Below are 56,906 nucleotides of genomic sequence, written 5' to 3' on the forward strand. Positions count from 1 at the left end.
GGTAAAATTCTACAAATCGCTTCAACACCATATCGATCTTTATTGTTATGGATAAAATCCACCATTATTTGTGTGGGCGGTCGAGCTCCGCCTGGGCGAAAAAAGCGGCTGCTTTACGTAGAATCTCATTGGCGCGTTGCAGTTCTTTATTTTCGCGTTCGAGTTGTTTGATACGTTCTTGGTCTGAAAGCTGCTGTACTTTAACTGGATTTTGTTTATCTAAATATTTTTGATACCAAACACGTAGTGTTTCAGGAGTACAACCGATTTTAGGAGCAATAGCTGTGATTGCTGCCCAAGTAGAAGGATAATCTTTTTCAGATTCAATTAGTAATTGAACCGCTCTTTCTCTGATTTCAGGGGTATATTTTAATTTTGTCATCGGCATAGTCTCTCAGAATATTGACTCTCCGACAAACCCGGTACGGTTCATGTTGTTGTACTGCTACCATAATTGGGGCTAAGTCTGTCAGTGGTGCAGGGCGGAGTTCGGGTTGTGGGCGTTCCTCACCACGACCTTGAGCATGTTCACCGCGTTGCTGTCCGCGTTCTCCACGATCCGTTCTTTCACCTTCGCGTTGACTTCGACCTTCGCGTTGCACATCTTCAGCCTTTTGGGGCTGCTCAATCATGCTGGCCTGTTGGTCACGTAAAAACTGTTGTCGATTTTCATAAGCTTGGTTAATTCCCCAAGGCATGAACATAAACATGAGCAGTAGTAAGCCACTAAAGGTAATCATTAGATGAAAAGGCAATGCAAAAACAGCGGTTGCATTGTGTGCATCTAGCCACGAACGCTGACCTTTGCCAGAGCGAAAGGTAAAGAAATCTTTAAAGATTTTTTTATGGGTAATGATGCCGCTAACAATTGCGACCAACATGAACATGGTGGCAATCCCGACCAACCAACGCGTCCACAGGCGGGGTAAACCGTACAATTCAAAATGGAAACGATATAGGAATCCACCACCACGCGTATCCCGTGGTTCAATCACTTCACCAGTCGCACTGTCTAAGGTGATGCGTGTTCCACCACGACGTGCTTTGGGATCTTCACCAACGGCACGAATAGTCACTTCAGTTGTGATTTGGCGTGAGTTGGGCAGTTGAATGTTCCAGCTGCCTGCATCTGGGTGGTTTTTCTGTAAATAGTTGAGCGCGACCTGCATCTGTTGCACTTGAGACTGCGCAGGGATAGATTGATGTGTTTCTGGTTTCATCCAAGTGGAAATTTCATTTTGGAAAAAACTGAGGGTTCCAGTTACAAAAATTGCATACAGCAGCCACCCTAAAATGAGACTGGCCCATGTATGCAACCATGACATGGATTGGCGCGGTCCTTCCGCTTTTTGATCAACACGCATTGAAAAACTATCCTAAAAATTTGAGTAGGGCATACAGTGCAATACATGGCACAGCAATGCCGAGCGTTGCTTTTAAGGTTTTTTGAACCATAAAGACCCAAATAAAGGCAGCACAGTTAAGACAAAATGCAATGAGGGTGGCGCTCATGGCTGCATTCACAGGATTTGCAATAAAAAGTTTGGCAATGGTTAATGCAGAGAGCGCAGCAAGGAGATAACCTCCAAGCAAAGCAAGTGCAAATCGATACAACACCATCAGACGGTAGCTAAGTGGTGTGTCGACTTTCTTCTTTTTGGCAGGCTTCGGACGGACTTTTTCCGAATGAACCAAGGCATCAATTTGAGTGGTGCTATTCATGGAAGAGAGTTGGTGTATTAGTAAATAATATTGCAAATGATAACAATTATTATTTAAATAAAATAGATGGTAACTTTATTTATTTTTTCTGTAACGGTAAGTGAGTTTGGTGAACAGAAAAATTTGGATTGTAGTGGATGATTTTTTAAATAGATTTGATTCTTATTGTTATTTCTCTAAGGAATGGCTACACAGTGTTACCAAATCACGTTATACGCTGTTTTGATCTGCGTTAGTTTCATAGTCAATACTTGGGCAAATTTGGAGGAAAAGATGGCTGCTTTTATTAATGCCGAACAGGCAAAAATTATGTCCAACCAAGCGTATTTAGATATTGAAATCTATAAATTACGTTTAGCATCACTAATTGAGGAGAGTGCGAAACAGGGAAATACTGCAGTATTTACCGTATTGCCAAAACATTTACCCCTAGAAGATATTCGTCATTTTTCAGCAGAACTTACCAAATTAGGTTATCAAGTCCGTTTGGAAGTAGAAGAGTTCTATTACCGTTTAAACGTGTATTGGATTTAAAACTTCGCTTTGATGTCTTGGGTTATATTGTGTGGATAAAATAAAAGCCCGTAAACGGACTTTTATCTTTTAGGAGTTTCGAAAACCGATGAGAAGGCTATGGTTGAATATCGGAACCCATTGTATAGTAAGGATTCTTTAAATCTAGTGTCTGTTCAAGCTCATGATCGAAAATGTCGGTGAGCATACTATCGAAGCGTTGAGCATTGTAATTAATCAACTGATCTGCTTCTTCAGGACTGATGAATCCTGTTTCAAGTGCATGTTGAATATGTGATTCAAAATCTAAGCCTTTAAATTGTCCTTTGGACTCTGCTTTTTTAAACTTTGTCCACAGAGGATCAATCTTTAATGCTGCTTGAAACGCATTTTCCATACGCCCAAAAACATCATCTGGATCGGTATTGTAAAAAACATGCTGCTTGAGTTGTTCACGGAAAGGATTATTTTCCATAATCGCAAGTCCTAATTGCATTTTTAGCTGATCACTTGGTTGCTGGGCAACACGACCAAAAGGGAAACAGATGAATTTGACTGCACAAGCTGCGGCTCGCATAGGAAAGTTTGCGAATAGCCCATCAAATGCATCCTGAATTTGGACAAATGCTTTTTCTAAAGCCAGTTGAGCATGTTGTTGTTCAGCCTCACTACGTTGTCCTTTTTCATAAAACTTCAAAATAGCGGTTGCTATAAATAGATGGGCATGAATGTCAGCCAAACGTCCTGAAAGCATTTCTTTGCGTTTAATATCGCCTGCAAGTAAGCCTAAACACAGGTCTGCGGTTAAGGCAAAGTTTGCACTGAAACGGTTAATGGTTTTGTAAAAAGGACGCGAGAAAGCATCTGTCTGTGTGGAAGCATCTGAAGGGCCACTGAATATGCCATAACTGAATGAACGGGCTGTTCGGTTAAAGGTATAAGCCAAATGTTTAAAAAGTAGCATATCGAAAGGCCCTAAAGCTGCCTTTGTATCTTCTGCTTGAAGGAGTTGTAGCTCTTCATATAAATAAGGATGACAGCGCATTGAGCCTTGACCAAAGATCATTAAAGAACGGCTTAAAATATTGGCCCCTTCAACGGTAATCGAAATAGGGATGGCTTGATAATTCAGTGCTAAAAAATTGCGCGGGCCCATTTGTACCGCCCGTCCACCAACGACATCCATCCCATGATTGACAATTTTACGCATGGTTTCGGTGGCATAGTATTTGGCCATAGCTGTCATCACAGCAGGTTTTCCACCTTCATTTAAACCACAAGTCACCATATAGCGAAAAGCTTCTAACATATACGCACCGCTGGCAATATCACTGGTGGCTTCTTGCACGCCTTCAAAATGTCCTACAGAAATTTTAAATTGTTGGCGAACTTTGGCAAAAGCACCGACGCTTAAATAGGCCATTTCAGCTGAGGCCGTGGAGAGTGCTGGCAAAGAAATCCCACGACCTACGGCTAAGCATTCCATCAGCATGCGCCAACCTTTACCTGCATTTTTCACCCCACCAATAATCCAATCGAGTGGGATAAAAACATCTTGTCCATCGACCGTGCCATTCATAAAAGGTGAACCAGGATTATGTCGCGCGCCGACTTGGACACCGTCATGACTGGCAGGTAATAAGGCGCAGGTGATGCCGTATTCAGTTTTGCTTGCATCGCCTAATAGTCCATCAGGGTCATAGAGCTTAAAAGCAAGACCAATCACAGTCGCAATAGGCGCCAGTGTAATCCAGCGTTTTGAAAAATTCATACGTAAACCGAGTACTTCTTGGCCTTCAAACACGCCATAGCAGACCACGCCTGTATCAGGGATTGCACCCGCATCTGAACCAGCCTCAGGACTGGTTAAACCAAAGCAGGGGATTTCTTCACCCTTAGCGAGTCCTGGTAAGTAGCGTTGTTTTTGTTCCTCAGTTCCATAATGTAAAAGCAATTCACCTGGGCCTAGAGAGTTGGGCACCATACAACTGACCGCAGTGGTCAGTGAACGTGAAGAAATTTTGCTCATGATTCGGCTTTGTGCAAAGGAGCTAAACGCACGACCGCCGTATTCTTTGGGAATAATTAAACCTAAAAAGCCTTGTTCTTTGATGTATTGCCATGCCTCAACAGGAAGATCTTTTAAGTGGTGATGAATTTCCCATTCATTGAGTAAACCACAAAGGTGTTCAACTTCATGATCTAAGAAGGATTGCTCTTCAGCGGACAGAGTTGGGTAGACATAACCATCAAATTTTTTCCAGTCAGGCGCACCCATAAATAATTCTTTTTCCCACCAACTAGTGCCGGCATCCAATGCTTCGCGTTCGGTACTGCTCATACTCGGCATGGCTTTGGCTAAAGCTTTATAGGCAGGTTGCGTGATTAAAGACTTTCGTAATGGATCAATAACCACAATCAGGCTGAGAATAATTAAGGGCAGACCTAGAAGTAATGACCACGGACTGATAAAAATAGCAGCGAAGAGGGATGCAAAAATAATCATTGCAGTTGCCATTAAGCGACTGAGTTCAAAATAAAAAACAGCCCAGAGGATACAGATTAAAAACAGAATGGCGAAAATGAAACCCATTGAAACCTCCCGTTGTTTACACCGTGAGGTCAGTCATACGTTTTATAGAATTCCACGGAAAATAAGGCAAAACGTAGACTAAAAAGGTGTAATAAAATGAATTTGATGTGATGTGTAGCATCACGATTATTTTAGACTTTGAATTAGATTAGGATGTTTATTGAACAATGACTGTGTTAGAAATGTATGAATACGTAATTGAAAAATATAAAGAACGAAGATCGTAATCAAAAAAGCCCTCATATGAGGGCTTTTAATTCTTGCGTTTTAACTGTTTAACACCACAGCAAATTAAGCTTCAATCGTTTGAACAGCAATCTTTTTCGCAGGATCTGCTTTGCGACGTACTGCTGGTACAGGTTCGCCATAGTATTGACGGTCAGCGAAGTAGCTTGAACGAACCATCGGCGCTGCCCAAATATTTCTAAAGCCCAACTTTTGACCATGCGCAGTGTAGCGTTCAAACTCTTCTGGTGTAACGAAGCGGTCAATCGGCGCATGCTCTTTAGAAGGCTGTAAATACTGACCAATTGTTACATAGTCAACGCCGTGTGCATGCAAATCATCTAAAAGTGAAATGACTTCTTCTTCAGTTTCACCAATACCGACCATCAAACCACATTTGGTTGGAACGTCAGGGCAATATTCTTTAAACATTTTCAATAGATTTAAAGAGTGTTGGTAGTCTGAACCTGGACGCATCGCTTTGTATAAACGCGGTACCGTTTCAATGTTGTGGTTAAACACATCAGGTGGACACTCAGTCATAATGCGAAGCGCAATGTCCATACGACCACGGAAGTCAGGTACCAAAATCTCAAGTAAAGTATTCGGGCTTAATACACGTGCTTCTTTAATACAGTCAACAAAGTGTTGTGCGCCACCGTCAAGTAAGTCATCACGGTCTACAGACGTGATCACGGCATATTTTAAACCTAAGTTTGAAATTGTTTCAGCCATGTGACGTGGTTCGTCTGCGTCAAGTGCATTTGGACGGCCATGTGCCACGTCGCAGAAAGGACAACGACGTGTACAAATATCCCCCATAATCATAAAGGTTGCCGTACCGCCACCAAAACATTCAGGTAGGTTTGGACATGCAGCTTCTTCACAAACGGTATGCAGTTTTTGTTCACGTAGGGTTGATTTAATGCGTTGCACTTCTTCGGGTGCTGCCATTTTCACGCGAATCCAATCCGGCTTGCGTGGCGTTTCAACCGTAGGAATAACTTTTACAGGTATACGCGCGACCTTTTCTGCACCACGAAGTTTGATACCCTGCTCAGGTTTACGGTTTTCAGACATATTCAACTATTCCACTGTTTTTGACGGGGGAGATGCTAAAAATAGCAGTATTAGTATAGCGGAAATGCGAATTGATAGGGCGGAAATACTATTCATTTACTAAATGTGGTTATCACTTAATATATGTAAGCTAAATACAGCAAATTGCCTGCAATTACGTCATAATATGCCCAAGATAAGTAATAAGTTTTTTGAAGAAGGAGCGTTGAATGCCACGTAAAAAAGAGGTCGTTGGTGGAACTTTCGTTAAGTACGATGCGGTCGTTCTAGGTTCAGGCCCTGCGGGTGAAGGCGCGGCAATGAAACTTGCCAAATCTGGAAAGCGTGTTGCGATTGTAGATGTACGTGAGCAGCTCGGTGGTAACTGTACCCACGTGGGGACCATTCCAAGTAAAGCTTTACGTCAAACGGTATCGAGTATTATCCGTTATCGCCGCGACCCAATGTTTAAAAAAATGGGTGACTGGCGTCAGTTTACGATGAAGCAAGTGCTTCAAAATGCACATAAAGTGATTCAACAACAGGTTGATACACACTCACGTTTTTATGACCGCAATAAAATTGATATTTACCATGGTCGTGCTTACGTTCAAGACCAAAATACGGTTTTAGTATTTAGCCCTGAAGGCATCAAAGAAACGATCATGTGCAAACAAATCGTGATTGCAACGGGTAGCCGTCCATACCGTCCTGCGGCGCTTGATTTTAATCATCCGCGTGTATTCGATTCGGACAAAATTTTAGACCTTGATTATTCGATCCAAAAAATCATCATTTATGGTGCAGGTGTAATTGGTTGCGAATATGCGTCTATTTTTATTGGACTAGATCATAAAGTTGACTTGATTAATACACAGCATAAATTGCTGAGTTATCTAGACGATGAAATTTCTGATGCTTTGTCTTATCACTTACGTCAACAAGGTGTCTTGATTCGCCATAATGAGCAGATTGATCATCTTGAAACCTATGATGATCACGTGGTGCTACATTTGCAAAGTGGTAAGAAAATTAAAGCAGATGCTATTTTGTGGTGTAACGGTCGTTCTGGAAATACGGATGGCTTAGGTCTAGAAAATGTGGGTATTACGCCAAACAGCCGTGGTCAAATTACAGTCAATGATCAATACCAAACCGAAGTGGAAAACATTTACGCTGCGGGTGATGTGATTGGTTGGCCTTCACTGGCTTCTGCTGCATATGACCAAGGTCGTTGCGCAGGTGCAAACATGAGCGGTGAAGTGGGTGTAGAACCTGTGGTTGATATTCCGACAGGCATTTATACCATTCCAGAAATTTCTTCAATTGGTAAAACTGAACAAGAGTTAACCGAAGAAAAAATTCCGTATGAAGTGGGGCAAGCTTCTTTCCGCCATTTGGCGCGTGCGCAAATTACGGGTGACACAGTAGGTGAATTAAAAATTTTATTCCACCGTGAAACTTTGGAAGTGCTGGGTGTACATTGCTTCGGTAATAACGCTTCGGAAATTATTCATATTGGTCAAGCGGTGATGAATAGTCCAAACAATACCATCAATTATTTCGTTGAAACGACGTTTAACTATCCAACAATGGCTGAAGCGTATCGTGTAGCGACCTTAAATGGTATGAATCGTTTGTTCTAATTTTTATAGTATTTTCAGAGGCCTGTAAGTTTAGACTTGCAGGTTTTTTTATACCTAAAATTGCTATTTTGTAATTGCAGGCATATCTAAATGCTTAAAACTTTTTAACGATCTGTGCGGTGGTAGGTAAGTGCGACAAGTATGGGAGAGGGAGCAACTTTGCTTATGAGATACAAGTAATTTTGTGGGTGCCATGTTTCTTAGCATAGAACATGGAAAGAATGATCCAGTGATACGGCGTAGCAGATATTCTAGACATAAAAAAACCAACAAAGTTGGCTTTTTTGAATTGGGCTGCGACGTGAAATCAGTTACAGGATGAACTGATGTAAGAAGTAGGCAGAAATCATCATGCCCAACACAAAAAACATGCACGAATAGGCGTCAAGCTGATAACGCTTTTCTAATTGATGTTCAACATGCTGTATATTTTCTTCTTGCATAATTTTCATGGAAGTTTTTATTCCGATTTAATTATCGTTAAAATCCTATTGCATGTTTGTATTTTTAACATAAAAAAATGCTTAAATAAAGTACTAATTAAAAATAATCAGATCTCCACTATACATAATCACTTAAATATTCAAGTTTATGCTCTGTTAACCCAGAAGCCAGTAGCTACCAATAACTAACTATCTGAAAGTCATAGAACTTAGGATTTTATTATTCATCGTTAAAATAATATAATTGAATTTAAAACTGTGGATAAATGTGCTTTTAAATGAATTTAAAATACCAAAAGATAATAAAATATGTGGATAAGTTTTATACAAATGAATTCAAATTAAAATAAATCGTACTGATATAAATAAAAAAGCCAACGCAACCTATACATCATTCTGGCATAGGCTGAGTTGGCTTATTTTTATAAATTATTGATTTAATGCATAAATATTGGCTTGAATCCAAATGTTGCCGCGAATGTATTGTCCAATATTAAAGTTGGAGTACTCTGGATTTTTAGTGGCAATACGAATCAGTGTCGCAGGTTGGTTGTCTTCATGAATCAAGGCAACATCAAGCAGAGTGTAGTCTTGTTCCATAAATTGCATGCTTGTTTTGCCAACAATATTCCCTTGGAACCATGCTTCATCTTCCTGACCGATCTTTTCGCCATACAAATAAGCGACCATTTTTGAAAAATCGACAGTCACAGGTTCTTTGTCATCATCCGACTTTGGTTCCCATGCATCAATCTGTTCTTGTAGGTTTGCAGGAGCAATGCCATTGTTTGCTGCCAAAATATCGTTCAAGGCACGATGATGTTTAATCGATGCAGGGTCATCAACCACTAGTTGCTCGTGCTCTGCGACTGCTTCTAGTTCATATGCCCATGCATTGAGATGTGCAATATAGGTTTGGTCTTTTTGGTATTGAGCATGATTAACGCTATATAGGCTGTCATAAGCGTAGACGATACTGTTATTGCCTAAGTTTAAACGTAAAACGGCTTGTGTGTTGGATTGACCGCGAATGATGCGTTCAACCACAGCAGACACTTTATAGGGGCTATTAAAACTTGGAAATGCAGTTTTAACAGCCTTGGGTTTATTGTCTTCAACCGCGATGACTTGAGTCAGTTGAACAGCCGCTTGACTTGGACCTTGAATGAGCCAGCAACCCGCATCCATATCTTGTTCAGTCTGGCATAAACCCATCGGCATGATTGGTGCATTTAAAGCTAAACCTAACCATTTAGGGACATCTTGTGCAGGGTTATCGGTGAGTAAATTCCAATGCTCGACGTGGCTACCAAAGTTTTGGTCATCAATGGTGATTATTTCTGGACTATTTTGATTGTTCATATGCACGATTGAATGAGGTTATATATCCCTATTAAATCGAGGGTTATTTCTATATTTCAAGTCCTATATTTTATTTTTACTGGAAAATCATCAAAAAAGAGTAAAGCCTTACTTTATTTGTGAGATAAAAGAGCAAAGTATTTCCTTGTGATACTTAAAAAGTATTACGCAAGCTTTGTATTAGGGATTTTGAGCGGTTTTATCTATTATGCTCAAGCACTGAGTTTGTTAGACTAAGGCAGTTTCTTTTGTTTATGGATGTGCAGTGCTGCCATTTAAACTCTGGGTCGATGCAGATGCATTGCCTAAAATTTTACGTGAAGTGATTTTACGTGCTTCAGATCGTTATCAGCTTGAAGTGACCTTTGTGGCCAATCAAAATGTCGGGATTACACCTTCCGTTCGTATTAATTCCATTCAAGTGATGAGTGGGGCGGATGCCGCGGATAAAGAAATCATCGAACGCATGAAAGAGAATGATATTGTGATGACACAAGACATTCCGCTGGCAGCACAGGTGATTGAAAAGGGTGGAATCGCAATTCACCCACGTGGTGAAATCTATACTACTGCTAATGTCAAAGCCCGCCTACATTTACGTGATTTTATGGATTCACTACGTGGAGCAGGTGTAAACACGGGTGGGCCACCACCTATTTCTGAGCGTGATAAACGCGAATTTTCTAGTTCTTTAGACCAAACCATTCAAAAGCAAAAACGCAAAACTGCCATTTAGCATCGAGCTGATTATGTCTTCTAAAGCCAATCTGATGGCAACCTATGGATTATTGGTTTTTATTTGGTCCACAACGCCTTTAGCGATTGTGTGGAGTGTGACCGATTTACATATGCTGTGGGCGTTGGTATTACGTTTTTTCATCGCGCTGCCTTTGGCGATTTGTTTGTTATTGGTCTTAAAGCGACAGTTCCCCACCGATAAAGTCGCTTGGCATAGTTATTTGGCTGGTTCTTTTAGCTTGATTGGTTCGCAGTTTTTTACCTATGTTGCCACCAATTATATTAGTTCAGGCATGATTGCATTGATGTTTGGCTTAGCACCGATTATGGCAGGGCTGATCGGACGTTTTTACTTTAAGAGCTATTTGAGTGCAATGCAGTGGTTTGGAATGTGTATTGCACTGCTAGGACTTGCGATAATTTGCCTTGCAGGTACAGCACAGCATGTCCATCCATTTGGAATTGGGTTGATGTTACTGAGTGTATTTTCTTATGCAGCCTCTATTTTCTGGGTGAAAAAAGTCAATGCGAATATTGAACCCGTTGCACAAGCGACAGGTTCAATTTTGGTGTCGACATTGGCTGCTATATGTATTGTGCCATTTATTTGGCAGCATGCACCGCAGCAAATTCCCGATTTGAAAACTTGTTTGGCTCTGCTATATACGGTCATCATGGCGTCATTGATTGCGATGTTCTGTTATTTTAAATTGGTACAGAAAATTCAACCTACGACTTTATCGCTGACTACTGTAATGACGCCGATGATTGCTTTATTTATAGGTGCTGTGCTGAATCAAGAAAAACTTTCGATGATGGTGATTTTGGGTGCAGTGGTTTTATTGTCAGGTTTGTTCGTTTACTTTTATAAAGATCTTCAGGCAAGTCGGAAACTTGCCCAAAAGTTAAAAAGCCAAAACTAGTCTAAGGTTCTGGCTTTAATGATCTTCGACCGTCAAAGAAATACAGTCGGCCAATTTGACACGATCTTGCGGGTGCAAGGTAATAAAGTATGCTCCCGTACGGCACTTGCCATTTTCCTCTTCATTGCTGTACACCACTTGTGCAATCGCTGCAATATGGAAGAAGTTTTCAGGGTGGCTCAAGGTTAAGTGGATATAGGTACCATCTTGAATTTGTTTTTCGCTATAGAAGCTCAAGCCACTTTCTGAAAAATTCACATGTTCAGGCGTAGGTAACATGGTTTGTACAATTGTGTCGTACAAAGACCCCGTGATCAGGTTTAATTTTTGGTTAAATAGGGATAAGATTCGAGCAATTTGTTGATCTTTTTCAGATAATTGTTCTAATTCGTAGTTTAGTGCATGATCAAATTGATCTAATTCTGCGAGTAGTAGAAAATAGCGCGGTAAAACAAAATTAGGATCGTAAGGGTCATTCAGGGCAACATCATCAGAAATGATCTGATAGTTAATTCTCAAGGCCGCATCGATTCGTGACATCACACGACGTTCTGTTTGAACGTTTTGATGCTGTAAATTTTCCATAATTATGACCTCGGACTAGATGGTATGTTTAAACCAATCTCGCTGTATATAGGGTTGAGATATACTCGCGCACGGCGTAGCAACCACTTTATTTCTTTTATTGCACTGGTTTCGATGATCGGTCTAACACTGGGTGTGGCTGTACTTATTACAGTCTTATCTGTAATGAATGGTTTCGACCGAGAGTTGAAAACACGTGTACTTGGAATGATACCTCAAGCCACTGTTTCTTCAACACAAATTTTAACAGATTGGCCTGAACTTGCAAAAAAAATTGAGACAAAGGAACACGTCACAGGCGTAGCACCGTTTACTCAATTGCAGGGGATGCTTACGGCACAAGGCCAAGTGGCTGGAATTATGGTCACGGGGATCGAACCTCAATATGAAAAAAAGGTTTCGATTATCCAAGACCACATGGTTGAAGGCGGTATTGATAACTTAAAAAAAGGTGAGTTTGGTATTGTTTTAGGCAAACAAATGACCGATGCCTTAGGTTTAGGTTTAAATGATAGTGTGACTTTGGTTTTACCGGAGGCAACACCTTCACCTGCGGGTGTAGTGCCGCGTTTTAAACGTTTCAAAATTGTGGGCATTTTCAGCATTGGTGCTGAGGTCGATTCGATGATGGGCTACATTGCCTTAAATGATGCATCAACTTTGTTACGTCTACCTGATGGTGCACAAGGCATTCGCTTGAAATTGGATGATATTTTTGCAGCACCTAAAGTGGCTGATGAAATTGTGATGGATCTGCCAAGTGGTTTTTATGCCTCGAATTGGACCTATACTCACGGCAATTTGTTTAGTGCGATCCAAATGGAAAAAGCCATGGTGAGCTTATTACTCTTCCTGATTGTCTTGGTGGCTGCATTTAATATTGTGTCGTCCTTGGTAATGGTAGTGACCGATAAAAAATCGGATATTGCCATATTACGTACCCTTGGCGCTTCACCTGCAACCATTACCCGTATTTTTATGGTTCAGGGCACGATTATTGGTGTGATTGGTACGGTATCGGGTGCGATTCTCGGCATTGTTTTTGCCTCTGGAATTAGTGGTTTTGTAGGTTGGTTAAACAATGTGATGGGACTTCATTTGTTTGATGCCTACTTTATCAATTACCTACCTTCGTACTTAAGATGGCAAGATGTATTAACCATTGTGTCACTGTCTTTAGTTTTAAGTTTCCTTGCAACAATTTATCCTGCAATGCGTGCTGCAAAAATCCAACCTGCGGAGGCATTACGTTATGAGTAAAATTGTTTTAGAAGCACAAAATATTGAAAAACATTTTACCGATGGTAAGTCGACTGTTGAGGTGATTAAAGGCCTCTCTCTACAAGTCAAAGCAGGTGAATTCGTCTCGATTGTGGGGTCGAGTGGTTCGGGAAAAAGTACTTTGTTGCATGTCTTGGGCGGTTTAGACCGTCCGAGTTCTGGGCAGGTTTTTTTGCAGGGTAGTCGTTTTGACAGTTTAAATGAAGCTGAACGTGGTTATTTACGTAATCAACACTTAGGTTTTGTTTACCAGTTCCATCATCTGTTGCCTGAGTTTACCGCTTTGGAAAATGTGGCAATGCCACTGATGTTACGTCAAGGTACTAACTTTAAAGATGTACAAAAGCAAGCCGAATATTTACTCGAACGTGTCGGATTGACGCATCGTTTAACCCATAAACCAGGTGAGCTTTCAGGTGGGGAACGGCAACGTGTTGCATTAGCGCGTGCATTGGTGGCCAAGCCTGCGTTGATGATGGCAGATGAACCGACAGGCAACCTAGATCGTAAAACAGCAAGTAAAATTTTTGAGCTGCTGATGGATTTACGTCAGGAGTTCAATATGGCGATGTTGATCGTGACACATGATGAACAACTGGCTCAGTCCGCCGATTCTATTTTGCATATGCAAGATGGTCTTTGGGTCAATGATTAGGCTGAGTGCCGATAAAAATATGAGATAAAGCCACTATCTATTGAAGCCCACTTCGGTGGGCTTTATTATGGCGCCAATAAAAAAAATAACTGAATAAAAGAATGAAGTTTTTATATGTTGCTGCTTGGATTGTAGGAATTGCATTGATGGGGCAGAACGTCCCCATTCTAAATCACCTTTTTTATCCAGCGCTGATTTTGGTCAGCGTACTTTTGCCGTTACAGTTTTTTCTCTTTAAGTACAAACACGCCCTTATTTTGCAGTTTATATGCGGACTGATTTATTCCATGTTGTTTTTAACTGCGGGATATCATTATGCACAATCGGCTTTGCAGCAGCGTCTAGCTTATAAAGAAACAAAAGTTGAAGATGCTGAAATTATTGTTTATATCGCAAAAATTAACCAACTGGGTGCTGAGACCATTCAGCAAGAAATACAGGTCTTGAACCGACATGTGCAACCAGTGCAGTGGTTGGGTTTTCAAAAAAGGATCTCGGATGAGCAAGCGGTCTTGGAACTTGGGAAATACTACCGACTCACAGGGGAAATACGTCCTGCACATAGTTATGCGGTGCAAGGTGTATTCGATGTTGAGCAGTGGTATCTGCAACGTAATCTTATGTCGGGTTTTAAACTCAAGCACATACAACCCTTGTCTGAGTCAGAAATTTCTGCATTAGGCTATACCCATCATTTAAGAAAACAGCAGGGTGTACTCAATAAATTTCAACTGGGTATAGAACAACAGCGCTTAAACATTCGTCATTTTATTTATACTCAGCCCTTAAGCCATAAGGGTCTAATTCTAGCGCTACTGACTGGGGATGAAAGTTTCTTAGATAAGGAGACGACAGCATTTTTTCAACGCTTTGGCATTAGCCATTTATTAGCGATTTCTGGGCCACATGTGCTGATCTTTGCCGTGATGCTGTGTTGGCTTTTACAAAAGGTGCTAAATCGTTATTGGCCACAGATTTTTCTAAAAATCCCACGACCTTATGCATTGTTATTGCCATTTTGTTGCTGCGTATTGCTGTATTGTGCCTTTGTCGGTTTTGAGATTCCTGCACTTCGTACTTTACTCAGTTGTTTCTGTTTAAGTGTGTTGATTTGGCTCAGGCAGAAAATTTCAGCTTTGACGTTACTCTTATTGAGTGCATCCCTCCTTTTACTGTTTGATCCTTTTTCAATTCTATCAGCTGCCTTTTGGTTGTCCTATGGTGCGTGCTTTGTGCTTTTACGCATTTATCAAACCACGATTCGGCTCGATTTGACTCGCCCGCAGTCTTGGCAGAAAAAACTCGTTTTTAGCCTAAAACTTTTGGTTGAGTCGCAGTGGAAAATATTTGTGGCTTTGATGCCTTTGGTGATTATTTTCTTCAAGCAAGTCTCATGGGTGAGCCCAATCAGTAACCTTGTCGCTATTCCACTGATCAGTTTACTGGTTGTACCACTGGAGGTTTTGGCAGCATTTACTTTTTATCTTTTTGAACCGCTGAGCAGCCTTTTGTTTCAGTTGGCAGATTGGGTGCTGGTATTTTTATTGGGCATACTCAATGTGCTGGATGTGCTACTACCGATTAAGTTGTACCCGATTGCTCTCAATACTTGGCAAGTCATTTTACTGATTGTGCTCTTAATCATTGTTTTTATGCCCAAACCGAGTCTACCAAAATCATGGCTCGTGCTAGGTTTGATTCCTTTGTTGGGGTTCAGTAGCCAAAGCAGTCCTTTTGAGTTGATCGTCTTGGATGTCGGTCAGGGACAAGCGGTGTATATGCAACATGGGCAACAGCATGCCATGATTGATGTTGGTGGCTCCTATGATGAATCGAAGTTTAGCGTTGCTAAGCAGATTATTCAGCCATTTTTATCGAAGCAAGGCGTGAGCCAATTAGATCAGCTGATACTTACACATTTGGATCAAGATCATAGTGGAAGCTATGCCACATTAAAAAATGAGTTGTCGATCAATCAAGTTTACTCTAATCAGCAATTGGATGTGGCAACTACGTCAAACTTTAACTATTGTCAACAAGGTCAGATCTGGCACTGGTCAGAACAAGTGGAAATCAAAATTTTGTCACCGAAAGCCAATCAATTGGCACAAGTGCCATATCAGCAAAATGAGCTATCTTGTGTGGTCTATATACAGGTGAAGGATGTACAGCCTTATCAGTATTTTCTGATTATGGGGGATGCAGGCTGGCAAACCGAGTTTCAATTATTACAGGATTATCCAGACTTAAAAGTTGATGTATTGGTCTTGGGGCATCATGGCAGTCGGCATAGTTCAGCCTATGCATTTTTAAAACACTATCGACCAAAATTAGCAATTGCTTCAGCAGGTTTCAATAACCGTTATGGACATCCAAGTACAGTAACGCAAGCCCGTTTGAAAGCTTTAAACATCCCATTCTTAACAACAGCAGGACAAGGCAGTATCGGTTTTATTGCGCAGCCTACAGGGTTTATTGAACTGACGACACAACGTCAGACTCGACAGTGGTTGCAGTCGACTGAATCTGTTGTTCCATACGCAGTTGCTCTAAACGCGTCACAGCCTCATTAAAAGGGAGGTTATACAGCGTTCGAAGCTCAGGATTGGCTTTAAAGCGCTTATAGGTCCAATGATAATGCTCTGGATGACGACGAATCAGGTCTTCAATGGCTTGGTGAATGACGAAGGTGCCATCATTGGCTGTACCTTGATAAATACTTTCGCTCATTTCTTCAATGTACATATCAAAGCCATCATCATTACGAATAGCATAAAGTAATAGAGCCTTGGCTTTGGTTTTTTGAATCAGTTTGGCGCTCAGGTTGCTTGAAGCTAAAGGAAAGCCAAAATAAGGAATCATTTCACCGCCTTGTTTTGGGGTGTGATCAGGCAGAATTACGGTCGTTCCTCCTTGTTTGAGCGCCTTAAAAATTTGGCGTACCCCTGATTCATCGGTTGGTACAAGGTGAGCGCCTTCACGACTGCGCGCCTCACGAACAAATAAGTCAGCACCAGGATCCTTGACCGGTTTATACATAATGGTCATTTCAGTAAATTGGGCGACATAACTATTCATAATTTCCCAAGTCCCAAAATGAGGTACGATTAAGACTAAACCTTTCTGAGCAGCAAGCGCCTCATGTAGCAAATGTTCGCCATGTACTTTTTGGACGCGTTCAATATTTTTTTGGTTGCTTGAACCCCAAATACTAAAAAACTCAAAATAGGTGGTCAGTTCATTACGCACTGCTTGTTTCGCAATCATTTCACGTCGCTCATCACTCAGCTCAGGCAGTGCAATTTTTAAGTTGAGTCTGAGGGCATCATTGTTTTTACTGATTTTTAAAAGATTGACTAAGCCTGCTAAACCCTTAGCAAAAAAACGTGCAAATTTAATAGGTTGTTTGCTTACAAAACGCAGTAAACGATAAGTCGAGTTTTGCTCTTGTGCTTTAGTCATTCTTTAGAGTCAATGGTGCATGTGGATAAAAACATAAAATATTATAGGCTAAAATAAACTGTTTCGACAGTTTTCTACAAATCAGTGTATATAATGAGGGCAATTTTATTCAAGTTTGGATTGTTATATGTCCGATTGGCCACCAAAACCAGAAAATGAAACGCCGAAACAACAGCCTGTACATGAACAACCGACAGGAAACGAATGGAAACTTTTAGAGAAAGCAGTTTTAGCTTCCGTCGAGGAACAACGTCGTGCACGTCGTTGGGGCATCTTTTTCAAATGTCTAACTTTCGCCTATCTTTTGTTTATTCTATTTGCCATGACCAAGAGCTGTTCGACTAGTGGTACGGATGCAACCGCATCTAAACACATAGCTGTAGTTGATATTGTTGGTACCATTGCCGCTGATGAGCAAAGCGTAAACAGTGATGACACGATTAAGTCATTAAAGAAAGCTTTTGAAAATAAACAAAGCCAAGCGGTGGTGCTCAATATTAATTCACCGGGCGGTTCTCCGGTTCAGTCGGATGAAATCTGGCAAGAAATTCAATATTTGAAAAAAGCGCATAGCGATAAAAAATTGTATGCGGTGATTGGTGATACAGGTGCATCAGGTGCTTACTATATCGCATCTGCTGCGGACGAAATCTTGGTGAATCCTTCGAGTTTAGTGGGTTCAATCGGTGTGATTATGCCGAACTATGGGGTGAATGGCCTCATGCAAAAACTAGGTGTTGAAGACCGCACTATGACCTCTGGTCAAAACAAAGCTTTATTATCAATGACACAACCCGTTAACCCTGCGCAGCGCGCACATGTTCAAGGTGTACTTGATAATGTACACGAGCATTTTATTAATGCTGTGAAACAAGGTCGTGGCAAAAAGTTAAAGTCGAACGATCCTGCACTCTTCTCAGGTCTTTTCTGGACGGGGGATCAGGCGGTCAAACTGGGTATTGCTGATCGTATTGGTAATTTACATACTTTAAAGCGTGAACTAAATACCGATAAAGCGATGGATTATACCGTGGTACATAGCCCACTAGATGCTGTATTAGGCCGTTTAGGTGCATCGATGGGAGCTGGTTTTGCATCTTCACTTTCAAATCAAATGCAAACTGAACAGACCACGAAACTCCAATGAAACCTTTAATTCATTTTGCGCACGCCAATGGCGTGCCTTCTAAGGTCTATCAGAAATTATTTGATTTACTGTCAGATCAGTATGATGTGATCTATGTACCTTTATTAGGGCCAGATAGAAGCTACCCGATTGATAACCATTGGAAAAGCTTAACTCAGCAAGTGATTGACAGTATTGTTCGTCAGGCGCAGGGTCGTAAAGTGATTGGTTTAGGACATTCATTAGGATCAGTGCTGACGTTTCAGGCGGCATTACAGCGTCCTGAGCTATTTCAACAAGTCGTCATGATGGACCCGCCTTTGATTATGGGCAAAGCCTCGTTTGCATTACATTTTGCGAAGATGCTGAAGTTAAAAATGGTCGATACCATGTCACCAGCAGCGCTATCTTTACGGCGTCGTGACCATTGGGAAAGCCGTGAACAAGCAGCTGAGCTTTTACGTCCAAAAGGTTTTTATAAAGACTTTGATCGAGACTGCTTTCAAGCTTATATTGACTATGCTTTAACGGAAGATCGTGTCCGTGGTGGTGTTGAACTTGCGATTACGAAAATGGATGAAGTTCATATCTTTAGGACCAATCCATCTTTGTGGTGGTTGCCGCAGCCTAAACCTGTTGTGCCAGTACACTATGTAGCAGCAGAAAAAGGACCATTTATTGGTCATGGTTTCCCAAAAATGGTGAAAAGTAAATTTGGAATTGGCTATACCGTTGTTTCTGGTAGTCATATGTTTCCTTTGGAGCGACCAGAAGAAACGGTTGCTTTGATTAAGATGCTGATTCAAGAAAATGTTTAAGAGTACTTTTTAGCAACCATAAAAAAACGCCTCCTTGGAGGCGTTTTTTATTTTTAAAATTTGCAAAACTGAATCGGCTCGTGCATCAGTGTATTGAGGTAGAGAACACCTTGGTCTGTATGCTGAATCGTTTGTGTACAAATCCACTCTACCACTTGCGGGTAGATGATATGCTCAAGCGTATGGACACGTTGGGCCAAACTATTCACACCATCATGTGAACCAACTTGCAGTACACCTTGTGCCAAAGCTTGACCTGCATCGAGTTCAGCCGTCACATAGTGCACGGTACAGCCATGCAGTTGATCGCCAGTATTCAAGACGCGCTGATGGGTATGCATACCTTTGTAATGCGGTAGAAGAGAAGGGTGAATGTTGATCATTTTCCCTTCCCAAGCACTGACAAATTTCTCACTTAAAATACGCATAAAGCCAGCAAGAACCACCAAGTCCACATCCCAATCGAGTAACTGTTGATGCATGACATCATCAAAAGCTTCCCGATGAGGATACTGTTTGTGTTCAATGACCGCTGTCGCAATACCTGCATTTTCAGCACGCTGTAGCGCATAGGCTTCAGGTTTATTGGAAATCACACCCACAATTTGCCCTGACAGATTGGCATCAATCAAGGCTTGAAGGTTTGATCCACTTCCTGAAACCAGAACAGCAATTTTAATCATATGACTTAAGCGAATACCACACGGATTTTTTCGTCTGCGCCTTCAACTGACTCAGCATTGTCTACGATATGCCCCATAGTAAACGCTTTTTCACCCAGGTTATTGAGTCGTTCAACTGTTTTGTCAGCATCAGCAGCATCGACAACTAAGACCATACCTACGCCACAGTTGAATGTGCGATACATTTCGAACTGTTCAACACCGCCTTCGCGCTGAAGAAGTTTAAACAATTCTGGCCATTCCCAAGATGCTTCATTCACAACAGCTTGAGCACCATTCGGCAATACGCGTGGTAAGTTACCTGGTAAACCACCACCAGTAATGTGCGCCATTGCGTGTACATCAACTTCTTTTAAAAGCTGAAGAATAGGCTTCACGTAAATACGTGTTGGTTCCATTGCAACATCGGCAAGTGGACGACCATCAACGATTTGCGTCAAGTCAACGTTTTTCACGTCTAAAATTTTACGAAGTAGAGAGTAACCGTTTGAGTGAGCACCACTTGATGAAACACCAATTAAAACGTCACCCGCTTTGACTTTAGAGCCGTCAATAATTTTGCTTTGCTCAACTACGCCTACACAGAAACCTGCCAAGTCGTAATCTTCGCCTTCATACATGCCAGGCATTTCGGCAGTTTCACCACCAACCAATGCACAACCAGCAAGTTCACAGCCTGTACCAATACCAGTAACTACGTTTGCGGCTACATCTACATTAAGATGGCCAGTTGCATAGTAGTCAAGGAAGAATAATGGCTCAGCGCCACATACAAGAAGATCGTTTACACACATTGCAACCAAGTCTTGACCAATCGTGTCATGACGGTTCAAATTCAATGCTAAACGTAATTTTGTACCAACACCGTCTGTGCCAGATACGAGAACAGGTTCTTCATAACCTTTAGGGATTTTACAAAGTGCACCGAAGCCACCTAATCCGCCCATTACTTCAGGACGAGTAGTACGCTTCGCGACAGATTTGATACGATCGACTAACGCGTCGCCCGCTTCAATGTCGACACCTGCATCTTTGTAGCTTAAACCAGTGTTTGGGGTAGAAGTTGAGTTGCTCATAATGAAGTCTCCGCATTCGCGGGGGCGATTATACCTGAATATACGAAACACATATGTTATTTCTGCGCTAAAATGTTATCTTTACTAAAATATTTTTCTCAATAACGATTAAATCTGAAAAAGGCGAGATTGCATGCAAGATCGTACACTTAAACGTATTTTTATTTTGGCAGGAATCGCGCTCATACTCTGGGTGTTGTATCTACTTAAGCCTGTTGTTTTACCTTTTGTTGGTGCATTTTTAGTCGCTTATCTATTTAGCCCACTGGTCGATAAACTGCATAAAATTGGCTTACCACGTTGGTTATCTATTAGTGCTGTTTTTATCGGTATTGGCGTTGTCATTACATTGGCATTTTGGTATTTGGTTCCACTGGTGTGGGAACAGCTGATGTATGCAAAGAACAGCATTCCTTCAGGCATACATTGGGCGAATTATAAATTCCTGCCTTGGTTATCTGACAGTTTTAATTTGGTCCCAATGGAATTAGATGTTGACCAGATTTCAGCTGCGATTATGGAATATGTACAGACCAACTATAGTGCTGACAGTATTCAGGCTATGATTGCCAAATTGGCTCAGTCTGGACTGAACTTCATTCAGATTGGTGGTACTGTTGTGCTGATCCCAATTATTGCATTCTATTTTTTATTAGATTGGGATCGCATGCTAGACAGTTTCCGTCGTCTTATTCCACGGAGATATGAAGAACAGACCTTAGTCATTGTTAAAGAATGTCATAGTGTACTTGGTGCTTTTGTCAAAGGTCAGTTCTTGGTCATGGTGCTCTTGGGCGTGGTCTATGCAATGGGCTTACAGTTAATTGGACTTGAAGTAGGTTTGATTATTGGGATGGTGGCCGGACTGTGCAGTATTATTCCGTACTTAGGTTTTGCTGTCGGGATTATTGCCGCAGTGATTGCAAGTTTGTTCCAGTTTGGTATTGATTGGATGCAATTACTCTTGGTTGGCGTGGTCTTTATGATTGGTCAGGCAGTGGAAGGCTATATCCTACAACCGTTCTTGTTGGGCGATAAAATTGGCTTGTCTCCAGTTGCTGTGGTATTTGCGGTACTGGCTGGTGCACAATTGGGCGGTATTTTAGGTATGTTGATTGCGTTGCCTGTGGCTGCCGTGATTGTGGTCTTATTAAGGCATGCACGTGAGTTTTATGAAAATAGTCCAATGTATAGTACCCCTACTTTTGTTGTGCAAGATTCATCCGCGAGTTCAATTACGATTGAAACTGATCAGGTCGATGTCGATATTGAACTAAAAAATCAAGCGGTAAAAGCTCAGCAAGCATCTGAAAATTCAAGTAAGATTGATCAGATAGACCATAAAGAACTTTAGGATACACAAACCAGCATGCGTCAATTGCAACTAGATATTGAACCCCAACTCGATGCTCGAATCAGTGATTTTTCTGGGCCGGGATGGGGGCCTGTTATCGATGCGATTCGTCAGTTACATGCAGGTTTAATGAATCGTTTTTATGTGTATGGTGGTGCGGGTTCTGGGAAAAGTCATTTGCTTTCAGCAATTTGTGATTCTTATTTAGATGTGGGGAAATCAGCGATTCAGGTTTCATTACTTGAGTTGCTGGATGCACCAACAGAAGCAATTACTTCTTTAGAGCGTTTTGACCTTGTCGCTTTAGATGACATTGAAGCCATCAGCGGTGTGCCGCATTGGCAGAAAGCTGTTTTTCACCTGATCAACTACAACAATGAAGAAGGCGGGCAGTTGGTGTTCTCTTCTCGTGTTGCGCCGATTGAATTAAAACTTGAACTACCCGATTTACAATCTCGCCTGACGCAGGCTGTAAGTGTGAAAGTACCAAATGGAAGTTTGTATGCCGATCGTTCTACATTGGTGATGTCGGTTTTATCGCGCCGTGGGATTCATATCGATCAACAGATTATTGATTATTTACTCGCACATGGGCCACATCAAACCTCGGTATTATTGCAAAGTTTAGAACAACTAATTCAACTGCTAAAAGGTGAGAAAACCAAACTGAGTAATGCAAACCTCAGACAAATTTATGCGCTAATTGACGAATATCGGTAAATCATAATATTACTTGAGAAATTGTCCGAGCTGTGACAGAGTACGAAAAATTGTTAGATATTGCAGGGATTTTGCAATCTAAGAATAAAAAGAAAAGATAAAATAAAAGCAAGGAGATCGTTATGCTCAAGAAGAGCATAGGTGTAGCTACGCTATTGGTGGCGAGTCATGCCTATTCGGACAATATTAAGGTGACCATCACTGAAGATATTGTCAAAAATGACACGGAATGTTCACTTCGCGAAGCTATCGACTATATTAATCAAGGCATGCCTGAAGCAGGTTATTATGGCTGTGGGGGAAAAGATGCGATTTCCACCGTCATGCTTGAGAAAAATAAAACCTATTTGCTAAATACCCATCTTGCAATCAAAAAAGATTTAACACTCAGAACAAGTTATGACAGTTCTGTGGGGGAAGAAACTGTTCAGGGTTTAAGTAATGCCATCTTAAAAATGAATGGTTCTGACAACTTATTAAGGGTTGATAATGCTGAGAATGCTTTAATTCGTGTGTTAGTAAAAGAGGTTACTCTACAGGGCTGTGCGAAAGACTGCGGTGTGAATCAAGGTGGTTTAATTTATAACAATGAATATTTAGGTCTTGAGTACGTCAAATTAACAGGTGGTTTTGCAGGGCAAGGGGGGGCGATTTACAATGTCGCAACCTTGCTTGAAGATGGTACCAGTCGTAGTCTAGTCGAAATTCGCGCTACTCTGGTTGAACAAAACCAAGCGGTACAAGGTGCTATTTTGTATGGGGAGGCGCCTTCTTTTCGGATTTATAATTCAGTTTTCAAAGAAAATAAAACAACAGATGCAAGCAGTGCCAATATTTACTCTGTCAATAATGCAGCTGTTAAAGAAGATACAACCTTATCCAGTTTAGCATCACGTCTGGTCAGTAGTACCTTTGTGAAAAATATAGGTTATGTCGTCAATGTACGAGATGGCATGGCTTTGAATAACTTAACGGTGGTGGGAAACAGTAAAGGGATTTATTTCAATCCATCTACAAACTTGGCTTATCTGGCCAACAGTATCGTTTTAGGGAATGCTGAAAATACCATCACACAAAACTGTGCTGGAGATTTAAGTAAAGCAGTTCTTCAGAACAACTTAGTCACACAAAGTGACTGTGGCAGTGGTGCGAGCTATTATCCGAATGAGTTTTGGTCTGGCGCTTTGATTGCAGGCAGTGATGTGGTGGGTGAGTGTAAAACCATGTCTGCAGATGCTGACAGTTTATTGTGTCCTTATATTGTTCCCAACCAAAAATTTTTAGGCTATATCCGTCCACGCATTTTAATGAGTCAGACGCATTGGTTAGATTCCCCAATTGTGAACAAGGGTAAAGTGGTTGTAAACACAACGGATTCTTTAATTGGCTGTGAAAATTCAGATCAACGTGGTGTGAATCGAAATACGAACAATACCTTTTGTGATCGTGGTGCAATCGAGATTGAGGTCCCAACGACCATTAGCTTAATTGGTGAAGACCTGATTGCGGGGCAAGTAGCTAAACTTTCTGTTACAGATCTGCTTGGAGATAGTGACCTACTGTCCAAAACCGAATGTGCAAGCTTGTTCAAATCGGCTAAAGCGCCAAATGGTGAAGAATGGCAACCCGGTTGTATGCGGGTGCAGCAGACTCAAACGGTATCGAAAGGTAAAGTAGTGATTGATGAACTAGGAAATATTACTTACACGCCAAATGGAGCATGGCATGGTGCTGATATTTTCAGGTTACAGCTGGTCACAACCACGACACGTTTTGATGAACATATTCCGTTCGTTGAAGTGAATGTACAAATTGTACAAGAACCGCAAAATCATATGGAAAGTGACAAAATTAAAACCTCTGGGGGAAGCACGGGTATTCTGAGCTTACTGGGGTTATTTGCTTTAATTTTGCTGCGTCGAAAATAAAAAGAAAAGGGCAAACATGAAACACTTTAAAAAAGGACTATTGGGTGTCATGGTAATAACTGCTATGACATTAATGGCTGCAGAAGATAGAACAATTCATGTCAACACATTTGAAGATGAAGATAATGTAAACATGAATCAATGTTCACTCCGTGAGGCAATCAAAACAGCCAGCTTAAACAAGGCTTATGGTGGCTGTAGTGCTGGGAATACCGGTTCAGGTCAAACCGATTATATTCAGTTAGAAGCTGGGACGTATAAACTGAATAAGGAAATTGTTCCTGAGTCTAAAGTGGTGGTTTTTGGGAAAAGCCCTTATTTAGATCGTGAGAAAAATCCCATCACTTTTAAGTATCCTGCCCTAGGTGAATTGACTTCACGGATTGATGCGGGTGGAAAGTCACGTTTATTTAATACCATTACCAAGACCAGTTTGACGCTAGAGAATGTTATTTTAGAAAATGGTTATTCAGCAGATGAAGGCGGTGCTTTATTGGTCGGTGGAGCATTAACCTTAAATAATGCACAAATTCTAAACTCAAAGTCAGATAAAAAAGGTGGAGCACTCTATCTTGTTGGTCCTGGTGAGCATCAGGTGACTGTAAATAATAGTGTATTACAAGGCAACCAAGCGACTGTGGGTAGTGTTCTTGCAATGCAATGTTATGCGGGTCTCTTGGATGTAAAAACCAATATAGATTTTAGTGCAAATAGTATTATTTCGAATGGTCAGATATCGAATCTAAATACATTCGATTTTTGTGGTAACCCAAAAGTTGCTATGGCGAATAATACCATTGCAAAAAATACTGCGAGTACCGTAAACGGGAGCATTTTGTATGCCGTCAATACCCGAGAGCATAATCTGAGTCTTGAAAGTAATTTTTTATTGTCAAATAACACTATTGTAGAAAATAGTGCAGCGAGCGTTTTGGATTATGACGATTTCGGTACGAAGTCGTTGTATTACAATGTACTCGCATATAATGGACACACATCATGCCGCTATGTCGGTTCTCAGATACTATCCGACAAATATGATGCAGGTGTGACAGCAGGTTACAATGCGTTTGATACGGTGACCAGTCAGTGTGAACTGGCTGCAAGTGCACGAATACTCGATGGTACGACAGATACTAATATTGATGTGAAAAATGTGGCTATAGGAAGTCTACTCAGTTCCTTAACTTCGCCATCAAAATATAATTTATTCCGCCCAATGTATTTTCCGAAAGTGAATAGTGGAGGAGTTGATTTACTCGATACCAACAGTAAATTGAGCTGTAATGATAGTGACCAGCGTGGTCTAGATCGTATTGTCGACGGAACATTGATGTTGGCGCCTGCGGAAGCTAACAGTTGTGATATTGGATCGGTTGAGTTGCGTCGTTTGGCAGCAGCGGATATTGCTGATTTGAAAAATAGCTCGCAGGCAGAACGTCTTCAGGCGTATGAGAATAATATTAAGGAATTGGAAGAATTAATCGCCAATAAAAACACCAATCCAGACTTTTTGATCGAGTTTAATGAAGAGTTAAAGCGTTATAAAGAGCTTTTAGCGGCAACCAAACTACATCAAAAGTACCGAGCGATTTATGTCGATCCTTTCCAGTTTGTCTTGCAAGATGAGGCTGTGGTCAACACTGCTGATGGAACGTCGGCTTTAAAAGAAATGAACACTGAGAATTATACCATTACTGAAACTCAGGTATTAGGTGTAGGTGTGCTCAGCGCCAAAGATGGTGTGCTGGATACCTCAAAACTCAGAGCGGATCCAACTTTACGCTGTGAGTGGAAGGATGATTTAAAACAAATCATGATTTATCGCACCGATGGTAAGCCTACAACAAGCACGGAATATGTGTATTGCCAATATAGTGTAAAGAGTAAGGCTACGCAGGCAAGCTCTTCGGGGATTCTAAAAGCGGAGTTTAGCAATATACAACCTATTGCCAAAACGGATCAATACACCCTAAATTATGGTGGAACTTTAAAACTCAATGTAAATCCACTGGCAAATGATAGTGATGATGGTGATGGGCCAATTAGTACAGTCGCGGCAGAACATCAGCGTCCAGCATTTCACCGTGATGCGAATGGAAAGGATCTTGCTCTTCGTATTGTACGTCAGGATGCAGGCATTAATATTAAGCCAGAACGTACAGGTTCTTGTCCGGGAGAATATGAAAAATATGTATGTTATGGCGGCAATATTGAAGTTGAAGTCCGCAATAATTTCAGTCCATTCCCTTATGAAATTGAATATGTGATCTATGATGCAGAGGCTGAAGAGTCTAAATCTGCGATGATGTATTTTACGAACACCGCTAAAAATACCAATACGGAAGCGAGTGGCGGTGGTGGTGGTTCAATCGGTGGCCTTGGGGTGCTTGGATTGTTGTCATTAGCGTGGCTTAGACAACGACGAAAAATATAAATTTAAGCATAAAAAATGCCTCACATGAGGCATTTTTTATGAGCATTTCATAGTATTTATATTCGGCTAGGCATCTTAATGTGTAGCAGTGTTGCTATGGATGTATTTATTGATATATTCATTTCGAATATTCACACGTTCATCTGCATCTGCTTTTTGCATGCGTACACGTAAATCACGTCGTTCTTGGGTGCTCATCTGTTGCCAAGTGTCACGCATTTTTTGCTTTTCTTGCTCAGGTAACTGAGTAAACCAGTCCATACGTTGTTGCAGGGCTGCACTTTGCGCATCGGGCAGTTCTTTAAGAGATTGGTAACGTTGAATCAACGCACGCTGTTCTTCTTCAGACAACGATTCCCATGTTTCAGACACTTGGGTATCTGCATCTTTGGAAAAAATCCAAAAACGATCAAAACCTGCAAAACTGGTTTGTAAAAAACCTAGCGTGCAAAGTGCGAAAGCGACACGTTTAGCTGCCATGTGGAACAGTGTCCTCACCTAAAACCAATAACATTTCTAAATCTTCAACCATTTGAGGTGAAAGTTTAGGAGTCGAAACCACTTGGTTATGTGGTTTTTCATCAAGGGTTACAGAGTTTGGAAGTACGACAAAGCCAGCAATAGCCGCAGCTAAAGCAAAACCTGACATTTTCCAAAGGCCATAACGTGAGGACTTTTGATCTTGAATGTCATCAAGAACATGTTGCATCACCACGGGTTTGTTTTTGTGGTGTTGCGCGAGCCCATCAAGTTTGGAGGTTACTTGCTTTAAGAAATCATCTTTCATTCGGATGATCCTCCTAGATGTGGATTCAAATGTGCGAGAGCATTGCGTAAGCCTTGAATCGCACGGTGGTAATGAGTTTTAACGCTGCCTTCAGAGCAATTCATGATTTGTGCGGTGGTTGCAGTATCAAAACCTTCCCATGCACGTAACATAAATGCTTGCTGCTGACGAACAGGAAGACCCGCAATGGCTTCTTGAATTTCATCCGCAGTGACAGCTTGACTTAAAAAGTCTGAAGGATTCAGCGCTCTTTCATCGACCACCTCATTGACTTCAAAATCGTCATCATCAAGACTGACTTTTTTAAAGAAAGAAAACGGTTGTGCTCGACGTGCTTCTTTACGACGCCAATCCTGTAACTTGTTGGTTAGAATGGTATAGAACAGGGGATACCATTCTTCCGTAGATCGATCGGAATAAGATTTGTGTAATGAAATAAAGGCTTCTTGCACCAAATCCATGGCGATACCCTGCTGGTTTTGGGTAGCACTTTCCATCATTACTAACGCACGACCAGTCACTTCTTGCATGAAGTTTTTTAGGCGAGACTCGGCGGTACTCTTAAGAGTACTAGAATCCTGCGTTTTAGACTGTTTGGGTGCTAAATCCATAGAGATGGAAAATCCTGTCATCGGATACCCACCATTATTTCCTCGATCATGTGCTTATAACGTTGGAAATAATGGTTTGGTTGACAACACAAGTAATTATTTTTTCTAGTGTAATCTATTTTTTCTGCTGAGCCGACTTTAGTTAATATAACTTAACGATTTTAAAGTCGTTGTCGTACCATTTCAAAAAAGCAGATTGAACCCGCAATAGCGACATTGAGAGATTCTTGGCCACCGGGCTGTGGGATGCTCAGTGCTTGAGCATGTGCTAAAGCAAAGTCAGAAACTCCTTGGCCTTCATTGCCTAAGATCCAGACACAAGCTTGTGTTAAATCTTTTTGATATAAACTTTCAGCCTGATGTGAGCTGGTTACATACACTGGAATTTCAAAGCGTTCGAGTACATCTTCGATGGCAACGTTTTCATAGGTGTTGAGTGAGAAGTGTGCACCCATGCCTGCGCGTAATACACGTGGTGACCAGAGTGCAGCAGAACCTTTGGTACAAATAACTTGCTTAATACCCGCTGCAGCAGCAGAGCGGAGTAGTGTACCTACATTGCCTGGATCTTGAATGTTTTCCAAAATCAAGGTATCTAAGCTAAAGTCTACACTTTGGCTTGAACTTGGTAAGTCTACAACTGCCAAGAAGGGTAAAGTGGTTCCTAATGTGCTTAAGTCACGATATAGGCTTTCAGCAATGACAAAAACAGCACCCTCATATTCATCTAGAATATCGCAAATATCAGGGTGTTCGAGTGCATTTTCAGTGGTGAAAATAGAATTGAGTTTCTTCTTTTTTTCAACCCAAGCTAAGCCTAAGTGTGTCCCTTCAAGCACAGTTTGACCTTGCTTTTTACGGTAGCTACTTTGCTCTATTAAACCACGGAGATGTTTAATCTTTGGGTTGTCTTTTGATTCAAGAAAAACGATTGACATGGGAGAGACTCATGCGCATAACGCTTCAGATGGCTATGCGCATTTAAAAAAATTAGTTGTGGTAGCCGGTCACTAAATCGACTTCGTTTTTAGAGCCAATAATCACAGGGACACGTTGGTGTAGGTCAGTTGGTTCGATGTCTAAAATACGAATGCGACCCGTTGATGATGCACCGCCAGCTTGTTCAATTAGCATACTCATAGGGTTTGCTTCATACATTAAACGTAGGCGACCTGCTTTTTTCGGATCTTTGAGGTCGTATGGATACATGAAAATCCCGCTACGGCAAAGAATACGGTGAATGTCGCCCACCATACAAGCCACCCAACGCATATTGAAGTCTTTCTCACGTGGACCTGTTTTACCTGCGAGAAGTTCTTCAATATAACGTTTTACTGGGTTTTCCCAGTGGCGTTGGTTTGATGAGTTAATGGCATATTCTTTGGTATCTACTGCCACTTGAATATTTTCAGAGGTGAGCAAGAAGTGTTGAGTTTCTGGGTCAAAGGTAAAGAACACCGTACCTGCGCCGACTGTTAGTGCCAACATGGTTGATGGGCCATAAAGTACATAACCCGCAGCAACTTGCTGGTTGCCTGCTTGCATAAAGTCTTCAGCTTGTGTCACTGCATTTTTTGCAGGCAAGATTGAGAAAATAGTACCCACACACATATTGATGTCGATGTTGCTTGAACCATCAAGTGGGTCAAATAAAACTAAATATTTGCCATTTTCTTGAGCTGGCGTGAATTCATCCAATTCTTCAGACGCTAAGCCACCAACTTGTGGGTGAACTTTTAGAGCATCAATCAAATAATCATTTGAAATCACATCCAGTTTTTTCTGTTCTTCACCTTGCACGTTTTCATGCTGTGCGCTACCTAAAACACCTGCTAAAGCGCCTTTTTGTAAAGCTTGATCGATGGTTTGGCAAGTATCTGCAATGGTGCTAATCACTTGTGCCAATTCAGGCGTAAGATTTCCCATTTGTTGTTCTAAAAATTGGGACAGATTGAGATATGACATAAGGGGGAGGACTCCACTAAAACTTGAATACGTAACAAAATCAACATTGCGCTATATTTTAGTCGAGAACGAGACAAAAGAACAATTAAACTCGACTATTTGCTGCGATTTTACCCTTGCAAGTCTTGTGGAAAGTGCTATGTTGATGGAAGGAATATCAGGTAAAAATAGGAGCACAACAATGACAACGCAAAAATTTGATGCGACTCCAACGCCGAGCGAAGGGATTAACTTAGATGATATTTCAGACGATAGCGTGAAAAAAGCGTGGCAAGATTACGAAGCAAAGGCTGAGTATAAAAAGTTCAATAAACATGACATGATTGAATCTATGCAACATGCTGAAGAATCTGATGAAAATCCCAAGCCTGAACAAGTTTAAGTCATAAAAAAGCGCTCATCGAAAGGAGCGCTTTTTTATTTCAGTTGTAATACCAGCATTATTTTAAAAGTGGTGGCACTGCTTCGTAGTTAATTTCTACGCGACGGTTTTCTTTCCATGCATTTTCGTCATGGCCTGCATTGATTGGCATTTCTTTACCGTAACTAACTGCTTCAAGCTGGTTCGGACTCACACCTGTGGTGATTAAGAAACTTTCAACCGCTTTGGCACGACGTTCACCCAATGCCATATTGTATTCACGTGTACCGCGCTCATCGGTATGACCTGTTAACGCCACACGCGAATTTGCATTTGCCATTAAGAACTGCGCATGGGCTTGTAGCGTTTGGTAATCATCATTGCTGAGGTCGCTGCTGTCATAGTCAAAATGCACAACGCGTTTTGCTAAAAATGCTTTGTTGGCTTCAGTCACGCCTTTTGCTGATGCACCTGCAAGATTTTGCGCATTTAAAGCAGCATCTTCACTTAGACCTTGAGTATTGACTGTGGTTGAGCCATTTGGATTTTGGCCTGCTTCAATTGTTGCAGCAGGTTTGCGGCTCGCACATCCTGTAACTACAAGAGCAGTCGCTAAGATTGGAAGGGCTAAAAGTTTGATCGATTTCATTCTTCATCTCCATGAAAATTGATGATTATTAAATGACTAGTCATTAAAAAAGTTATTTGGGTGCCCAAGCGGGTTCACGGACTTCACCTTGTTCACTTGGTAAATTCATACGGAAACGGCCATCCAGTGACATGATCGATAACAAACCACGTGAACCTTCACGCGTTGCATAGACCACCATCTGCCCATTTGGGGAAAAACTTGGTGACTCATCCAAACTGGTTGGGGTTAAAATATTTGTAACACTTGAGTTTAAATCTTGAATAGCGACTTTATAGTTACTACCGCTTGGGCGGTGGACCAGTGCCAGCTTTTTGCCATCGGCACTCAGCGTACCACGTGCATTGAATGCGCCACGGAAGGTCAGACGGTTATAACTGCTATTTGCCAAGTCATAACGGTAAATTTGTGCAGAACCACCACGGTCAGAAGTAAAAATAAATGACTTACCATCTGGTGCATAACGTGCTTCAGTATCAATGGCACTGTCATTGGTCATGCGTTGCAGCTGACGGGTTTCCAAGTTCATTTGGTAAATTTCTGGGTTGCCATGCATAGAAGCGGTGAACAACATACTTTTCCCATCTGGTGAGAAGCTTGGCGCGCCATTTAGACCACGGAAGCTAGCAAGCTTTTCACGCGTACCTGTCGAAAGGTCTTGGACATAAATTGCAGGGCGTTTGGTTTCAAATGAAACATAAGCAATTTTCTTGGCATCTGGTGTCCATGCAGGCGATAAAATTGGGTCGCGTGACGTTAAAATTGTACGTGGCTGCTCACCATCAGTATCCGCGATTTGTAGTGTATAGCGTTGTTCTGGTGTAGCTGGATTACGTAGCACATAAGCAATACGACCGCTAAAGTCTCCTGGAATACCAGTTAATGCTTGATAAATGGCATCACTAATCATGTGTGCAGCAGAACGAACGCGTGATGCTGGAACAGTTAATAATTCATTTAAAAGATATTGTTGTTTTTGGACATCATACAGTTGGTAATGAACCTCGTAGCTACCATTTTCAGTTGTTTTTACTGTTCCTGTAACGACATATGGAACACCTGCAGCCTGCCAGTTGGCTGCGTTCGGATTATTCATGCTGGCGGTTGCAGGTAAATTTTTTGAAGCGCTGGTAAATTTCCCTGAGCGGTTTAAATCCGTTTCAATAATGGGATAGAGGCTACTGTCATTGCTAAAAGGTACGATTGCAATTTTAGGCGCTTCTTCAGGTGCTTTTGCAATTTCTAAATGAAGCTGAGCATGCGCTTGAGTCACTAAGACTGGGCTGAAAGCAGTTAAAATGGCTAGGCTAAGAAGGTGTTTACGCGTCATTTCCATCATTCGTTATTTACTCAAACAAACGGCTTTTATTGTGGGTTTAATTGTTCTACATAATGGCATGATTTTCTAATATTAAAAGCATGAAATTATGACTGATCTGTTATAACACTGTGAAAAATGAGTAAGAATTAAGTCGTTTAAGCGTAAATGCAAAAACGCATAGGTAGATATGTGTGATAAGGGGGAGTGGAGGCTCGCTTGTATTGAGTGAAATATCGACTGAAATTAAAGATATTGCACTGATTGTTATTGAAATTTAAAAGAGATTAAACGTATATAAAATAAGTTATTTGAGTACTTAAAAATACTGTGAATATGGCTGGAAAAATCCCCCTGACTGTTCAGAGGGATTTGGATTATTTCGCAGTAAAGGATGAGGTAAAGCTTTGTGCTTGCCGGCGTGCTTCTGGATCTGAAGGCATTGGATAGGGTGCCGCAGAACGAACAGCTGCTTCAACGCTGGCTTTCATGTCAGGGTCACTGGAGCTCACGATCACAGAGCGTACAGCGCCACTATCCGAAAGCGTGACACGTGCCGTCGCGGTTTTACCCGTTGAACCTGCTGGGGTATCCCAAGCACGCTTAATTTTATTTTCAAAGTCGCGCTTTGCCGTTGAAGCAATTTGCTTTGCTTCAGCTTTCTTTTGCGCGGCTTCTTCGGTAGCTTGTTTTGCAGATGAAGCACGTGCTTCTTCAGCCGCACGCTCTTTTGCTTCGGCATCAGCTTTACGTTTTGCATCAGCGGCAGCCTTAGCTTTTTCGGCATCTGCTTTGGCTTTTGCATCAGCATTTGCCTTAGCTTTATCCGCATCGGCCTTACGTTTCGCATCAGCATCAGCTTTGTTTTTCGCAGCATCTGCTTTAGCTTTTGCATCAGCTGCGGCTTTTGCTTTGTCCGCATCGGCTTTACGTTTTGCATCAGCGGCAGCCTTGACTTTATCTGCATCGGCTTTGGCATCAGCCGCAACTTTAGCTTTATTGGCATCAGTAATTTGTTGCTGCTTTTTAGCGAGATCGGCTTTCTTTTGTGCATCAAGCTTCGCTTTTTGCACTGCCTCTGCTTTTTTCAATGCTTCTAAGTTTGCTCGGCGTTTGGCGTCTGCTTCGGCTTTCGCCGCAGCATCTGCTTTGGCTTTCTCAGCATTTTTAGCTTGCTCCGCTGCACGGGCAGCAGCACGTTCTTGCTGAGCTTGTAGTTTTTCAGCTTCAGCCTTTGCACGTGCCTGAATCTGCTGCTGTAGTTCAGCTTTACGCGCTGCCGCTTCAGCAGCTTTAGCATCCGCTGCTGCCTTTTGAGCGTCGACCTTTGGCACAACGGGTGTTATAGGTGGTGCAGTTGGGATAACAGGTGCAGGCTCTACAACTGGTGGAGCAGTTTGTGTGATTTCTTTGGCTACATTTTCATGTGCTGTTTCAGTAAACTCTGTTTCTTCAAGCGTAACAGGCTTTAAGTCCTCAGGTTTGATGAGCACAGTTCTAATTTGCTTCGGTGGCTCTGGTGGTTTACTCATACCAAGATAAAGTAAGCCAACAACAGCAATCACATGGACACCAAAGGTAAATCCAAGCGCGATGGCTTTTTGTTTAAAAGGTGGCTTTTTAAAATCTTTCATAAATTACTTTAATGGCTCTGTGAGTAATCCAACTTGGCTGAGACCCGCTTCTTGTAGGCTGTTCATGAGCGACATGACTTCGCCATAAGAGCGTGACTGTTCACCTTCCACAACAACGGTTAAAGTTTTATTTTCAGCCTGAGCTTGTTGCTGTGCTTCACTTAAAATAGACGTCAATTCAGATAAAGCCAAAGGTTCAGCTGAACTATGCGTTTTATATTTAAGGAAATAGCGACCCTCTTTATCTAAGCTGACCATTGCAGGTGCATCTTTTGATTCAATGGGATTGCCATTGGCTTGAGGAAGATCGACATTGATGCCGCTCGTAATCATGGGTGCGGTGACCATAAAAATCACTAATAATACGAGCATCACGTCAATATATGGGACGACGTTCATCTCACTTTTTAGTGGTTTCTTAATGCGCTCGAAGCGTCCTGAACGTTGAATTGCCATTAGTCATGTTCCTTAGTTTCACCCAAAGACTGACGTTGTAATAACGCAACCATTTCTTCTGCAAACAAAGCACGATCGGAGTAAACTGTTTCGCCTTTTCCGGTGTAATGGTTAAATGCCAATACTGCAGGAATCGCTGCAAATAAACCAATCGCTGTAGCAATGAGGGCTTCAGCAATACCCGGTGCAACCGTTGCAAGGGTGACTTGATCTACGTCTGCTAAACCGATGAATGCATTCATGATGCCCCAAACGGTACCAAATAAGCCAACATACGGGGCAACAGAACCAATGCTGGCCAAAGCACCTAAGCCTTGTTCAAGTTGGCTTTGATCACGACTTAGACCGACGCGTAAAATACGTTCTGTGCCTTCAATGGTTTGTGCTGGAGCAGCATTGCGTTTTTTGAGTTTTAAAAACTCGCCTAAACCTTGATAAAAAATATCCTCAAGGCCGACACGTTTGGAGTTAAGTTGCGCATTGTTATACAGCGTATTCAGTTCAGCACCTGACCAAAAAATTTTTTGAAAATGGTCATCGTCTGCCTGTGCTTTTTTATAACTCATGTGTAACTTGGCAATCAGATACCAGCTAAACAGCGAGGCCAAAAGTAAAGCCAGCATTACCAGTTGTACGACTGGGCTTGCTTGTAATATTAGATCTGAAACTTGAAGAGATGATTCGAGTTGAGTTGCCATAGTTACTACATGTGCCAATAATTTTTTTAGTCTTGTCCTAATTCTTTTAGAATCAGTTCGCGGATTTCATCGGGAAGTCGACGTGGTTTCATTTCTGAACTGATACATGCCAATTCGACCTCACCCGATGCAAGCATGATTTCACCACGATAAATATTTTGTTGCAACACAAATGACGTAGCCTTACACGAAACAACACTTGCTGTAACAGTAATTAAATCATCCATTAAAATTGGACGTGAATATTTCACATTAATTTTGTGTACAACAAAGTTATAGTCTTTTTGATGCCAGTAATGATCTACACCAGAAGCACGTAACCACTCAGTACGGGTACGCTCCATAAAGCGAATATGATTGGCGTGGTAAACAATGCCACCTGCATCAGTATCTTCAATATAGACACGAATGTTGAATTCAAATTTATTCGCCATGAGAGTATTCCGTTTTTCCAGTTGTACGAGTCGATTTAGATTGACTTGGCGCTTTTATATTTAAGGACAGGGTCTTAAAATTGATGCACGTCAAAGTACTAATGCGTCGCAGTTTAGCATTATGAGATTTCACTCCAATGGCACAAGATGTCAAATATTGTGATTCATGACTGTTGGGGGAGTTGAACGCTGTATGGCTATAAAAATATAAGGATAAGGGAATGAATGGTTATTTTAAACTGCTGCTTATTTTTGCTGTGGCATTTGCGCTGTGGACATATTGGCTTAAGCCTGAGCAAGGAAGCAGAAGTTTAGAGTTATATTCACCGATTGAAAATGTACAGCAAGTTGAAGGCTACACAATTACTTCCTTAGAACCATATGCGGGAGAGTTTCGTGTGTTGGCGCGTGAAAACTATAGGATGGGTCGTGAAGCAGAGCTAAGTCCTGTGGATTTTGCTTTGGGTTGGAACGAGATGGCGAAGCCTGAAGTCTACAAGCAACTATCTATTACACAAAGTAATCGTTGGTATTATTGGCGTTATGAGAACAATCCACCCATTCCAGTAAATGACATTGCCTCGAATAGTGCCAATACGCATTTGATCCCAGCCAATAAAGTTGTTGCACAAAAACTTGCAGATATTGATGTAGACGACATGGTTTATTTAAAAGGGCAACTGGTTGAAGTTAAATCGACTGATGGTTGGACATGGCGCAGTTCACTGAGTCGGACAGACACAGGAAATGGGGCGTGTGAGTTAATGCTGGTCGAAGAGGTGAGAGAAATTTCTTCTTTATAAATTGTCGAGAGGGGATGTATAGCCAAGGCTTGTGATGGATTCTCGTTTTAAAAAAAAGATAATGTTATTTAAAAATTTTATAAATGCATACCCAGTATTGTATTAAGAAGCTGACTAATAGAGCGACTAGGTATAACTTTATTAAAACGTGAATAATAACTTAAAATGGCATTAAATTTGCTTTTAGCGTTATGTAATTAAATTAGGGAAATTTACATATGCCAACGCGTTTAGCATTATCTATAGCTGTCACATCTGGTCTTTTAGCACTTTCATCTTTCACTTTTGCTGATGACTTTCAGGTTTTAAAACAACTAGAAAATAAGCCAATGTTATTAAAACAAGGTGAATATCAAGGGAATTATTATGTTCCAAGTACATTAAAAACAATTACATGGGGCTATTTACCAAATAAGAATGCTAAACCTGTATTAACAGTTCCATCGGAAAGTACAGTGACCTTTGATACTGTTTCACATGAAGGATTGCTTGAAGATCAGGGGAGAGATGCTGAAAAGTATTTTTCATCGCATGGGGTTGAATCTGAAAATGTTCTAGATGAAGCAAAATTAATTACGCGCTCCAATTTAAAGCATGATTTTCATAAAGATGGTCCACACATCATCACAGGTCCAATTGCAATTGATGGTGCAATGCCTGGGGATATTTTAAAAGTTGAAATCTTAAAAGTTGAACCACGAGTTCCTTATGGTGTGATTTCAAATAGACATGGAAAGGGTACATTACCTGAGTTTCCAAAGCGTAAAAAGATGGACGGAGCTTCAGCAAATAATCCAGATGCATACGGTAATGTTTCTATCTTTACGCCAATTGAAAAAAATAAAAATGGAGTTTGGGAAGGTGTTTTAAAAACTGATACAGGTCCATCAATCCGCTTTCCTTTAAACCCATTTATGGGGACTATGGGGGTGGCTGCAAATACAAGCGAACCTGTGCATTCAGTACCCCCATCATTTTATGGAGGAAATATTGATATTAATGAGTTAAGTGCTGGGGCAACGGTATACTACCCTGTACAAGTGCCAGGTGCACTGTTCTATACAGGTGATAGTCATTTTGTTCAAGGAGATGGTGAAGTTTCTTTGACTGCTCTTGAGGGATCAGCGAGGGCAACGTTTAAAATTACGTTGTTAAAGGCGGGCAAGGATAAAGTACCTGGTAAAACCATTAGACAACCTCTAGCAGAGAATGCGGAGTTTTGGATTACGCCTGGTTTAGACGAAGACTTGGACGAAGCAATGCGTAAATCAACACGTGAAGCGATTCGCTTTTTGGTTGATGAATATGGTATTTCAGAAGAAATTGCATATGCTTATTTAAGTGCCGCCACAGACTTTGAGGTATCCCAAGTAGTTGATCGTACCAAAGGTATTCATGCCATGATCCGTAAAGCAGACTTTAATGAGTTTAAAGAAACAAAGAATAAATAGTGAATGCAAAAGAAGGTGGCATTAAGCCTCCTTCTTTTGCATTAAACAGGTGTTTTAGGGTTTATCTTTCGGTTCAGGCGGTGTCATACCAAACTGTAAATATGCCATATTGGTGGCAATACGGCCACGGGCTGTCCGCATGACATAACCTTGTTGAATCAAATATGGTTCAATCACATCTTCTAATGTGCCCGAGTCTTCAGCCATCGCTGCTGCCAAAGCTTCTACACCACCAGGTCCGCCATCAAAACGTTCAAGTAACATACTCAAATAACGACGGTCTAAAGTGTCTAAACCATCTTTATCGACATTGAGCATATCGAGGGCACGCTGAGCCATATCTTGTGTCACTTCACCTGTACCTTTGACTTGTGCATAGTCACGGACTCGACGTAGTAAGCGGTTGGCGATACGCGGCGTACCACGTGAACGACGTGCAATTTCTGCTGAACCTTCACGTGTAATAGGTACATCCATCAAATTGGCAGAACGAGTCACAATATGCGTTAAGTCAGTGACTGAATAGAATTCAAGGCGTTGCACAATACCAAAACGGTCACGTAAAGGAGAGGTGAGGAGTCCAGCACGTGTGGTTGCGGCAACTAAAGTAAAAGGGGGTAAGTCGAGCTTAATTGAACGAGCCGCAGGACCTTCGCCAATCATAATGTCGAGTTGATAGTCTTCCATGGCTGGGTAAAGAATTTCTTCAATCACGGGGGAAAGACGGTGAATTTCATCGATAAATAGTACATCACCTTCTTCAAGGTTGGTCAGCATGGCTGCCAAATCCCCAGCCCGTTCTAGTACGGGGCCTGAAGTCGACTTTAAGTTCCCACCCATTTCACGCGCAATAATATTGGCAAGTGTGGTTTTACCTAGTCCCGGTGGACCAAAAATTAAGGTGTGATCGAGGGCTTCACCACGACCACGTGCTGCGCCAATAAAGATTTCCATTTGTTCACGAACTACGGGCTGACCGATGTAGTCATCGAGTGAGGTCGGGCGGATAGCGCGGTCGATATGATCTTCGGGTTTTTCGGAACCACCGATGAGACGGTCTTGCATATAGTTAAATCAATCTCTGGCTGAACTTTCGAGGCACAGCCTCAAATTATGATTTGTGTTTAGGTACCATTGTGTAGGCATTGCCTTACTTTTGAAAGATCAAAAGTAACAAAAATCTTGTGTTGGATTGAGGATATGTCCTTATATCCCAATCCAACATGGCGACATCCATGTCGCCTTCGTGTGTCTATTTGGATTATTTATTCATCGATTTGAGTGCAGCACGGATGATGTCGCTTGCTTCAGTGAAATCACCTTTTGCTGCACTGACCAATTTCTGTGCTTCTAAAGGTTTGTAACCTAAAGATTGTAATGCCGCTTCAGCTTCTGCAACGGCAGAGTTGCCTGTGAACTGGATTTGTTCACTGGTTGAGTTGCTTGGCGCTGCGCCTGAAGACATCGCTTTAAAGCGATCACGTAGTTCAATCATGAGGCGTTCAGCAGTTTTTTTACCCACGCCCGGTACTTTGACCAGTGTGTTGATATCTTCATGCTCAACAGTATGAATCAGCATATCGACACTAAGCGTGGATAAGATACCTAAAGCCATTTTAGGGCCGACACCGTTGACCTTTAACAGGGTGCGAAAAATGATTTTTTCTTGTTGATGCAAAAAGCCATAGAGCAGTTGAGCATCTTCACGCACGGCAAGGTGCGTCCATAAGGTAATGTTCTGGCCTTTTTGTAGTTGGCAGAAGGTCGTCAGTGGTGTATCAATTTCATAACCGACACCATTTACATTTAAAAGTACGGTGGGTGCTTCTAGTGCGAAGACTTCACCAATAAGACATCCGATCATGTTGTGTGATTCACTTTTTTATCAATGGTTGCATAGTAGTGAGCATTGCGCAGAAAGGCAAAAGACTCATGGAAAATTGAGTTCGGATTGATGGCTTTATCATCAAACTGGATGTTGATGACTTATTTAAATCAATCCTGCCTTATTGCCTTGTAACTCTTGAGACAAGTTATACGCTTGGTGGTCTGAAAATTTAGAAATAATATCTAAGACCTGCATAATGTTTTCATAATGGTTACTGCCAAAGTGCGCACCAGAACGACATAAAATAGCCATTAAGCGTTGTTCTTTAAAGCTCAATGTTTTATGAGGTGTAGTGAGCGGAATAAAAGCATCTAAAATATTTTGTAAGCTTTGATGGGCAATAATTTCCAAACCCGCTTTTTGTGGGTGTTCAAATATTTTATCGCGAGCTAAATCCTTTGCACGGTTAATGCCTAACTCAATATCGGCAGCGCAGTATTGCAGTAAGCTGCCAGCCAGTTGTCCGTTTAAAATTTCAAAATGATGCTTAGCAAAAGCAGATGTGACTTCTTCAACCAGACGTTTCATCACGCGTCCGCGCAACGCTGCAATTTTTTGCTGCCACGTAGTATCTGGCATCGACAGTTCAGTTGGTGCGCTATATTCACCAAGTAAGCTTAAAAAAATCGGTTCAACTTCTTCATAAGACAACATGTTTAAAATAATGCCATCTTCAAGGTCAATCAGGGCGTAGCAAATATCATCTGCTGCTTCAAGTAAATAAGTCAACGGATGACGACAATAATGGTATTCACCCAGTTGAATCAGTCCGAGTTGCTCTGCAATTTGTTGCAGGATTTCTTTTTCTGCTTGATAGCAGCCAAATTTGGCACGTTTACTGGCAGGGGTATTGCCTTGTGACTCGATGGTTTTAGATAGCCACGGATATTTTAAGTAAGCCCCAAGTGTTGCATAGGTTAGACGCATGCCACCATCATTAGGGTGATAGTCAATTTTAGTCAGTAAGCGTAGACCTTGGGCATTTCCTTCAAACTGACGCACATCGGCTTGTTCTTCTGCGGAAAGTTTCTCTAAAAAGTTGCCATGTGATGCATCGTCAAACCATTCACGAATGGCATATTCACCCGCATGACCAAACGGTGGGTTCCCAATATCATGTGCTAAACAAGCCGCTTGAATAATGGCTCCAACATCGGCAGGGGAAATCCACATTGGTAGTTCATCTTTGATCTTTTCCGCTGCCAGCATGCCAAGAGAGCGGCCAATACAGGAGACTTCAAGCGAATGCGTTAAACGAGTATGAATGCCATCGTGTTGAGTCAGTGGATGGACTTGGGTTTTTCGGTTCAGTTGGCGAAAACTTTGGGAAAAAATAATTCGATCATAATCTTTGTGAAATGGACTACGTGCCAATTCTGTGTTTTGCTTTTTACTTCCAATACGAACTGTTGAGAGCAGTTCTAACCAACGCATTTGCATCATTTATCGTTATTCAGTGAGTTATTGGCTTTATCATGCCAAAAAAGTGTGACGAGCTCTAGAGGGCTGCGACATAAGTTGTCTTTTAATTTATGCAGTATTAAGTTTTCAGAAATAGAACATCTTAAAGCAGTCATGTTTGTTCTCAAGGAGGCTATCGACTTCGTTATTTGCAGCTTAAAAATCAATTGAAAAGGGTTTTTAGAACCCGACAAAAGCCCAAAAGTCGGGCATCTTTGAAATTTATCCCTTAAAACATTTGTTACTAATCATGTTTGATTTTTAAAGTCAAAGTAAATTGATCTTTTAAAACAAAGAAATCTCACTTTTTTAAGTCGTAGACGACTAGCTGATTTTGGCAATACACAGTAGAATATGCGCTCTCTTCAAGTCACATTGAGGTAGGTTGTCTAGACCTGCCCGTGGAGCCAAAAACAGCATGTTTATCGTTGCCGGTGCACCTGCACACTCTTCTTTTAAGCAAACACAACTTTTAACACGTGTATCGTCTATCAGTTCTGTTCAATCAATAGAAAGCCAATGGGTTTACCTTTTCGACCAAGCGCTCGACGAGCAACAACAGCAATCTGCTTTGCAGCTATTAAATGATGGCGCAACCTTCCAAGTTCGCGAAGCGACAAGTGATGAAGTTCAAGTCCTTGTGACGCCACGTGTAGGCACAATCTCGCCGTGGTCATCAAAGGCAACGGATATTTTTGCTAACTGTAATACCCCGATACACCGCTTAGAACGCGGTGTTTTGTTTACTTTAAAAGGTATTTCTGAAGTATCGGATGCAGTAAAACAAGTTTTACATGACCGTATGACTGAAAGTGTGTTCAATCAAATTGAAGACGCGGCTGTATTGTTCTCTGAAACTGCACCAAAGCCTTTAAATGCAATCGACATTTTAGGTCAGGGTAAAGATGCTTTAGTGAAGGCGAATTCTGAGTTTGGTTTTGCACTCTCTGATGAAGAAATTGATTATTTAGTTGCTGCTTTTAACAAGCTCGGTCGTAATCCGCACGATATTGAACTAATGATGTTTGCTCAGGCAAACTCAGAGCACTGTCGTCATAAAATCTTTGGTTCTGAATGGACAATTGATGGTGAAAAACAACCATTGTCATTATTCCAAATGATTAAAAACACTTATAAAGAATCACCGACAGACGTATTGTCAGCATATAAAGACAATGCTTCGGTGATTGTTGGTTTTGATACTCAGCGTTTCTATCCGAAGAAAGATGAAGCGACTGGTCACCACGTTTATAAATACAAGAGCCAAGCTGCTCATATCTTGATGAAAGTGGAAACGCATAACCACCCAACAGCGATTGCGCCATTCGCGGGTGCTGCGACTGGTTCGGGCGGTGAAATTCGTGATGAAGGTGCAACAGGTCGTGGTGGTAAACCAAAAGCAGGCTTAACAGGCTTTACAGTGTCTAACTTGAACATTCCGGGTTTTGAACAGCCTTGGGAAGAAAACTACGGCAAGCCATCTCGTATGGCTTCTCCACTTCAAATCATGATTGAAGGGCCTTTGGGTGGTGCTGCGTTCAACAACGAGTTTGGTCGCCCTGCGTTAAATGGTTACTTCCGAACTTTTGAGCAAAACGTTAATGGCGATGTGAAAGGTTTCCATAAGCCAATCATGATTGCTGGTGGTTATGGTAACATCCGTCCTGACCATGTTGAAAAAGATGCGATTCAACCGGGTGACTTGCTGATTGTTCTTGGTGGCCCTGCAATGCTGATCGGTCTTGGTGGCGGTGCGGCATCTTCTGTAGACAGCGGTAAACTCGGTGAAAACCTAGACTTCGCTTCTGTACAACGTGAAAACCCTGAAATGGAACGCCGTTGCCAAGAAGTGATTGATGCATGCTGGCGTATGGAAGACTTCAACCCAATCGTGTCTGTGCATGACGTGGGTGCAGGTGGTGTTTCGAACGCAATGCCTGAGTTGGTGAATGACCACGAACTGGGTGCGATTCTTGATTTGCGTAAGATTCCTTCGCTTGAGCCGGGCATGTCTCCAATGGAGATCTGGTCAAACGAAGCGCAAGAGCGTTATGTGTTGGCGATTCGTCCAAGTTCTTTAGAATTATTTGAATCATTATGTGCCCGTGAACGTTGTCCGTTTGCCGTTTTAGGTGAAGCAACTGAAGCGCGTCAATTGACGGTGAACGACCCATTGTTTGATAACAAAGCCGTGGATATGCCAATGCAAGTCATGCTGGGTGGCACACCTCGTATGAGCCGTTCGTATGAAACGATTGAACGTCAAGGCGACGACTTTGATGCATCTAAAGTTACAGATTTGAAAGATGCGATTTACCGTGTACTTAAAAACCCAACGGTTGCATCGAAATCATTCCTGATCACCATTGGTGACCGTTCAATTACAGGTATGGTTGCACGTGATCAGTTTGTAGGTCGTTGGCAGGTTCCTGTTGCAGATGCAGCAGTAACCACAACAAGCTTACAAGGCTATACAGGTGAAGCCATGGCGATGGGTGAACGTCCACCTGTTGCCTTGTTAAATCCTGCGGCATCTGCACGTTTATCGGTTGCAGAGTCGATTTCAAATATTATGTCTGCAAAAATCGACCAGATCAGTGACATTAAATTGTCTGCAAACTGGATGGCGGCTGCAGGGCAGAAAGGTGAAGACCAAGCTTTATTCGAAGGTGTAAAAGCCATCGGTATGGAAATGTGTCCAGCTTTGGGTATTGCAATTCCAGTGGGTAAAGACTCATTGTCAATGCGTACGACTTGGAATGATGAAGGCGAAGACAAATCGGTGACTTCACCGATGTCAGGAGTCATCACAGCCTTTGCACCAGTGACGGATGTGCGTAAAACCTTAACGCCTGAATTGAAAAATGAAGAATCAGTATTGGTGCGTATTGATCTTTCTAAAGGTCAGTTCCGTCTCGGTGGTTCTATCCTTGCTCAGGTCTATAAAGCCATTGGTTCAGTGACACCTGATGTAGATAGTTTTGACGACTTCAAAGCATTCTTTGCCTTGGTTCAAGACTGGAACAACCGCGGCTTAATTAAGGCTTACCACGACATCGGTGATGGTGGTTTGCTTGCAACTGTTGCGGAAATGATGTTTGCAGCACGTCTCGGTGTCGCTTTAGAAGATCAATCAACTGAAAGCCTATTTGCAGAAGAAATTGGTGCAGTGCTTCAAATCAGTGCGTCTGATTGGGCAACACTTGCAGAAGAAGTTGCGGCATCTACATTACGCGATGCAATTGAGGTTATTGGTACGGTAAACAATACAGATCAATTGACTGTAAATGGTTTAGTGCTAGAGCGTGCAGATTTGCAAGTGGCGTGGACTGAAGTATCACATCAGATCCAACGTCTACGTGATAACGTGGAAACAGCGGATCAAGAATTTGCATTGATCACGGACAAATCACATGCAGGTATTATTGCAAAACCTACATTTGATTTGAATGAGCCAATCGAAGCGCCGTACATCAATGAACGCCGTCCAAACATGGTGATCTTACGTGAACAAGGCGTAAACGGTCATGTTGAAATGGCTGCGGCATTCGACAAAGTTGGTTTCAACACTGTAGACGTGCACATGAGCGACTTACTTGCAGGTCGTATCAGCCTAGATGACTTTGAAGGTCTTGTGGCATGTGGTGGTTTCTCTTACGGAGACGTCATGGGCGCTGGTGGTGGTTGGGCGAAATCAGTTTTGTTCAACCCGAAACTTCGTGACCAATTTGAAAAATTCTTCAATCGTGACGAAACGTTCTCTCTTGGTATTTGCAACGGCTGTCAAATGTTGTCGCAATTGGCGCCACTGATTCCAGGTGCTGAAGCTTGGCCACGTTTCCATCGCAACACTTCTGAGATGTTTGAAGCGCGTGCAGTAAACGTTCGTGTTGAAAAATCGAAATCTGTATTGTTAGAAGGCATGGAAGGTTCAATCTTGCCGATCGCAGTTGCACATGGTGAAGGTCGTGTGGTGACAAGTGCGGATAACTTGGCTGCATTAAATGCAGGTAATCAAGTGATCTTGCGTTATGTCGATAGCCAAGGGAACCCAACTCAACACTATCCAATGAACCCGAATGGTTCACCAGAAGCGATTTCAGGTGTCACATCGAAAGATGGTCGTGCAACAATTATGATGCCGCACCCTGAACGTAACTTCCGTGCTGTACAGCATTCTTGGAAGCCTGAAGAGTGGACGGAAGATGGTGCATGGTTACGTATGTTCCGTAATGCACGTAAGTTCATTGGTTAATCTGAAGTCTGGGTTTTGAAAAGCCACCTTCGGGTGGCTTTTTTATTGAATCGTTTTTTATTTTTTTAATTCTCCCGCTGAAGTTGGTTTAGATTTTGCTTTTATATTTATGTAAAAGTGATATTGTGTAATAAATGCACAAATATCATGCAAAATAGAAGAAAGATGGATCACTAAACAATTTCAGTATCAACACTCATGTATGAGGTGATGACATGATTAAAACAGTTACATACGAAGCAGTAGATAAGTCTGCATTGCGTAAAAAAGGATGGAAGTTGTTTGCTGTGATTTTGAGCTTGCAATTGATCTTTTTGATTTTGGGTTATGCATTGCAGATGTGATTTTTGAAAGTTAAAGAACCAACGAAAGGTGGATTTTTATTGATGATAAGATATTCAAAAATATTTATGGCTTTATTTTTATATACTTATAAAATATTTAAAGTTTGAATATTTAAGATTAAAAATGACAGATTTAATAAAAACAGTTTCATTATTACAAGAGTTAATCATCTCTAGAGTCTTAGACAAATTAGAGCAAGGCTCTGACGAAGCATTTATTCAATTGAGAAATGAGCTGATTAAAATTAATAATCTAAAACCTTATCTTCCAACATTAGTGAAAAATTCTAGATCTTTAGATCAGGCGAATGACTATTTAAAAAATACTTTTAATGGTTATGAGGAATGTAAACAACATATCTATGATGATTTTAATGAATTGTTCGATGTCTTGGAAAGTTTAGATACAACTCCATTAGACCATCTAGTGATGAATAAAATTGAAGGTTTAAGTTCTGATTACATTCATCAAATATGGGGTAAAGCTTTAGAAAGACGAAGTACAGATCCCGAAGGGGCAATTACGTTGTCGAGAACATTATTGGAATCTACTTGTAAGCATATATTGGATGACTTCAATGTTGATTATGGAAATAGTCCTGATATTAATCATTTGTACCGTCTATTAAACAAAAAGTTGAACCTATCTCCATCACAACATACAGAGCAAACTTTTAAGCAAATCTTAGGTGGTTGTAGTTCTATTGTTGAAGGACTAGGGGCTTTACGAAATAAGGTTGGTGATGCACATGGACAAGGGAAAGTTAATTTTAGACCTGCTCCAAGACATGCAGAATTAGCAGTGAATTTAGCAGGAACCATGTCAGTGTTTCTTTTCTCAACTTGGGATATAAGAGCTGAGTCCGAAAAATTATCAAATTCTCATAAAGAGTAGTTTAATGCTCAAACTTATTTACTATGTTCCCGAATCTCACCTTGAATCCACCAAACTTGCGATTTTTGAAGCAGGGGCAGGTGGTATAGGAAACTATGAACACTGTGCATGGCAGGTTTTGGGTACAGGCCAGTTTAAACCTGTAAAAGGAGCAAATCCATTTATAGGTGAGTTGGATACTTTGGAGCAAATTCCAGAGTGGCGGGTGGAAACCATTGTTCCAGAGGAAAAAGCCTCTGCTGTGGCAAAGGCTTTAACATTAAGCCATCCCTATGAAGAGCCAGCTTTTGAGTTTATTCAGATGGTCGATGTTCTTCAATGGTGAATCTAAAAATATATTTGAGACACGTTAACGGCATTCGCAACTGTTTGAGGCAGGACTTAATTGATCAGATAAAGTTTCTGCGACTAAATTGATAAAAGGCGGAATAGAACGAGTTTTGCGAATGACAATGGTTTTGCCTACTTTTCCCGAAAGAAAAGTAGGTCGAACCGAAGGTTAATCCTGAAATTAAAACTTGAATGAAAGGATTCCATTGAGAAAGCTAATATTAAACCTTCTGAATAAATAACTCACGATCAAAACGGTACTGCGGAAAAAATACACCGTCTTCTGCACGCTCACCTGCACCAATCACCATCACAGGGTATTGCTGATCATTCAGATTTAACAGTTTACGCAGCAAAGGCTCATCAAAACCTTCCATCATACAACTATCGAAACCATAAGCCCGTAAAGCTAGCACTAGGTTCTCACAAGCTAAAGCTGTGGTTTTACTTGCCCAAAGCTTAGCATCGGCTTGATTAAACGCAGTTACAGGCAGTTGTTTGTCTAAGCTACGTGCAATTTTGAAAGCCACTTTCTTAAAGTTACCCAGTGCATTGAAATAACCTGTCTTATAGTTATAAGGAATGAACTTATAATATTTCTGTACAGCCGCAGGCGCTTCAGGAAAAGGGAACTCGGTAATATTACGTTTTGCCATTTCATCATTACGGTCTGTACGCGCGACACACACGATCAGTTCTGACGCCGTTTTAGCTGCAAGCTGGTTTAGGCAAGCTTTGACCAGCTGTTTTTTCTTAGTCGGATTCTGCACCACATAAAAAGTCCAAGGCTGTAAGTTAGATGAATTGGGCGCAAGTAGGGCCAAATCTAAACAGTCATCAAGCACATCAGCTGGAATTTCTTTCTTGGTAAATTTGCGAACCGAACGGCGGCTTTGGATGACTTTTTTAAAATTTTCGACATCGATGTCTTGTGGAGCAGGCTCAAAGTAACGCTTTTTTTCTGTAGTGTTCGACATAAGTAGTTTTTCCGAATGGGTTCTTAAATATGTTGGGACGGAAAATAAAAAAACCACTGTGTAATATGAAACACAGTGGTTTTTAGTGATTCAACGATCAAGGATTAGTTGAACTGGGTGAAATCAGGTTTACGCTTTTGCATAAATGCTGATACGGCTTCCATCATTTCTGGTGAGCCGACACGATCCATGAAAATTTCAGCTTCATGATCAATCCAAGCCACAATTTCATTTACATTGTGCTTCATCAAAGCTTTAGACTGCACTAAAGAGGCTAAAGGTAAAGCAGACAACTGTGCCGCTTTTTTAGCTGCTACAGCATAGACATCATCTTCAATACTATTCACAAGGTTTGCAGCAACTGCAGTTGCACTGTCAAACTTCTGAGCGGTCAGCAGTAATTCAGCAGCTTTGTGATAACCTGCTTGTTCTACCAATAATTTGCTTGAAGCACCTTCTGGAGATAAACCAAGGCTGACAAATGGAATCTGGAATAGGGCAGTGTTGTCGCTATAAACCAAGTCACAATGTAACAGGATCGTTACCCCAATACCAATCGCCACACCACGTACAGCCGCAATCAACGGTTTAGAAAATTTTGCCGCAGATTTAAGTAAAATAAATGGAGGGCCTTCAGCCGCAGGTGCTTGACCTTTTTGTGCTGCAGATTTCATAAAATCTTGCATGTCGTTGCCTGCGGTAAAGTCCGCGTCTTCACCACGTAGAATGACAGCACGAACGCTATTGTCTAGATCTGCTTCATCTAAAGCTTTTGCGATCCATAAATAAAGTTCGCCATACAACGCATTCTTTGCTTCAGGACGGTGAATGGCTAATGTCAGTACGCCATTGTCTAATTTTGCATTCAAATGTTGATGAGGTTGTTGAATACAGCTCAGTGTCATCGTACTATCCTTGCTAGAAAGTTTGGTTTAATTTTATGGGCTCATTATGTCGCATAATTTTATGATCGACACAACTGACCAGTTCATAAAAAAGTAAAAGATTTATGCCATATACATTTGATTATCTCGTATTCATTGGTCGCTTCCAGCCATTTCACTTGGCGCATATGCAAACCATTAAGATTGCTTTAGAGCAAAGTGAAAATGTCATTTTGGCTTTAGGCTCTGCGCAAAATGAACGAAATACGAAAAATCCCTTTTTAGCATCTGAACGTGAAGAAATGATTTTATCGAGCTTCTCAGAGGCGCATCAAAAACGGATTCACTTTGTACATGTAATTGATGTTTATAATGATGTTAAATGGGTGCAATTGGTAAAAAAAGTAGTGAATCATGTAGTCACACCTGAGGCGAAGGTTGGACTGATTGGCCATTTTAAAGATGATTCCTCGTATTATTTACAGCTTTTTCCTGAGTGGCAAATGGTTGAGCTCGATAGTCTACAAGACGCGATGTCTGCAACACCTGTTCGTGAGGCTTATTATCGAGGCGATATTTTAGAGCAGGCGTTTCCATTGGGGACCAGTGAGTTTTTACATAAATTCCAACAAAGTGAAATATATAAACAGTTACAACACAAATTTTTAACTCAGGACCTATCCAATTTAGACTAATGTTCTCAGTCGAATAAAAATATTTCGACGAGGATCGAGTTCCATGGATAGAAAACAACAGATGAAACAGATTGCACGTTATGCGGTCATTAAAAATGCTTTACTGATTGCAGGTGTTACATTTGCATTCAGCACTCAAGTACAGGCCCAGTCATGGACATTGACACCTCAGAGTAATGTAGGTTTTGAAATTAAATCCTTGGGTGTAACTGTTGTAAGAGCTAAGTTTAATCGGGTGCAATCCAGCATGCAGTTTGATGTCAAAGCACCACAGCATGCTTCGACACATTTTGTCATGGATGTAAATAGCCTAAGCTTGAGCAAGCCTTCACTGAAAAATATGATTTTGGGTGAAGATTTGTTTTATGCATCCAAATACAAAACCGCTAATTTTAAAAGCACCAGTTTTAAAGACTTGGGTGGTGGTCAATATAATATTGTTGGAAACTTAACACTTCGCGGCATTACCAAGCCTGTTAGCTTTAGCACCACAATAAAACCGAGTGCCAATAATGCCAATCTACTGGATGTTCATTCATCAGCCGTGATTAATCGAAGTGACTTTGGCATGAAAAAAGCCATTGGAGGTGTAGGCGAAAAAGTGAATATTCAACTGTCAGGGCAGTGGAAAGTGCAATAGAGACTCCATATCTTAAAGACCTATATTATTCAGGTCTTGTTTAATTCATCGCTGCGTGAGCCTGTTCAATCAAGAGATCTGTTAGCAGATTTAACTGCATCGACTGCTGTTTCCAATGATGCCAATACAAAGGCAAATCGATATTGAGTTGAGGATCCACCTCAACCAATGAGCCATCCGCCAAACGCGGTTTGGCTTGGTAATAGGGTAACCAACCGTAACCGAGTCCCATCGTAACCGCATCAAAAAATGCACTGGAAGACGGAATAAAGTGATGTGGATATTGAGTTGGATTGAGGCCAAACTTTTGTTGGATATACGCGGTGTGGAGTTGATCTTTTGCGTTAAAGATCAGTGCAGGAGCTGCACGTAGAGACACCCGGTTAACGCCTTGTTTAAACCATTGCTGTGCAAAAGTTGGGGTGGCGACAAAACGATAGTTCATATCGCCAATGTATTCCGCTACGCAGCCTTTCATGGCTTGGTATTCATCTGTCACGCAGGCATTCACCAAACCGGCTTCAAGTAAGTGATGGGTTTGCGATTGATCATCGACCTGAAAATGCACCACGATCTTTTGTTCAATTAATGTTGACTGTAGCAACGGCAACAGCCATGTCGCTAAGGAGTCGGCATTGGTTGCAATGTTGATTTGATAAAAAGCAGAGGTGTTCATATGACCCGTGAGGTTCTGAATGAAACTTTGTTCTAACAGTCGGCTATGTTGCAAATAATGTAGCAGCGATTGACCTGCTTGTGTCGGGCGGCAAGGTCTTTCGCGCACAATTAATAAATGCCCCAAGCTTTTTTCTAGGCTTTGTATGCGTAAAGTGACGGCTGAAGCAGTAATGCATAGCTGTTCAGCAGCAAGGTCAAAACTTCCTGTTTCTGCCACAGCTAAAAATGCGTCGCACTGTTTATGATTCAGCATATCTGGACTCACTTTAAACTAAATATATTTTAGTTATATTGATATTTTCTAAATAATACTTAATTTAATTAAAAATGAAAGATAATCCTGACATCATCAATTAAGTTGAAAAGTCAAAATGTTAAGTACATATGTACAAGGGCTTGCAGTTGGTATGAGCCTCATTATTGCCATTGGGGCTCAAAATGCATTTGTGCTTAAACAGGGGCTCAAAAAGCAGTTCGTTTTTTGGGTATGTTTTGTCTGTGCATTGTCGGATTCGATTCTAATTGTCTTGGGTGTTTCGGGTTTTTCAAAAGTGCTTCAGCACTATCCTGAAATTATTCAGTTTTCCAAATGGGCAGGGGCGCTTTTCCTGTTTTGTTACGGATTCCAACATGCACTGCGGGCATTCAAATCACAGCAGGGCTTGGAGTTAAGTCCCATTGAAAAGCATCATCTAATGAATATTGTTTTGCTGTGTTTGGCGCTGACTTGGCTTAATCCGCATGTGTATTTAGATACGGTTATTTTACTGGGTTCTATTTCAACACAGTTTGAGCAACCTGCGTACTTTGCTTTGGGGGCTGTGTGTGCATCTTGGTTGTTTTTCTTTGCTTTGGGCTATGGTGCTCGTGTGCTTATCCCCATTTTTGCCAATCCGAAAGCGTGGAATGTACTGGATGGGATCATCGCGTTGGTGATGTGGGGAATCGCCATTTCACTGCTTGCGAAATAAAAAGCGTGTGCAATAAAAAACAATAAATTAAAAAATCACAAAAAACAAAGCCCGCATCTGCGGGCTTATGTACATTAAGCTTGTAATGCTTTTAAGTCTTCTAAAACTTGTTCAGCATGTCCCGCAGCTTTTACCTTACGATACTCTTTAACCAGCTTACCGTTATGGAAAATAAAAGTTGAGCGCTCAATACCCATCACTTTTTTACCATACATATTTTTTTCTTTAATCACATCAAAGTGTTTACACAGCACTTCTTCTTTGTCGCTAATTAAATTAATGGTTAAAGCCTGCTTTTCTGTAAAATTCTGGTGCGCTTTAACCGAGTCACGTGAAACACCAATGATCGTGGTTTGTAAGGCATCAAACTGATCTTTTAAACATGAAAAACCAACGGCTTGAGTTGTGCAGCCTGGCGTTGAATCTTTCGGGTAAAAATACACAATTAGCCACTCAGTCGGCACTTCAGTTAAGTTTATTTCACCTGTTGTGGCTGGAAAGTTCTGATTTGGAAGTTGGATCGTATCAGTCATGTTCTATCCTTAAATGTCGCGGTGTTCTAATTCAAGTGGTAAAAAGGCATAATTTTCGTTATACAGAATATCACCTTTAACGACTGAAAGTGGATGTTTGAAAATTGGGCCATCAATCACCGTAGTGTGGAATTCACCTGCTTCACCACAAGGGTCAATACCTCTTGCAACCAGTTCATTGACATATTCAAGACTAAGCACTTGACCTAAGTCTTCAACTGTCATGCCTAAGTTTAAGTTGACCGTAACTATGAGGCTTTGAAAACCAAGCTGAATAAACTCATGCACAATGTCTGAACGTGGACGTTGCCATAGTGGCATACATAAGCTGAGCTCACTTTTATCGCAAACGGATTGATTCCATTCAGCATGTGCCATTAAATCAATATCACCTGTGACTAAGGTTTCTGCTCCAAGTGCTTGAGTTTTTTGCAATAGTTGAATGAACTGGCTTTGATAGTCTTGCCACGTTGCGGAGGCACTGTAGATGGGAAGCCCAATTGCTTTTGCCTGCGCATGAATAATATCGAGGGACATCCCATGTGAGCGCGATTTCAGACCTTGCTCTTCTAACATGACGATTAATGCAACAGGTTTACCCATTTGCATAGCTTGGTATAAAGCAAGGCTGCTGTCTTTTCCACCACTATATGACGCAACAAATTTGCGATTTTGGGCGCGTGTATTCCATTGGGTGAGCATATTTTCAGATTCTATCTATTTTGAACATATAAAAAAGCCTGCATAGAGCAGGCTTTATTCACATTCAGTGAATTATTTTTTCGGAGCAGCTTTCATTGCTTCTTCAGTTAAAGATTTTAATTTACCTGTTAACTGTGGACCGAAACATGTTTGCAAGTCTTTATTTTGCTTTTGTACAAAAGCTAAAGTAGATGGGCTTTTCTTTTGGTTGATCGCACTTTGGATTTCCCATTTTTGTGCATTGGTCAACTTACCATCAGCTTCAACTGCACAAGTACAGTATTTGCTTACTTCTGCTGCGCTAAGCTTTTTGCTTTTTGCAGTTTCTTCTTTACAAACATTAATTAATGCCGATTTTACATTGCTGCTTTTATACGCTTCTTGTAATTTGTTCGATTCAGCAGCATTTGAAGCTGTAGCGAACAATGCAGCTGCAGACACCAATGTAGAAAGCAAAATGTTTGATTTTAAATTTTTCATAAACTGTACCTTGTCGTTACGGTATATAACGCGTTGGGTCTGTTACGCCAGCATCTGCAAAACCTTCTTTACGAAGACGGCAGCTGTCGCATTTCCCACAAGCACGTCCTTGGTCATCTGCTTGGTAGCAAGACACCGTTTGACTATAGTCTACGCCATGTTCTATACCTAAGCGAATAATATTTGCTTTGGATAAATGTAACAGAGGTGTTTCAAATTTAAGAGGTTTTCCTTCAACGCCAACCTTGGTTGCAAGGCGAGCCATGTTGGCAAATGCCTCAATAAATTCAGGACGACAGTCTGGATACCCTGAATAATCAACAGCATTAATACCAATCACAATGGCTTCGGCATCTAAAACTTCTGCTGCTGCTAGGGCATAAGATAAGAAAATCGTGTTACGTGCTGGAACATAAGTTACAGGAATACCGACTTGTTCATGATCTGGAACATCAATGCTATGGTCTGTTAACGCAGAACCGCCCAAATTACCTAAGTCGATATTAATGACACGATGTTCTACGCCTGCTTTTTTTGTCAGTTCGCGTGCGGCATCGAGCTCAGTGGTTGAGCGTTGACCATACATAAAGCTGAGCGCTGTACAGTCATACTGTGCTTGCGCCCATGCTAAACAAGTTGTTGAGTCTAAACCGCCAGATAACAAAACTATGGCACGAGGGCGCATACAAATTTCTCCAAATATAAATTAAAGATGAATAGGCAATGTATTAGCGACCAGTTTCGTCATTCCAAAGCAACTTGTGGAGTTGGAGTTGGAAGCAAACAGGGAGATGGTCTTCTAATATCCATTGCGCTAAGTCACGTGCAAGTTGAGGTAAACGAGTAGCACCTTTCTCAACGGCAAAAGCAGGAGAGAACCATACTGTGCTGACTTTTTCATTGAGTTTATAGTCTTCAACTTGCTGTTTTGACCATTCATAATCCTCACGGTTACAAATGACAAATTTGATTTGGTCGTGCTGGGTTAAATGGTCGAGATTCGAAAGCAAATTTCGTGCAACTTCACCTGAAGTTGGGGTTTTCAAATCTAATACTTTTGAAACACGTGGGTCAACCTTAGACACATCTAAAGCGCCACTGGTTTCTAAAGAGACTTGACAGCCGAGGTCAGCAAGACGTTGCATTAAAGGCAACGCATTGGGCTGTGCAAGAGGTTCACCACCTGTCACGCAGACATAAGGGGTTTTAAAATCAAGCGTGGTTTGAATAATCTGATCTAAAGATTGGCGTTCGCCACCTTCAAACGAGTAGGTCGTATCGCAGTATGTACAACGTAGTGGACAACCCGTTAAACGAATAAAAACTGTTGGCAGTCCTGAGGTGTTGGCTTCTCCTTGCAAAGAATAAAAGATCTCCGTGATACGTAGACCCGCAGAAGGATCAGAAACAGGGATAGCAGAAGATCGAAGCGTATTCATAGCAAAATTAAACCACAGGTTAGAAAAACAAAAATCTCTACGGCTAGTCTTAACCGTAGAGATGAGGAACTTGAGTTCCGCACGACAACTAAAAATTATTCGTCGCGTAGTAAATCGTTCAAGCTCGTTTTAGAACGTGTTTGTGCATCTACTTTTTTTACGATGATTGCAGCATACAGGCTGTAAGTACCACATTTAGAAGGTAAGCTCCCCGCAACTACAACAGAACCTGCTGGTACACGGCCGTAGTGAATTTCGCCAGTTGCGCGGTCAAAAATCTTAGTTGATTGACCGATGAACACGCCCATAGAAATTACAGAACCTTCTTCTACAATCACACCTTCTACGATTTCAGAACGTGCACCGATGAAGCAGTTGTCTTCAATAATCGTTGGGTTCGCTTGAAGTGGCTCAAGAACACCACCAATACCTACACCACCAGATAGGTGAACATTTTTACCAATTTGAGCACATGAACCAACAGTCGCCCATGTGTCAACCATGGTGCCTTCGTCAACATATGCACCAATGTTCACATAAGAAGGCATTAACACCACGTTTTTCGCTTGGAAAGAACCTTTACGGGCAACCGCAGGAGGAACAACACGTACGCCAGCCGCTTTAAACTGTTCTTCAGTCCAACCTGTAAATTTAGTATCTACTTTGTCGTAGAATTGAAGGTCACATGACTCAATTGGTTTGTTGTCATTTAGTTTAAATGATAAAAGCACAGCTTTTTTCACCCATTGATGAACAACCCACTCACCATCAATTTTTTCAGCAACACGTAATGTCCCGTTATCTAAACCAGCAATGACTTCTTCAACTGCTGCACGAACTTCAGCAGGACAGTCCGCTGCTGTAAAATTCGCACGGTCTTCAAACGCTTGTTCAATAATTGTTGAAAGCTGAGACATGATCTTCCTTCCAGAAAAAAAATTTTCCTGATTTTACACTAAATTGTGCAGAGAATAGATGAAAAAACAGCATAGGATCGGAAATAATAATGAATGATTGGATATAAGACTTTTAGGGCTGGTTTAACTGGAGGATTAAGTAAAGAATTGTGATTTAAAACAACAAGAAAGTATAAAATGTATCAAAAAATAACAAAAACAACCTAAATCTAGAATAAAAAACAGTCAGAGGGTGTTTTAAGATGGGCTCATCAAAAAATTGTAAATGATGTAAAAAATCTTTGATTGGAGGAGAAAAAAA

General features: G+C 41.3%; 55 protein-coding genes, 2 pseudogenes and 1 other annotated feature. Of the genes and pseudogenes, 23 read left to right on the plus strand and 34 right to left on the minus strand.

The annotated features are described in order from the left end of the window. Window positions 1-107, minus strand: a sequence feature (AL1L pseudoknot). This feature is flagged as partial in the annotation. The 3 genes and pseudogenes from MF4642_RS08805 to MF4642_RS08815 form a co-directional block, all read right to left on the minus strand. Next, window positions 1-382, minus strand: a pseudogene (locus MF4642_RS08805) (transposase); the annotation flags it as partial. (Overlaps the previous feature by 107 nt.) Window positions 383-631: 249 nt before the next feature. Continuing rightward, a pseudogene (locus MF4642_RS08810) lies at window positions 632-1,364 on the minus strand (PepSY-associated TM helix domain-containing protein); the annotation flags it as partial. 7 nt (window positions 1,365-1,371) lie between these two features. Next, window positions 1,372-1,722: a hypothetical protein gene (locus MF4642_RS08815; RefSeq protein ID WP_078425965.1), complete on the minus strand. Its 351-nt coding sequence runs from the start codon at window positions 1,720-1,722 to the stop codon at window positions 1,372-1,374. A gap of 273 nt (window positions 1,723-1,995) precedes the next feature. Between MF4642_RS08815 and MF4642_RS08820 the strand changes: the two genes are divergently transcribed. Beyond that, the gene (locus MF4642_RS08820) at window positions 1,996-2,256 is read left to right on the plus strand and encodes a hypothetical protein (protein WP_078425966.1); all 261 of its coding nucleotides are present in this window, start codon (window positions 1,996-1,998) and stop codon (window positions 2,254-2,256) included. 97 nt (window positions 2,257-2,353) lie between these two features. On the opposite strand, the gene MF4642_RS08825 is transcribed toward MF4642_RS08820, so the two are convergent. Then, window positions 2,354-4,828, minus strand: a complete 2,475-nt coding sequence (locus MF4642_RS08825; RefSeq protein ID WP_078425967.1) for an acyl-CoA dehydrogenase — start codon at window positions 4,826-4,828, stop codon at window positions 2,354-2,356. 291 nt (window positions 4,829-5,119) lie between these two features. After that, window positions 5,120-6,133, minus strand: a complete 1,014-nt coding sequence (gene lipA, locus MF4642_RS08830) for a lipoyl synthase (protein WP_005399739.1) — start codon at window positions 6,131-6,133, stop codon at window positions 5,120-5,122. Between the two features lie 209 nt (window positions 6,134-6,342). On the opposite strand from lipA, the gene sthA reads away from it, so the two are divergent. Beyond that, the gene (sthA, locus tag MF4642_RS08835; RefSeq protein ID WP_004693926.1) at window positions 6,343-7,758 is read left to right on the plus strand and encodes a Si-specific NAD(P)(+) transhydrogenase; all 1,416 of its coding nucleotides are present in this window, start codon (window positions 6,343-6,345) and stop codon (window positions 7,756-7,758) included. Window positions 7,759-8,069: 311 nt separating this feature from the next. Here sthA and MF4642_RS16975 read toward each other — a convergent pair whose 3' ends face one another. Both MF4642_RS16975 and MF4642_RS08840 read right to left on the minus strand, forming a co-directional pair. Further along, a complete protein-coding gene (locus tag MF4642_RS16975) occupies window positions 8,070-8,210 on the minus strand; it encodes a hypothetical protein (protein ID WP_004693924.1) in 141 nt (46 codons plus the stop codon). 420 nt (window positions 8,211-8,630) lie between these two features. Continuing rightward, on the minus strand, window positions 8,631-9,563 hold the full coding sequence (locus tag MF4642_RS08840; protein ID WP_004693922.1) for a hypothetical protein: 933 nt from the start codon (window positions 9,561-9,563) through the stop codon (window positions 8,631-8,633). Between the two features lie 265 nt (window positions 9,564-9,828). Between MF4642_RS08840 and MF4642_RS08845 the strand changes: the two genes are divergently transcribed. Both MF4642_RS08845 and MF4642_RS08850 read left to right on the plus strand, forming a co-directional pair. Next, on the plus strand, window positions 9,829-10,299 hold the full coding sequence (locus MF4642_RS08845; RefSeq protein ID WP_004693920.1) for a YaiI/YqxD family protein: 471 nt from the start codon (window positions 9,829-9,831) through the stop codon (window positions 10,297-10,299). Between the two features lie 13 nt (window positions 10,300-10,312). Next, window positions 10,313-11,224, plus strand: a complete 912-nt coding sequence (locus tag MF4642_RS08850; RefSeq protein ID WP_004980649.1) for a DMT family transporter — start codon at window positions 10,313-10,315, stop codon at window positions 11,222-11,224. A 15-nt stretch (window positions 11,225-11,239) separates the two neighbouring features. Here MF4642_RS08850 and MF4642_RS08855 read toward each other — a convergent pair whose 3' ends face one another. Beyond that, the gene (locus MF4642_RS08855; RefSeq protein WP_004693916.1) at window positions 11,240-11,809 is read right to left on the minus strand and encodes a PilZ domain-containing protein; all 570 of its coding nucleotides are present in this window, start codon (window positions 11,807-11,809) and stop codon (window positions 11,240-11,242) included. Window positions 11,810-11,833: 24 nt separating this feature from the next. Here MF4642_RS08855 and MF4642_RS08860 point away from each other — a divergent pair, with 24 nt between their 5' ends. The 3 genes from MF4642_RS08860 (at window position 11,834) to MF4642_RS08870 (ending at window position 16,318) form a co-directional block, all read left to right on the plus strand. Beyond that, complete coding sequence (locus MF4642_RS08860; protein ID WP_004980646.1) at window positions 11,834-13,069, plus strand: lipoprotein-releasing ABC transporter permease subunit; 1,236 nt, start codon at window positions 11,834-11,836, stop codon at window positions 13,067-13,069. Next, window positions 13,062-13,745, plus strand: a complete 684-nt coding sequence (lolD, locus tag MF4642_RS08865) for a lipoprotein-releasing ABC transporter ATP-binding protein LolD (protein WP_004693913.1) — start codon at window positions 13,062-13,064, stop codon at window positions 13,743-13,745. Before MF4642_RS08860 ends, lolD begins: the two co-directional genes overlap by 8 nt. 101 nt (window positions 13,746-13,846) lie before the next feature. Further along, the gene (locus MF4642_RS08870; protein WP_078425968.1) at window positions 13,847-16,318 is read left to right on the plus strand and encodes a DNA internalization-related competence protein ComEC/Rec2; all 2,472 of its coding nucleotides are present in this window, start codon (window positions 13,847-13,849) and stop codon (window positions 16,316-16,318) included. Here the strand turns inward: MF4642_RS08870 and MF4642_RS08875 are convergent. Next, window positions 16,218-17,207, minus strand: coding sequence for a lysophospholipid acyltransferase family protein (locus MF4642_RS08875; RefSeq protein WP_005399735.1), 990 nt, complete (start codon window positions 17,205-17,207; stop codon window positions 16,218-16,220). The two genes, MF4642_RS08870 and MF4642_RS08875, sit on opposite strands and share 101 nt — an antisense overlap. Before the next feature lie 127 nt (window positions 17,208-17,334). Here MF4642_RS08875 and sppA point away from each other — a divergent pair, with 127 nt between their 5' ends. After that, a complete protein-coding gene (gene sppA, locus MF4642_RS08880) occupies window positions 17,335-18,354 on the plus strand; it encodes a signal peptide peptidase SppA (RefSeq protein ID WP_078425969.1) in 1,020 nt (339 codons plus the stop codon). Next, window positions 18,351-19,151 carry an alpha/beta fold hydrolase gene (locus MF4642_RS08885; RefSeq protein WP_078425970.1) on the plus strand — a complete coding sequence of 267 codons (801 nt, stop codon included), beginning with the start codon at window positions 18,351-18,353 and terminating at the stop codon, window positions 19,149-19,151. The genes sppA and MF4642_RS08885 overlap by 4 nt, the downstream gene beginning before the upstream one ends. A gap of 53 nt (window positions 19,152-19,204) precedes the next feature. Here MF4642_RS08885 and purN read toward each other — a convergent pair whose 3' ends face one another. Together purN and purM are read right to left on the minus strand one after the other, a co-directional pair. Beyond that, on the minus strand, window positions 19,205-19,834 hold the full coding sequence (purN, locus tag MF4642_RS08890; RefSeq protein WP_078425971.1) for a phosphoribosylglycinamide formyltransferase: 630 nt from the start codon (window positions 19,832-19,834) through the stop codon (window positions 19,205-19,207). Between the two features lie 5 nt (window positions 19,835-19,839). Beyond that, a complete protein-coding gene (gene purM, locus MF4642_RS08895; protein ID WP_005399731.1) occupies window positions 19,840-20,910 on the minus strand; it encodes a phosphoribosylformylglycinamidine cyclo-ligase in 1,071 nt (356 codons plus the stop codon). Window positions 20,911-21,043: 133 nt separating this feature from the next. On the opposite strand from purM, the gene cxpE reads away from it, so the two are divergent. The 4 genes from cxpE (at window position 21,044) to MF4642_RS08915 (ending at window position 27,349) form a co-directional block, all read left to right on the plus strand. Then, window positions 21,044-22,264, plus strand: coding sequence for a chloramphenicol efflux transporter CxpE (gene cxpE, locus MF4642_RS08900; protein WP_078425972.1), 1,221 nt, complete (start codon window positions 21,044-21,046; stop codon window positions 22,262-22,264). A 15-nt stretch (window positions 22,265-22,279) separates the two neighbouring features. After that, window positions 22,280-22,984 (plus strand): DnaA regulatory inactivator Hda, encoded by a 705-nt coding sequence (gene hda / locus MF4642_RS08905; protein ID WP_005399729.1) that lies wholly within the window; start codon window positions 22,280-22,282, stop codon window positions 22,982-22,984. A gap of 122 nt (window positions 22,985-23,106) precedes the next feature. Further along, window positions 23,107-24,912, plus strand: a complete 1,806-nt coding sequence (gene rbtA / locus MF4642_RS08910; protein WP_078425973.1) for a rhombotarget A — start codon at window positions 23,107-23,109, stop codon at window positions 24,910-24,912. A gap of 64 nt (window positions 24,913-24,976) precedes the next feature. Beyond that, complete coding sequence (locus MF4642_RS08915) at window positions 24,977-27,349, plus strand: CSLREA domain-containing protein (RefSeq protein ID WP_227518532.1); 2,373 nt, start codon at window positions 24,977-24,979, stop codon at window positions 27,347-27,349. Between the two features lie 75 nt (window positions 27,350-27,424). Here MF4642_RS08915 and MF4642_RS08920 read toward each other — a convergent pair whose 3' ends face one another. The 5 genes from MF4642_RS08920 to MF4642_RS08940 all read right to left on the minus strand — a co-directional run bounded on the left by MF4642_RS08920 (window position 27,425) and on the right by MF4642_RS08940 (window position 30,712). Continuing rightward, window positions 27,425-27,829, minus strand: a complete 405-nt coding sequence (locus MF4642_RS08920; protein WP_010326404.1) for a DUF3106 domain-containing protein — start codon at window positions 27,827-27,829, stop codon at window positions 27,425-27,427. Next, window positions 27,819-28,136: a hypothetical protein gene (locus MF4642_RS08925; RefSeq protein WP_004693889.1), complete on the minus strand. Its 318-nt coding sequence runs from the start codon at window positions 28,134-28,136 to the stop codon at window positions 27,819-27,821. Before MF4642_RS08925 ends, MF4642_RS08920 begins: the two co-directional genes overlap by 11 nt. Further along, complete coding sequence (locus tag MF4642_RS08930; RefSeq protein WP_004693886.1) at window positions 28,133-28,747, minus strand: RNA polymerase sigma factor; 615 nt, start codon at window positions 28,745-28,747, stop codon at window positions 28,133-28,135. The genes MF4642_RS08925 and MF4642_RS08930 overlap by 4 nt, the downstream gene beginning before the upstream one ends. Window positions 28,748-28,908: 161 nt before the next feature. Continuing rightward, window positions 28,909-29,685: a TrmH family RNA methyltransferase gene (locus MF4642_RS08935; RefSeq protein WP_078425975.1), complete on the minus strand. Its 777-nt coding sequence runs from the start codon at window positions 29,683-29,685 to the stop codon at window positions 28,909-28,911. Window positions 29,686-29,737: 52 nt separating this feature from the next. Continuing rightward, window positions 29,738-30,712 carry a class 1 fructose-bisphosphatase gene (locus MF4642_RS08940; RefSeq protein ID WP_078425976.1) on the minus strand — a complete coding sequence of 325 codons (975 nt, stop codon included), beginning with the start codon at window positions 30,710-30,712 and terminating at the stop codon, window positions 29,738-29,740. A gap of 181 nt (window positions 30,713-30,893) precedes the next feature. Between MF4642_RS08940 and MF4642_RS08945 the strand changes: the two genes are divergently transcribed. Beyond that, window positions 30,894-31,094, plus strand: coding sequence for an NF038105 family protein (locus tag MF4642_RS08945; protein ID WP_004980614.1), 201 nt, complete (start codon window positions 30,894-30,896; stop codon window positions 31,092-31,094). A gap of 58 nt (window positions 31,095-31,152) precedes the next feature. Here MF4642_RS08945 and pal read toward each other — a convergent pair whose 3' ends face one another. From pal to ybgC, 6 genes are all read right to left on the minus strand, one after another. Beyond that, window positions 31,153-31,722, minus strand: coding sequence for a peptidoglycan-associated lipoprotein Pal (gene pal / locus MF4642_RS08950; protein WP_004693879.1), 570 nt, complete (start codon window positions 31,720-31,722; stop codon window positions 31,153-31,155). A 52-nt stretch (window positions 31,723-31,774) separates the two neighbouring features. Continuing rightward, a complete protein-coding gene (gene tolB / locus MF4642_RS08955) occupies window positions 31,775-33,058 on the minus strand; it encodes a Tol-Pal system beta propeller repeat protein TolB (RefSeq protein ID WP_162841310.1) in 1,284 nt (427 codons plus the stop codon). A gap of 359 nt (window positions 33,059-33,417) precedes the next feature. Then, window positions 33,418-34,674, minus strand: coding sequence for a cell envelope integrity protein TolA (gene tolA / locus MF4642_RS08960; RefSeq protein ID WP_078425978.1), 1,257 nt, complete (start codon window positions 34,672-34,674; stop codon window positions 33,418-33,420). Between the two features lie 3 nt (window positions 34,675-34,677). Beyond that, window positions 34,678-35,130, minus strand: a complete 453-nt coding sequence (gene tolR, locus MF4642_RS08965) for a protein TolR (RefSeq protein ID WP_004693872.1) — start codon at window positions 35,128-35,130, stop codon at window positions 34,678-34,680. Then, complete coding sequence (gene tolQ, locus MF4642_RS08970) at window positions 35,130-35,828, minus strand: protein TolQ (protein WP_004693871.1); 699 nt, start codon at window positions 35,826-35,828, stop codon at window positions 35,130-35,132. Before tolQ ends, tolR begins: the two co-directional genes overlap by 1 nt. Before the next feature lie 26 nt (window positions 35,829-35,854). Beyond that, window positions 35,855-36,262 (minus strand): tol-pal system-associated acyl-CoA thioesterase, encoded by a 408-nt coding sequence (gene ybgC / locus MF4642_RS08975; protein ID WP_004693869.1) that lies wholly within the window; start codon window positions 36,260-36,262, stop codon window positions 35,855-35,857. Window positions 36,263-36,483: 221 nt separating this feature from the next. Between ybgC and MF4642_RS08980 the strand changes: the two genes are divergently transcribed. Further along, window positions 36,484-37,065, plus strand: a complete 582-nt coding sequence (locus MF4642_RS08980) for a hypothetical protein (RefSeq protein ID WP_078425979.1) — start codon at window positions 36,484-36,486, stop codon at window positions 37,063-37,065. 218 nt (window positions 37,066-37,283) lie between these two features. Beyond that, on the plus strand, window positions 37,284-38,516 hold the full coding sequence (locus tag MF4642_RS08985) for an acetamidase/formamidase family protein (protein ID WP_078389697.1): 1,233 nt from the start codon (window positions 37,284-37,286) through the stop codon (window positions 38,514-38,516). A 54-nt stretch (window positions 38,517-38,570) separates the two neighbouring features. On the opposite strand, the gene ruvB is transcribed toward MF4642_RS08985, so the two are convergent. The 3 genes from ruvB to MF4642_RS09000 all read right to left on the minus strand — a co-directional run bounded on the left by ruvB (window position 38,571) and on the right by MF4642_RS09000 (window position 41,847). Further along, entirely contained in the window at window positions 38,571-39,581 is a 1,011-nt protein-coding gene (gene ruvB, locus MF4642_RS08990; RefSeq protein WP_005399718.1) for a Holliday junction branch migration DNA helicase RuvB, read from the minus strand. A 196-nt stretch (window positions 39,582-39,777) separates the two neighbouring features. After that, complete coding sequence (gene ruvA / locus MF4642_RS08995) at window positions 39,778-40,380, minus strand: Holliday junction branch migration protein RuvA (protein ID WP_078425980.1); 603 nt, start codon at window positions 40,378-40,380, stop codon at window positions 39,778-39,780. 126 nt (window positions 40,381-40,506) lie between these two features. Beyond that, a complete protein-coding gene (locus MF4642_RS09000; RefSeq protein ID WP_058869335.1) occupies window positions 40,507-41,847 on the minus strand; it encodes a deoxyguanosinetriphosphate triphosphohydrolase in 1,341 nt (446 codons plus the stop codon). A 436-nt stretch (window positions 41,848-42,283) separates the two neighbouring features. Here MF4642_RS09000 and purL point away from each other — a divergent pair, with 436 nt between their 5' ends. From purL to MF4642_RS09015, 4 genes are all read left to right on the plus strand, one after another. After that, window positions 42,284-46,120, plus strand: a complete 3,837-nt coding sequence (gene purL, locus MF4642_RS09005) for a phosphoribosylformylglycinamidine synthase (RefSeq protein ID WP_078425981.1) — start codon at window positions 42,284-42,286, stop codon at window positions 46,118-46,120. A 215-nt stretch (window positions 46,121-46,335) separates the two neighbouring features. Beyond that, complete coding sequence (locus MF4642_RS17250) at window positions 46,336-46,464, plus strand: KGW motif small protein (protein WP_004693854.1); 129 nt, start codon at window positions 46,336-46,338, stop codon at window positions 46,462-46,464. Window positions 46,465-46,588: 124 nt separating this feature from the next. After that, complete coding sequence (locus tag MF4642_RS09010; RefSeq protein ID WP_078425982.1) at window positions 46,589-47,359, plus strand: abortive infection family protein; 771 nt, start codon at window positions 46,589-46,591, stop codon at window positions 47,357-47,359. 4 nt (window positions 47,360-47,363) lie between these two features. After that, window positions 47,364-47,684: a hypothetical protein gene (locus MF4642_RS09015; RefSeq protein ID WP_058869338.1), complete on the plus strand. Its 321-nt coding sequence runs from the start codon at window positions 47,364-47,366 to the stop codon at window positions 47,682-47,684. A 226-nt stretch (window positions 47,685-47,910) separates the two neighbouring features. Here MF4642_RS09015 and MF4642_RS09025 read toward each other — a convergent pair whose 3' ends face one another. Continuing rightward, window positions 47,911-48,666, minus strand: coding sequence for a nitroreductase family protein (locus MF4642_RS09025; RefSeq protein WP_078425983.1), 756 nt, complete (start codon window positions 48,664-48,666; stop codon window positions 47,911-47,913). A gap of 104 nt (window positions 48,667-48,770) precedes the next feature. Beyond that, on the minus strand, window positions 48,771-49,571 hold the full coding sequence (locus MF4642_RS09030; protein WP_078425984.1) for an enoyl-CoA hydratase-related protein: 801 nt from the start codon (window positions 49,569-49,571) through the stop codon (window positions 48,771-48,773). Between the two features lie 104 nt (window positions 49,572-49,675). On the opposite strand from MF4642_RS09030, the gene MF4642_RS09035 reads away from it, so the two are divergent. Both MF4642_RS09035 and MF4642_RS09040 read left to right on the plus strand, forming a co-directional pair. Continuing rightward, entirely contained in the window at window positions 49,676-50,245 is a 570-nt protein-coding gene (locus tag MF4642_RS09035; RefSeq protein ID WP_078425985.1) for a nicotinate-nicotinamide nucleotide adenylyltransferase, read from the plus strand. Window positions 50,246-50,288: 43 nt separating this feature from the next. After that, on the plus strand, window positions 50,289-50,885 hold the full coding sequence (locus MF4642_RS09040) for a YceI family protein (protein WP_078425986.1): 597 nt from the start codon (window positions 50,289-50,291) through the stop codon (window positions 50,883-50,885). Window positions 50,886-50,925: 40 nt separating this feature from the next. Here MF4642_RS09040 and MF4642_RS09045 read toward each other — a convergent pair whose 3' ends face one another. Continuing rightward, the gene (locus tag MF4642_RS09045; RefSeq protein ID WP_078425987.1) at window positions 50,926-51,816 is read right to left on the minus strand and encodes a LysR family transcriptional regulator ArgP; all 891 of its coding nucleotides are present in this window, start codon (window positions 51,814-51,816) and stop codon (window positions 50,926-50,928) included. Between the two features lie 118 nt (window positions 51,817-51,934). Here MF4642_RS09045 and MF4642_RS09050 point away from each other — a divergent pair, with 118 nt between their 5' ends. Next, window positions 51,935-52,534, plus strand: a complete 600-nt coding sequence (locus MF4642_RS09050) for a LysE/ArgO family amino acid transporter (RefSeq protein ID WP_078425988.1) — start codon at window positions 51,935-51,937, stop codon at window positions 52,532-52,534. Window positions 52,535-52,608: 74 nt separating this feature from the next. On the opposite strand, the gene MF4642_RS09055 is transcribed toward MF4642_RS09050, so the two are convergent. From MF4642_RS09055 to dapD, 6 genes are all read right to left on the minus strand, one after another. Beyond that, on the minus strand, window positions 52,609-53,067 hold the full coding sequence (locus tag MF4642_RS09055) for a peroxiredoxin (RefSeq protein WP_058869344.1): 459 nt from the start codon (window positions 53,065-53,067) through the stop codon (window positions 52,609-52,611). 9 nt (window positions 53,068-53,076) lie between these two features. After that, window positions 53,077-53,769: a diphthine--ammonia ligase gene (locus MF4642_RS09060; RefSeq protein ID WP_078425989.1), complete on the minus strand. Its 693-nt coding sequence runs from the start codon at window positions 53,767-53,769 to the stop codon at window positions 53,077-53,079. A gap of 72 nt (window positions 53,770-53,841) precedes the next feature. Then, entirely contained in the window at window positions 53,842-54,249 is a 408-nt protein-coding gene (locus MF4642_RS09065) for a hypothetical protein (protein ID WP_004693833.1), read from the minus strand. A gap of 16 nt (window positions 54,250-54,265) precedes the next feature. After that, window positions 54,266-54,934 (minus strand): 7-cyano-7-deazaguanine synthase QueC, encoded by a 669-nt coding sequence (gene queC / locus MF4642_RS09070; protein WP_004693831.1) that lies wholly within the window; start codon window positions 54,932-54,934, stop codon window positions 54,266-54,268. Window positions 54,935-54,977: 43 nt separating this feature from the next. Next, on the minus strand, window positions 54,978-55,688 hold the full coding sequence (gene queE / locus MF4642_RS09075) for a 7-carboxy-7-deazaguanine synthase QueE (protein ID WP_078425990.1): 711 nt from the start codon (window positions 55,686-55,688) through the stop codon (window positions 54,978-54,980). Window positions 55,689-55,783: 95 nt separating this feature from the next. Beyond that, the gene (dapD, locus tag MF4642_RS09080; protein WP_004693827.1) at window positions 55,784-56,605 is read right to left on the minus strand and encodes a 2,3,4,5-tetrahydropyridine-2,6-dicarboxylate N-succinyltransferase; all 822 of its coding nucleotides are present in this window, start codon (window positions 56,603-56,605) and stop codon (window positions 55,784-55,786) included. Window positions 56,606-56,906: the final 301 nt, after the last annotated feature.

Origin of the sequence: Acinetobacter sp. MF4642 (assembly GCF_002018925.1) — a bacterium.
Lineage (GTDB): Bacteria > Pseudomonadota > Gammaproteobacteria > Pseudomonadales > Moraxellaceae > Acinetobacter > Acinetobacter johnsonii.

What these genes read in the sequence shown, in the direction of transcription:
- MF4642_RS08815 (WP_078425965.1), bottom strand. Translation starts at nt 1,722, where the DNA reads ATGAATAGCACCACTCAAATTGATGCCTTGGTTCATTCGGAAAAAGTC.
- MF4642_RS08820 (WP_078425966.1), top strand. Translation starts at nt 1,996, where the DNA reads ATGGCTGCTTTTATTAATGCCGAACAGGCAAAAATTATGTCCAACCAA.
- MF4642_RS08825 (WP_078425967.1), bottom strand. Translation starts at nt 4,828, where the DNA reads ATGGGTTTCATTTTCGCCATTCTGTTTTTAATCTGTATCCTCTGGGCT.
- lipA (WP_005399739.1), bottom strand. Translation starts at nt 6,133, where the DNA reads ATGTCTGAAAACCGTAAACCTGAGCAGGGTATCAAACTTCGTGGTGCA.
- sthA (WP_004693926.1), top strand. Translation starts at nt 6,343, where the DNA reads ATGCCACGTAAAAAAGAGGTCGTTGGTGGAACTTTCGTTAAGTACGAT.
- MF4642_RS16975 (WP_004693924.1), bottom strand. Translation starts at nt 8,210, where the DNA reads ATGAAAATTATGCAAGAAGAAAATATACAGCATGTTGAACATCAATTA.
- MF4642_RS08840 (WP_004693922.1), bottom strand. Translation starts at nt 9,563, where the DNA reads ATGAACAATCAAAATAGTCCAGAAATAATCACCATTGATGACCAAAAC.
- MF4642_RS08850 (WP_004980649.1), top strand. Translation starts at nt 10,313, where the DNA reads ATGTCTTCTAAAGCCAATCTGATGGCAACCTATGGATTATTGGTTTTT.
- MF4642_RS08855 (WP_004693916.1), bottom strand. Translation starts at nt 11,809, where the DNA reads ATGGAAAATTTACAGCATCAAAACGTTCAAACAGAACGTCGTGTGATG.
- MF4642_RS08860 (WP_004980646.1), top strand. Translation starts at nt 11,834, where the DNA reads ATGTTTAAACCAATCTCGCTGTATATAGGGTTGAGATATACTCGCGCA.
- lolD (WP_004693913.1), top strand. Translation starts at nt 13,062, where the DNA reads ATGAGTAAAATTGTTTTAGAAGCACAAAATATTGAAAAACATTTTACC.
- MF4642_RS08870 (WP_078425968.1), top strand. Translation starts at nt 13,847, where the DNA reads ATGAAGTTTTTATATGTTGCTGCTTGGATTGTAGGAATTGCATTGATG.
- MF4642_RS08875 (WP_005399735.1), bottom strand. Translation starts at nt 17,207, where the DNA reads ATGACTAAAGCACAAGAGCAAAACTCGACTTATCGTTTACTGCGTTTT.
- sppA (WP_078425969.1), top strand. Translation starts at nt 17,335, where the DNA reads ATGTCCGATTGGCCACCAAAACCAGAAAATGAAACGCCGAAACAACAG.
- MF4642_RS08885 (WP_078425970.1), top strand. Translation starts at nt 18,351, where the DNA reads ATGAAACCTTTAATTCATTTTGCGCACGCCAATGGCGTGCCTTCTAAG.
- purN (WP_078425971.1), bottom strand. Translation starts at nt 19,834, where the DNA reads ATGATTAAAATTGCTGTTCTGGTTTCAGGAAGTGGATCAAACCTTCAA.
- purM (WP_005399731.1), bottom strand. Translation starts at nt 20,910, where the DNA reads ATGAGCAACTCAACTTCTACCCCAAACACTGGTTTAAGCTACAAAGAT.
- cxpE (WP_078425972.1), top strand. Translation starts at nt 21,044, where the DNA reads ATGCAAGATCGTACACTTAAACGTATTTTTATTTTGGCAGGAATCGCG.
- hda (WP_005399729.1), top strand. Translation starts at nt 22,280, where the DNA reads ATGCGTCAATTGCAACTAGATATTGAACCCCAACTCGATGCTCGAATC.
- rbtA (WP_078425973.1), top strand. Translation starts at nt 23,107, where the DNA reads ATGCTCAAGAAGAGCATAGGTGTAGCTACGCTATTGGTGGCGAGTCAT.
- MF4642_RS08915 (WP_227518532.1), top strand. Translation starts at nt 24,977, where the DNA reads ATGACATTAATGGCTGCAGAAGATAGAACAATTCATGTCAACACATTT.
- MF4642_RS08920 (WP_010326404.1), bottom strand. Translation starts at nt 27,829, where the DNA reads ATGGCAGCTAAACGTGTCGCTTTCGCACTTTGCACGCTAGGTTTTTTA.
- MF4642_RS08925 (WP_004693889.1), bottom strand. Translation starts at nt 28,136, where the DNA reads ATGAAAGATGATTTCTTAAAGCAAGTAACCTCCAAACTTGATGGGCTC.
- MF4642_RS08930 (WP_004693886.1), bottom strand. Translation starts at nt 28,747, where the DNA reads ATGGATTTAGCACCCAAACAGTCTAAAACGCAGGATTCTAGTACTCTT.
- MF4642_RS08935 (WP_078425975.1), bottom strand. Translation starts at nt 29,685, where the DNA reads ATGTCAATCGTTTTTCTTGAATCAAAAGACAACCCAAAGATTAAACAT.
- MF4642_RS08940 (WP_078425976.1), bottom strand. Translation starts at nt 30,712, where the DNA reads ATGTCATATCTCAATCTGTCCCAATTTTTAGAACAACAAATGGGAAAT.
- MF4642_RS08945 (WP_004980614.1), top strand. Translation starts at nt 30,894, where the DNA reads ATGACAACGCAAAAATTTGATGCGACTCCAACGCCGAGCGAAGGGATT.
- pal (WP_004693879.1), bottom strand. Translation starts at nt 31,722, where the DNA reads ATGAAATCGATCAAACTTTTAGCCCTTCCAATCTTAGCGACTGCTCTT.
- tolB (WP_162841310.1), bottom strand. Translation starts at nt 33,058, where the DNA reads ATGGAAATGACGCGTAAACACCTTCTTAGCCTAGCCATTTTAACTGCT.
- tolA (WP_078425978.1), bottom strand. Translation starts at nt 34,674, where the DNA reads ATGAAAGATTTTAAAAAGCCACCTTTTAAACAAAAAGCCATCGCGCTT.
- tolR (WP_004693872.1), bottom strand. Translation starts at nt 35,130, where the DNA reads ATGGCAATTCAACGTTCAGGACGCTTCGAGCGCATTAAGAAACCACTA.
- tolQ (WP_004693871.1), bottom strand. Translation starts at nt 35,828, where the DNA reads ATGGCAACTCAACTCGAATCATCTCTTCAAGTTTCAGATCTAATATTA.
- ybgC (WP_004693869.1), bottom strand. Translation starts at nt 36,262, where the DNA reads ATGGCGAATAAATTTGAATTCAACATTCGTGTCTATATTGAAGATACT.
- MF4642_RS08980 (WP_078425979.1), top strand. Translation starts at nt 36,484, where the DNA reads ATGAATGGTTATTTTAAACTGCTGCTTATTTTTGCTGTGGCATTTGCG.
- MF4642_RS08985 (WP_078389697.1), top strand. Translation starts at nt 37,284, where the DNA reads ATGCCAACGCGTTTAGCATTATCTATAGCTGTCACATCTGGTCTTTTA.
- ruvB (WP_005399718.1), bottom strand. Translation starts at nt 39,581, where the DNA reads ATGCAAGACCGTCTCATCGGTGGTTCCGAAAAACCCGAAGATCATATC.
- ruvA (WP_078425980.1), bottom strand. Translation starts at nt 40,380, where the DNA reads ATGATCGGATGTCTTATTGGTGAAGTCTTCGCACTAGAAGCACCCACC.
- MF4642_RS09000 (WP_058869335.1), bottom strand. Translation starts at nt 41,847, where the DNA reads ATGATGCAAATGCGTTGGTTAGAACTGCTCTCAACAGTTCGTATTGGA.
- purL (WP_078425981.1), top strand. Translation starts at nt 42,284, where the DNA reads ATGTTTATCGTTGCCGGTGCACCTGCACACTCTTCTTTTAAGCAAACA.
- MF4642_RS17250 (WP_004693854.1), top strand. Translation starts at nt 46,336, where the DNA reads ATGATTAAAACAGTTACATACGAAGCAGTAGATAAGTCTGCATTGCGT.
- MF4642_RS09010 (WP_078425982.1), top strand. Translation starts at nt 46,589, where the DNA reads ATGACAGATTTAATAAAAACAGTTTCATTATTACAAGAGTTAATCATC.
- MF4642_RS09015 (WP_058869338.1), top strand. Translation starts at nt 47,364, where the DNA reads ATGCTCAAACTTATTTACTATGTTCCCGAATCTCACCTTGAATCCACC.
- MF4642_RS09025 (WP_078425983.1), bottom strand. Translation starts at nt 48,666, where the DNA reads ATGTCGAACACTACAGAAAAAAAGCGTTACTTTGAGCCTGCTCCACAA.
- MF4642_RS09030 (WP_078425984.1), bottom strand. Translation starts at nt 49,571, where the DNA reads ATGACACTGAGCTGTATTCAACAACCTCATCAACATTTGAATGCAAAA.
- MF4642_RS09035 (WP_078425985.1), top strand. Translation starts at nt 49,676, where the DNA reads ATGCCATATACATTTGATTATCTCGTATTCATTGGTCGCTTCCAGCCA.
- MF4642_RS09040 (WP_078425986.1), top strand. Translation starts at nt 50,289, where the DNA reads ATGGATAGAAAACAACAGATGAAACAGATTGCACGTTATGCGGTCATT.
- MF4642_RS09045 (WP_078425987.1), bottom strand. Translation starts at nt 51,816, where the DNA reads ATGCTGAATCATAAACAGTGCGACGCATTTTTAGCTGTGGCAGAAACA.
- MF4642_RS09050 (WP_078425988.1), top strand. Translation starts at nt 51,935, where the DNA reads ATGTTAAGTACATATGTACAAGGGCTTGCAGTTGGTATGAGCCTCATT.
- MF4642_RS09055 (WP_058869344.1), bottom strand. Translation starts at nt 53,067, where the DNA reads ATGACTGATACGATCCAACTTCCAAATCAGAACTTTCCAGCCACAACA.
- MF4642_RS09060 (WP_078425989.1), bottom strand. Translation starts at nt 53,769, where the DNA reads ATGCTCACCCAATGGAATACACGCGCCCAAAATCGCAAATTTGTTGCG.
- MF4642_RS09065 (WP_004693833.1), bottom strand. Translation starts at nt 54,249, where the DNA reads ATGAAAAATTTAAAATCAAACATTTTGCTTTCTACATTGGTGTCTGCA.
- queC (WP_004693831.1), bottom strand. Translation starts at nt 54,934, where the DNA reads ATGCGCCCTCGTGCCATAGTTTTGTTATCTGGCGGTTTAGACTCAACA.
- queE (WP_078425990.1), bottom strand. Translation starts at nt 55,688, where the DNA reads ATGAATACGCTTCGATCTTCTGCTATCCCTGTTTCTGATCCTTCTGCG.
- dapD (WP_004693827.1), bottom strand. Translation starts at nt 56,605, where the DNA reads ATGTCTCAGCTTTCAACAATTATTGAACAAGCGTTTGAAGACCGTGCG.